58 protein-coding genes (2 of these 58 only partly in view) are annotated in these 55017 nt (G+C 61.2%); 34 read left to right on the top strand and 24 right to left on the bottom strand.

Features of this window, described 5'->3' with window-relative positions; genetic code table 11:
* Positions 1 to 87 carry the end of an L-threonylcarbamoyladenylate synthase gene (locus J3D60_RS21455; RefSeq protein WP_027608149.1) on the top strand. The gene continues 471 nt to the left of window position 1, outside the view, so the window shows 87 of its 558 coding nt (coding positions 472-558); its start codon lies beyond the left edge, outside the window; the stop codon is at positions 85 to 87.
* Between the two features lie 91 nt (positions 88 to 178).
* On the opposite strand, the gene J3D60_RS21460 is transcribed toward J3D60_RS21455, so the two are convergent.
* Complete coding sequence (locus tag J3D60_RS21460; protein WP_065937897.1) at positions 179 to 1156, bottom strand: quinone oxidoreductase; 978 nt, start codon at positions 1154 to 1156, stop codon at positions 179 to 181.
* A gap of 176 nt (positions 1157 to 1332) precedes the next feature.
* Here J3D60_RS21460 and hemF point away from each other — a divergent pair, with 176 nt between their 5' ends.
* Together hemF and aroE are read left to right on the top strand one after the other, a co-directional pair.
* A complete protein-coding gene (gene hemF, locus J3D60_RS21465; protein ID WP_065926822.1) occupies positions 1333 to 2265 on the top strand; it encodes an oxygen-dependent coproporphyrinogen oxidase in 933 nt (310 codons plus the stop codon).
* Complete coding sequence (gene aroE, locus J3D60_RS21470) at positions 2265 to 3086, top strand: shikimate dehydrogenase (RefSeq protein WP_253492701.1); 822 nt, start codon at positions 2265 to 2267, stop codon at positions 3084 to 3086. Before hemF ends, aroE begins: the two co-directional genes overlap by 1 nt.
* On the opposite strand, the gene J3D60_RS21475 is transcribed toward aroE, so the two are convergent.
* From J3D60_RS21475 to betC, 3 genes are all read right to left on the bottom strand, one after another.
* Positions 3087 to 4655 (bottom strand): SulP family inorganic anion transporter, encoded by a 1569-nt coding sequence (locus J3D60_RS21475; protein WP_253492702.1) that lies wholly within the window; start codon positions 4653 to 4655, stop codon positions 3087 to 3089.
* Positions 4656 to 4814: 159 nt separating this feature from the next.
* The gene (gene choX / locus J3D60_RS21480; protein ID WP_065937893.1) at positions 4815 to 5729 is read right to left on the bottom strand and encodes a choline ABC transporter substrate-binding protein; all 915 of its coding nucleotides are present in this window, start codon (positions 5727 to 5729) and stop codon (positions 4815 to 4817) included.
* A gap of 16 nt (positions 5730 to 5745) precedes the next feature.
* Positions 5746 to 7260 carry a choline-sulfatase gene (gene betC, locus J3D60_RS21485; protein WP_065937892.1) on the bottom strand — a complete coding sequence of 505 codons (1515 nt, stop codon included), beginning with the start codon at positions 7258 to 7260 and terminating at the stop codon, positions 5746 to 5748.
* Positions 7261 to 7363: 103 nt separating this feature from the next.
* On the opposite strand from betC, the gene J3D60_RS21490 reads away from it, so the two are divergent.
* The 6 genes from J3D60_RS21490 (at position 7364) to J3D60_RS21515 (ending at position 13059) form a co-directional block, all read left to right on the top strand.
* Positions 7364 to 8314, top strand: coding sequence for a LysR family transcriptional regulator (locus J3D60_RS21490; RefSeq protein WP_065937891.1), 951 nt, complete (start codon positions 7364 to 7366; stop codon positions 8312 to 8314).
* Positions 8315 to 8345: 31 nt separating this feature from the next.
* Positions 8346 to 8672, top strand: a complete 327-nt coding sequence (locus tag J3D60_RS21495) for a DOPA 4,5-dioxygenase family protein (RefSeq protein WP_027608141.1) — start codon at positions 8346 to 8348, stop codon at positions 8670 to 8672.
* Positions 8673 to 8849: 177 nt separating this feature from the next.
* A complete protein-coding gene (locus J3D60_RS21500) occupies positions 8850 to 9815 on the top strand; it encodes a 2-dehydro-3-deoxygalactonokinase (protein ID WP_065937890.1) in 966 nt (321 codons plus the stop codon).
* A 1-nt stretch (position 9816) separates the two neighbouring features.
* Positions 9817 to 10437, top strand: a complete 621-nt coding sequence (locus tag J3D60_RS21505) for a 2-dehydro-3-deoxy-6-phosphogalactonate aldolase (protein ID WP_253492703.1) — start codon at positions 9817 to 9819, stop codon at positions 10435 to 10437.
* A gap of 47 nt (positions 10438 to 10484) precedes the next feature.
* Entirely contained in the window at positions 10485 to 11633 is a 1149-nt protein-coding gene (gene dgoD / locus J3D60_RS21510; RefSeq protein ID WP_003170741.1) for a galactonate dehydratase, read from the top strand.
* Between the two features lie 115 nt (positions 11634 to 11748).
* On the top strand, positions 11749 to 13059 hold the full coding sequence (locus tag J3D60_RS21515; RefSeq protein ID WP_027608138.1) for an MFS transporter: 1311 nt from the start codon (positions 11749 to 11751) through the stop codon (positions 13057 to 13059).
* Between the two features lie 36 nt (positions 13060 to 13095).
* Here the strand turns inward: J3D60_RS21515 and J3D60_RS21520 are convergent, their stop codons facing one another.
* From J3D60_RS21520 to trpB, 4 genes are all read right to left on the bottom strand, one after another.
* On the bottom strand, positions 13096 to 14748 hold the full coding sequence (locus J3D60_RS21520; RefSeq protein WP_253492705.1) for a BBE domain-containing protein: 1653 nt from the start codon (positions 14746 to 14748) through the stop codon (positions 13096 to 13098).
* Positions 14749 to 14910: 162 nt separating this feature from the next.
* Positions 14911 to 15351 carry an anti-virulence regulator CigR family protein gene (locus J3D60_RS21525; RefSeq protein ID WP_027608136.1) on the bottom strand — a complete coding sequence of 147 codons (441 nt, stop codon included), beginning with the start codon at positions 15349 to 15351 and terminating at the stop codon, positions 14911 to 14913.
* Positions 15352 to 15486: 135 nt separating this feature from the next.
* On the bottom strand, positions 15487 to 16296 hold the full coding sequence (trpA, locus tag J3D60_RS21530) for a tryptophan synthase subunit alpha (RefSeq protein WP_065926830.1): 810 nt from the start codon (positions 16294 to 16296) through the stop codon (positions 15487 to 15489).
* A complete protein-coding gene (gene trpB / locus J3D60_RS21535) occupies positions 16297 to 17523 on the bottom strand; it encodes a tryptophan synthase subunit beta (protein WP_253492706.1) in 1227 nt (408 codons plus the stop codon).
* A gap of 111 nt (positions 17524 to 17634) precedes the next feature.
* Here trpB and J3D60_RS21540 point away from each other — a divergent pair, with 111 nt between their 5' ends.
* Positions 17635 to 18531: a LysR family transcriptional regulator gene (locus J3D60_RS21540; RefSeq protein ID WP_141156379.1), complete on the top strand. Its 897-nt coding sequence runs from the start codon at positions 17635 to 17637 to the stop codon at positions 18529 to 18531.
* Positions 18532 to 18539: 8 nt separating this feature from the next.
* Here the strand turns inward: J3D60_RS21540 and J3D60_RS21545 are convergent, their stop codons facing one another.
* Positions 18540 to 18866, bottom strand: coding sequence for a YqjD family protein (locus J3D60_RS21545; protein ID WP_003170746.1), 327 nt, complete (start codon positions 18864 to 18866; stop codon positions 18540 to 18542).
* 156 nt (positions 18867 to 19022) lie between these two features.
* On the opposite strand from J3D60_RS21545, the gene J3D60_RS21550 reads away from it, so the two are divergent.
* Together J3D60_RS21550 and J3D60_RS21555 are read left to right on the top strand one after the other, a co-directional pair.
* Entirely contained in the window at positions 19023 to 19238 is a 216-nt protein-coding gene (locus J3D60_RS21550) for a dodecin (RefSeq protein WP_027608132.1), read from the top strand.
* Between the two features lie 115 nt (positions 19239 to 19353).
* On the top strand, positions 19354 to 19578 hold the full coding sequence (locus J3D60_RS21555) for a DUF1161 domain-containing protein (protein WP_005783407.1): 225 nt from the start codon (positions 19354 to 19356) through the stop codon (positions 19576 to 19578).
* 90 nt (positions 19579 to 19668) lie between these two features.
* Here the strand turns inward: J3D60_RS21555 and J3D60_RS21560 are convergent, their stop codons facing one another.
* Complete coding sequence (locus J3D60_RS21560) at positions 19669 to 20670, bottom strand: LLM class flavin-dependent oxidoreductase (RefSeq protein ID WP_021491416.1); 1002 nt, start codon at positions 20668 to 20670, stop codon at positions 19669 to 19671.
* A 216-nt stretch (positions 20671 to 20886) separates the two neighbouring features.
* Between J3D60_RS21560 and J3D60_RS21565 the strand changes: the two genes are divergently transcribed.
* A complete protein-coding gene (locus J3D60_RS21565) occupies positions 20887 to 21318 on the top strand; it encodes an OsmC family protein (RefSeq protein WP_027608131.1) in 432 nt (143 codons plus the stop codon).
* A 146-nt stretch (positions 21319 to 21464) separates the two neighbouring features.
* Positions 21465 to 21704, top strand: a complete 240-nt coding sequence (locus J3D60_RS21570) for a DUF1161 domain-containing protein (RefSeq protein ID WP_017734725.1) — start codon at positions 21465 to 21467, stop codon at positions 21702 to 21704.
* Here J3D60_RS21570 and J3D60_RS21575 read toward each other — a convergent pair whose 3' ends face one another.
* On the bottom strand, positions 21705 to 22127 hold the full coding sequence (locus J3D60_RS21575) for a hypothetical protein (protein ID WP_141156382.1): 423 nt from the start codon (positions 22125 to 22127) through the stop codon (positions 21705 to 21707).
* A gap of 110 nt (positions 22128 to 22237) precedes the next feature.
* On the opposite strand from J3D60_RS21575, the gene J3D60_RS21580 reads away from it, so the two are divergent.
* Complete coding sequence (locus J3D60_RS21580) at positions 22238 to 23278, top strand: aminopeptidase (protein WP_253492707.1); 1041 nt, start codon at positions 22238 to 22240, stop codon at positions 23276 to 23278.
* Positions 23279 to 23337: 59 nt separating this feature from the next.
* On the opposite strand, the gene J3D60_RS21585 is transcribed toward J3D60_RS21580, so the two are convergent.
* Complete coding sequence (locus J3D60_RS21585; protein ID WP_253492708.1) at positions 23338 to 23997, bottom strand: HAD family hydrolase; 660 nt, start codon at positions 23995 to 23997, stop codon at positions 23338 to 23340.
* Positions 23994 to 24536 carry a gamma carbonic anhydrase family protein gene (locus J3D60_RS21590; protein ID WP_027608127.1) on the bottom strand — a complete coding sequence of 181 codons (543 nt, stop codon included), beginning with the start codon at positions 24534 to 24536 and terminating at the stop codon, positions 23994 to 23996. Before J3D60_RS21590 ends, J3D60_RS21585 begins: the two co-directional genes overlap by 4 nt.
* Positions 24537 to 24590: 54 nt before the next feature.
* Between J3D60_RS21590 and prlC the strand changes: the two genes are divergently transcribed.
* Both prlC and J3D60_RS21600 read left to right on the top strand, forming a co-directional pair.
* A complete protein-coding gene (gene prlC, locus J3D60_RS21595) occupies positions 24591 to 26690 on the top strand; it encodes an oligopeptidase A (protein ID WP_174556988.1) in 2100 nt (699 codons plus the stop codon).
* Positions 26687 to 26959, top strand: a complete 273-nt coding sequence (locus J3D60_RS21600) for a YheV family putative zinc ribbon protein (RefSeq protein ID WP_027608125.1) — start codon at positions 26687 to 26689, stop codon at positions 26957 to 26959. Before prlC ends, J3D60_RS21600 begins: the two co-directional genes overlap by 4 nt.
* A gap of 25 nt (positions 26960 to 26984) precedes the next feature.
* On the opposite strand, the gene J3D60_RS21605 is transcribed toward J3D60_RS21600, so the two are convergent.
* Entirely contained in the window at positions 26985 to 27671 is a 687-nt protein-coding gene (locus J3D60_RS21605) for a tyrosine-protein phosphatase (RefSeq protein WP_253492709.1), read from the bottom strand.
* Between the two features lie 273 nt (positions 27672 to 27944).
* On the opposite strand from J3D60_RS21605, the gene J3D60_RS21610 reads away from it, so the two are divergent.
* From J3D60_RS21610 to J3D60_RS21635, 6 genes are all read left to right on the top strand, one after another.
* Entirely contained in the window at positions 27945 to 28697 is a 753-nt protein-coding gene (locus J3D60_RS21610) for a gluconate 2-dehydrogenase subunit 3 family protein (RefSeq protein WP_253492710.1), read from the top strand.
* Positions 28698 to 28699: 2 nt separating this feature from the next.
* Positions 28700 to 30484 carry a GMC family oxidoreductase gene (locus J3D60_RS21615; protein ID WP_253492711.1) on the top strand — a complete coding sequence of 595 codons (1785 nt, stop codon included), beginning with the start codon at positions 28700 to 28702 and terminating at the stop codon, positions 30482 to 30484.
* Positions 30485 to 30496: 12 nt separating this feature from the next.
* Positions 30497 to 31795, top strand: coding sequence for a cytochrome c (locus J3D60_RS21620; RefSeq protein WP_253492712.1), 1299 nt, complete (start codon positions 30497 to 30499; stop codon positions 31793 to 31795).
* A 70-nt stretch (positions 31796 to 31865) separates the two neighbouring features.
* Complete coding sequence (locus tag J3D60_RS21625) at positions 31866 to 32924, top strand: PA0069 family radical SAM protein (RefSeq protein ID WP_253492714.1); 1059 nt, start codon at positions 31866 to 31868, stop codon at positions 32922 to 32924.
* 226 nt (positions 32925 to 33150) lie between these two features.
* Positions 33151 to 33882 (top strand): carbonic anhydrase, encoded by a 732-nt coding sequence (locus J3D60_RS21630; protein WP_027608119.1) that lies wholly within the window; start codon positions 33151 to 33153, stop codon positions 33880 to 33882.
* An 84-nt stretch (positions 33883 to 33966) separates the two neighbouring features.
* A complete protein-coding gene (locus J3D60_RS21635) occupies positions 33967 to 35514 on the top strand; it encodes a SulP family inorganic anion transporter (RefSeq protein ID WP_253492715.1) in 1548 nt (515 codons plus the stop codon).
* A 67-nt stretch (positions 35515 to 35581) separates the two neighbouring features.
* On the opposite strand, the gene J3D60_RS21640 is transcribed toward J3D60_RS21635, so the two are convergent.
* On the bottom strand, positions 35582 to 36229 hold the full coding sequence (locus J3D60_RS21640) for a hypothetical protein (RefSeq protein WP_253492716.1): 648 nt from the start codon (positions 36227 to 36229) through the stop codon (positions 35582 to 35584).
* A 367-nt stretch (positions 36230 to 36596) separates the two neighbouring features.
* Between J3D60_RS21640 and coxB the strand changes: the two genes are divergently transcribed.
* The 4 genes from coxB to J3D60_RS21660 are packed head-to-tail and all read left to right on the top strand — an operon-like array spanning position 36597 to position 40868.
* Positions 36597 to 37724: a cytochrome c oxidase subunit II gene (coxB, locus tag J3D60_RS21645; protein WP_253492717.1), complete on the top strand. Its 1128-nt coding sequence runs from the start codon at positions 36597 to 36599 to the stop codon at positions 37722 to 37724.
* A gap of 58 nt (positions 37725 to 37782) precedes the next feature.
* Complete coding sequence (gene ctaD, locus J3D60_RS21650) at positions 37783 to 39372, top strand: cytochrome c oxidase subunit I (protein WP_024072609.1); 1590 nt, start codon at positions 37783 to 37785, stop codon at positions 39370 to 39372.
* Between the two features lie 21 nt (positions 39373 to 39393).
* A complete protein-coding gene (locus tag J3D60_RS21655; protein ID WP_065937874.1) occupies positions 39394 to 39945 on the top strand; it encodes a cytochrome c oxidase assembly protein in 552 nt (183 codons plus the stop codon).
* 35 nt (positions 39946 to 39980) lie between these two features.
* Complete coding sequence (locus tag J3D60_RS21660) at positions 39981 to 40868, top strand: cytochrome c oxidase subunit 3 (protein ID WP_027608047.1); 888 nt, start codon at positions 39981 to 39983, stop codon at positions 40866 to 40868.
* Between the two features lie 6 nt (positions 40869 to 40874).
* Here J3D60_RS21660 and J3D60_RS21665 read toward each other — a convergent pair whose 3' ends face one another.
* A complete protein-coding gene (locus J3D60_RS21665) occupies positions 40875 to 41078 on the bottom strand; it encodes a twin transmembrane helix small protein (protein ID WP_016978774.1) in 204 nt (67 codons plus the stop codon).
* A gap of 45 nt (positions 41079 to 41123) precedes the next feature.
* On the opposite strand from J3D60_RS21665, the gene J3D60_RS21670 reads away from it, so the two are divergent.
* The 5 genes from J3D60_RS21670 to J3D60_RS21690 are packed head-to-tail and all read left to right on the top strand — an operon-like array spanning position 41124 to position 45047.
* Positions 41124 to 41888 carry an SURF1 family protein gene (locus tag J3D60_RS21670; protein WP_253492718.1) on the top strand — a complete coding sequence of 255 codons (765 nt, stop codon included), beginning with the start codon at positions 41124 to 41126 and terminating at the stop codon, positions 41886 to 41888.
* Positions 41854 to 42438 carry a hypothetical protein gene (locus tag J3D60_RS21675; RefSeq protein ID WP_065937872.1) on the top strand — a complete coding sequence of 195 codons (585 nt, stop codon included), beginning with the start codon at positions 41854 to 41856 and terminating at the stop codon, positions 42436 to 42438. Before J3D60_RS21670 ends, J3D60_RS21675 begins: the two co-directional genes overlap by 35 nt.
* A gap of 10 nt (positions 42439 to 42448) precedes the next feature.
* Positions 42449 to 43528: a heme A synthase gene (locus tag J3D60_RS21680; RefSeq protein ID WP_098480656.1), complete on the top strand. Its 1080-nt coding sequence runs from the start codon at positions 42449 to 42451 to the stop codon at positions 43526 to 43528.
* The gene (gene cyoE, locus J3D60_RS21685) at positions 43516 to 44415 is read left to right on the top strand and encodes a heme o synthase (RefSeq protein WP_027608043.1); all 900 of its coding nucleotides are present in this window, start codon (positions 43516 to 43518) and stop codon (positions 44413 to 44415) included. The genes J3D60_RS21680 and cyoE overlap by 13 nt, the downstream gene beginning before the upstream one ends.
* A complete protein-coding gene (locus J3D60_RS21690; protein WP_065937870.1) occupies positions 44412 to 45047 on the top strand; it encodes an SCO family protein in 636 nt (211 codons plus the stop codon). The genes cyoE and J3D60_RS21690 overlap by 4 nt, the downstream gene beginning before the upstream one ends.
* 143 nt (positions 45048 to 45190) lie before the next feature.
* Here J3D60_RS21690 and J3D60_RS21695 read toward each other — a convergent pair whose 3' ends face one another.
* Genes J3D60_RS21695 through J3D60_RS21705 form a run of 3 tightly spaced genes read right to left on the bottom strand, consistent with a single transcriptional unit; the run spans position 45191 to position 47697 of the window.
* A complete protein-coding gene (locus tag J3D60_RS21695) occupies positions 45191 to 45964 on the bottom strand; it encodes a MetQ/NlpA family ABC transporter substrate-binding protein (RefSeq protein WP_141156390.1) in 774 nt (257 codons plus the stop codon).
* A gap of 51 nt (positions 45965 to 46015) precedes the next feature.
* Positions 46016 to 46690 (bottom strand): methionine ABC transporter permease, encoded by a 675-nt coding sequence (locus J3D60_RS21700; protein ID WP_098480654.1) that lies wholly within the window; start codon positions 46688 to 46690, stop codon positions 46016 to 46018.
* Positions 46690 to 47697 carry a methionine ABC transporter ATP-binding protein gene (locus tag J3D60_RS21705; protein ID WP_027608039.1) on the bottom strand — a complete coding sequence of 336 codons (1008 nt, stop codon included), beginning with the start codon at positions 47695 to 47697 and terminating at the stop codon, positions 46690 to 46692. The genes J3D60_RS21700 and J3D60_RS21705 overlap by 1 nt, the downstream gene beginning before the upstream one ends.
* A gap of 265 nt (positions 47698 to 47962) precedes the next feature.
* On the opposite strand from J3D60_RS21705, the gene katE reads away from it, so the two are divergent.
* A complete protein-coding gene (gene katE, locus J3D60_RS21710) occupies positions 47963 to 50104 on the top strand; it encodes a catalase HPII (RefSeq protein ID WP_253492719.1) in 2142 nt (713 codons plus the stop codon).
* 97 nt (positions 50105 to 50201) lie between these two features.
* On the opposite strand, the gene J3D60_RS21715 is transcribed toward katE, so the two are convergent.
* From J3D60_RS21715 to J3D60_RS21730, 4 genes are read right to left on the bottom strand one after another with little or no spacing between them, the layout of a single operon-like run.
* Positions 50202 to 50921: a PA5502 family lipoprotein gene (locus tag J3D60_RS21715; protein ID WP_065937867.1), complete on the bottom strand. Its 720-nt coding sequence runs from the start codon at positions 50919 to 50921 to the stop codon at positions 50202 to 50204.
* A gap of 37 nt (positions 50922 to 50958) precedes the next feature.
* A complete protein-coding gene (gene znuB, locus J3D60_RS21720) occupies positions 50959 to 51747 on the bottom strand; it encodes a zinc ABC transporter permease subunit ZnuB (protein WP_253492720.1) in 789 nt (262 codons plus the stop codon).
* The gene (znuC, locus tag J3D60_RS21725) at positions 51740 to 52525 is read right to left on the bottom strand and encodes a zinc ABC transporter ATP-binding protein ZnuC (RefSeq protein ID WP_065926855.1); all 786 of its coding nucleotides are present in this window, start codon (positions 52523 to 52525) and stop codon (positions 51740 to 51742) included. Before znuC ends, znuB begins: the two co-directional genes overlap by 8 nt.
* Positions 52525 to 53019: a Fur family transcriptional regulator gene (locus tag J3D60_RS21730; protein WP_169898891.1), complete on the bottom strand. Its 495-nt coding sequence runs from the start codon at positions 53017 to 53019 to the stop codon at positions 52525 to 52527. The genes znuC and J3D60_RS21730 overlap by 1 nt, the downstream gene beginning before the upstream one ends.
* 46 nt (positions 53020 to 53065) lie before the next feature.
* On the opposite strand from J3D60_RS21730, the gene J3D60_RS21735 reads away from it, so the two are divergent.
* On the top strand, positions 53066 to 53995 hold the full coding sequence (locus J3D60_RS21735; protein ID WP_092356040.1) for a zinc ABC transporter substrate-binding protein: 930 nt from the start codon (positions 53066 to 53068) through the stop codon (positions 53993 to 53995).
* Positions 53996 to 54125: 130 nt separating this feature from the next.
* On the opposite strand, the gene J3D60_RS21740 is transcribed toward J3D60_RS21735, so the two are convergent.
* A protein-coding gene (locus J3D60_RS21740) for a homoserine kinase (protein ID WP_253492721.1) crosses the window boundary here: on the bottom strand, positions 54126 to 55017 show its 3' portion. 62 nt of this gene lie beyond the right edge of the window; only the last 892 of its 954 coding nucleotides appear in the window; its start codon lies beyond the right edge, outside the window — the gene reads right to left on this strand; it ends in the stop codon at positions 54126 to 54128.

Raw genomic sequence — 55017 nt, forward strand, 5'->3', positions numbered from 1 at the left:
CTGGTGCTGGGTGGTGCCCTGGGTGGGCGCAAGAACCCGAGCCTGATTCGCGATTTGGCAACGGGTGAGGTGGTGCGGCCTTCCTGAGACCGCGTCGCACCGCCCCTCCCACATTTGAACTGTGTCCGTCATGGCAACCCAGTCAAATGTGGGAGCAGCGGTTGCCCCTAAGAAACCCTCAAGGCAACAGAATGGTCGACCCAGTGGTACGTCGCCCCGACAACTCTGTCTGTGCCTTCGCCGCTTCCGCCAGCGAATACCGCTGGTTGATATCAATGCGCACCTTGCCGCTCTTGATCATCGAAAACAGATCATCCGCCATCACCTGCAGGTTCGCCGGATTGTTGGCGTAGGTCGCCAGGGTCGGCCGTGTCACGTACAGCGAGCCTTTGGCCGCGAGTATCCCCAGGTTCACCCCATCCACCGCGCCCGACGCATTGCCAAAGCTCACCACCAGGCCACGTGGCGCCACGCTGTCCAATGAGGTCAGCCAGGTGTCCTTGCCGACCCCGTCGTAGACCACGGGCACCTTTTTGCCGTCAGTCAACTCCAGCACGCGCTGTGCGACATTTTCCTTGCTGTAGTCGATGGTTTCCCATGCGCCGAGGGATTTGGCCAGGGCGGCTTTTTCTGGCGAGCTCACGGTACCGATCAGCTTCACGCCCAGTGCCTTGGCCCATTGGCAGGCCAGGGAGCCCACGCCACCGGCGGCGGCGTGGAACAGGATGGTCTCGCCACCTTTGAGCTCATAGGTCTGGCGCAGCAGGTATTGCACGGTCAGGCCCTTGAGCATGGCCCCGGCGGCTTGTTCGAAGCTGATGTCGTCCGGCAGGTGCACCAGGTTGGCGGCGGGCAGCACGTGCAACTCGCTGTAGGCCCCGAGTGGGCCGCTGCCGTAGGCCACGCGGTCACCGACTTTAAATTGCGTAACTTCGCTGCCCACCGCATCAACCACACCGGCGCCTTCTGCGCCCAGCCCCGATGGCAGGGCCGGCGGCGCGTAAAGGCCACTGCGGAAATAGGTATCGATGAAATTCAGGCCAATCGCCTCGTTACGCACTCGAACCTGCTGCGGGCCGGGCTCTGCCGGTGTGTAGTCCACATATTCAAGTACGTCGGGGCCGCCATGGGCGCTGAACTGGATACGTTTGGCCATCTGCACTTCTCCTGAGGTCGAATTCGCGTAGCCCCCTATCGGACTCCTAAGCTTGATCTTCGTCAACTGCGGCGCTCCTAAGTGCAGTGCTGTCCAAGTGCAGTGGTATCCTGTGCGCCCATTTGCCGCCGACGCCCCACGGCTTCGCGTAGCTTTGCCCGATTCAAGGTGATGTCATGACTACTCGCACCGAGGCTGTCAAAGCCTACCTGCTCGACCTGCAAGACCGCATTTGCAGCGCCCTGGAAACCTTCGAGACGGACACTCGCTTTATCGAAGATGCCTGGACCCGGCCTGCCGGCGGCGGCGGTCGCACCCGTGTGATCGAGAACGGCTCGGTCATCGAAAAGGGCGGCGTTAACTTTTCCCACGTGTTCGGCAGCGGCCTCCCACCGTCAGCCAGTGCGCATCGCCCCGAGCTGGCCGGTCGCGGCTTTGAAGCCCTGGGCGTGTCGCTGGTGATTCATCCGCACAACCCACACGTGCCGACATCCCACGCCAACGTGCGTTTTTTCATCGCTGAAAAAGAAGGCGAAGAGCCGGTGTGGTGGTTCGGTGGCGGCTTCGACCTCACGCCCTACTACGGCAACGAAGAAGACTGCATTCACTGGCACCGCGTGGCCGAGCAGGCCTGCGCGCCATTTGGCCCGGACGTTTACTCGCGCTACAAGGCCTGGTGCGATACCTACTTCCACATCAAGCACCGCAACGAGCCCCGTGGTATTGGCGGCCTGTTTTTCGATGACTTGAACGAGTGGGACTTCGACACCTGCTTCGCCTTCATTCGCGCCATCGGCGATGCCTACATCGACGCCTACCTGCCGATTGTGCAGCGCCGCAAAGCCAGCGCTTATACCGAACAGCAACGCCAGTTCCAGGAGTTCCGTCGCGGCCGCTACGTTGAGTTCAACCTGGTGTATGACCGTGGCACCCTCTTCGGCCTGCAGTCGGGCGGGCGTACCGAGTCGATCCTGATGTCGCTGCCGCCCCAAGTGCGCTGGAGCTACGACTGGAAAGCCGAGGCCGGCAGCGAAGAAGCACGCCTCACCGACTATTTCCTGCAAGACCGCGATTGGCTGGGCATCGCCGCGCCCAAGGCGGCTGTTTGATGGATCGTTATGTGGTGTTCGGCAACCCCATCGGCCACAGCAAGTCGCCGCTGATTCACCGTATGTTCGCCGAGCAGACCGGCGAGCAACTGGACTACAGCACCTTGCTCGCGCCCCTGGAGGATTTCACCGGCTGTGCCCGTGAGTTTTTCCAACAGGGCCGAGGTGCCAACGTCACCGTGCCGTTCAAGGAAGACGCCTACCGCCTGGCCAACAGCCTCACCGAACGGGCACAACGCGCCGGGGCGGTGAACACCTTGAGCAAACTGGCCGACGGTACGTTGCTCGGCGACAACACCGACGGCGCCGGCCTGGTGCGCGACCTGACGGTAAACGCCGGCTTGAATCTGCAAGGCAGACGCATCCTGTTGCTGGGCGCGGGTGGCGCGGTAAGGGGTGCGTTGGAGCCGTTGCTGGCTGAACGGCCCGCTTCGTTGATCATCGCCAACCGCACCGTGGAAAAAGCCGAATTGCTCGCCGAGCTGTTCGACGACCTGGGCCCGGTGTCCGCCAGTGGTTTCGACTGGCTGCGTGAGCCGGTGGACGTGATCATCAATGCCACGTCCGCCAGCCTGTCAGGCGATGTACCGCCGATTGCCGGCAGCCTGATCGAACCGGGCAAGACATTTTGCTACGACATGATGTACGCCAAGGAACCCACCGCGTTCTGCCGTTGGGCCAGTGAGCAAGGCGCAGCCGTGGCGATGGATGGCCTGGGCATGCTGGTGGAGCAGGCGGCCGAAGCGTTCTTCCTGTGGCGCGGTGTGCGCCCGGATTCGGCGCCGGTGTTGGCTGAACTGCGCCGACAGTTGGCGCAGTAATCAATCTTCAAACTGGATGGGGCATTTATCGGCCCCCTCCAGTTTTTTCAACTCTTCCACTACCTGCGGCCTGGCGCGGCGCAATGTCAGGCTACGGCCCAGCCCGCTTAAACGACGCGCCTCCTGGTGCAGCATCTCCACCCCGGAATAGTCGATAAAGTTGATCTGCTGCGCCTCGATCACCACCCGCTCACCCTGCAAGCTTTGCAGGCGCACTTGCAGGTAATGGCTGGCGCCAAAGAAGATCGACCCTCCGACGCGCAACACATCCTCTCCCCCATCACGCCATTGTTGAACCCGTGGCTGCGACGTGCGCTTAAGGTAGAAAAACAACGAGGCCAACACCCCCGCATAAATCGCCGTTTGCAACTCCAGCAACAAGGTGGCGACACAGGTCAGGCTCATCACTACGAACTCTGCGCGGCTCACGCGGAACAACGCACGAATACCCCGACGATCCACCAGGCCCCAGGAAATCAGCAAGATGCTGGCGGCCATGCTCGGGATCGGAATATGTGCGATCAATGCAGCGCCAAACAGCGCAAACAAGGCCACCCATACTGCGGAAAACACCCCGGCCAACGGCGAACAGGCACCCGCCTCATAGCTGAGGCCGGAGCGGGTGAACGACCCTGCCGACAGATACCCGGAGAAAAATCCGCCAACGATATTGGATAAACCCTGGGCGCGAACTTCCTGGTTGGCATCGAGCAATTGTTGCGAACGGGCCGACAGCGAACGGGCAATCGACAGGCTGGTCACCAGCCCCAGCATGCCCACCGCAACGGCGCTGGGCAGCAGGCGCAGGATCATGTCCGGATCCAGCGGCAACGGGCTGAACGGTGGCAGCTTGCCGATAAACGAACTGACCAGCGCCACATGTCCGAACATCGTCGGCCATAGCCACGTTGCCAGGCTACCCAGGGTCAGTGCGATCAGTAGCGTTGGCCAGCGAGGCACAAGGTATTTGAGCAACGCGCCCAACAGCAAAGTACCGAGCCCAAGGGCAAGGGAGGCGTGGTCCCACTCGCCAGCGTGGTCGATCAGCGCCAGCAGGCTATTTATCGCTGTGGCCTGGCTCGGTAAATCCAGGCCCAGCAGGTTGGGCAGCTGCCCAAGAGCAATCACCACGGCGGCACCGAGGGTAAAACCCAGCACCACCGAATGCGAGACGAAGTTCACCAGCGCGCCAAAGCGCAGCATGCCCAGCAGCCACTGGAATACCCCGGCGAGGAATGTCAGCAACAGGATCAGGGTGATGTAGTCCTGAGACCCCGGCACGGCCAGCGGACTGACGCTGGCGTACAGCACGATGGAAATCGCTGCCGTGGGGCCACAGATCAGGTGCCAGGATGAACCCCACAGGCAGGCGATCAGCACCGGGATGATGGCGGCATACAGACCGTACTCCGGTGGGAGACCGGCGATCAGCGCGTAGGCAATCGACTGGGGCAGCGCGAGCACGGCGCCGCTGAGGCCGACCAGCGCGTCACGGCTCACAGTGGCTCGGGTTTGACGCGGGAGCCAGCTGAGGAAGGGGAAGAGTGTATGGCGGTTGGGCCGGGGCATTTATAACTCGGCTGAAAAGGTTTGACTCAGGGTATCAGTACACACTGGTCCTTGTGGGAGGGGGCTTGCTCCCGATATAGGTGGACCCGTCTAAATCTCTCTGACTGGCACTCCGCTATCGGGAGCAAGCCCCCTCCCACATTGGAATAGCGCAAGGCCCTAGAGTTTGGCTTTTACTGCCGGCAACGCATCCTGGCCATCCACTGTTTTCACGCCGTCGAGCCATTTGTCCAATACAGCCGGGTTCGCCTTGATCCACGCCTTCGCCGCGTCGGCATTGCTGACCTTGTTGTTGGCCACCTCAGCCATGATGCTGTTCTCCATCTCCTGGGTGAAGCTCAGGTTGGTCAGCAGTTTGCCGACGTTAGGGCAGGCCTGCGCATACCCTTTGCGGGTCAAGGTATACACACTGCCGGTATCACCGAAGTATTTCTCGCCGCCTTTGAGATAGTGCATTTTCAGTTGCACGTTCATCGGGTGTGGCGTCCAGCCGAGGAAGGTGACGAAACGCTGTTTCTTCACCGCCCGTGAGACCTCGGCGAGCATCGCCTGTTCGCTGGACTCGATCAGCTTCCACTGGCCCAGGTCGAAGTCATTCTTCTTGATGATCTCCTGCAGCGAGATATTTGCCGGCGCGCCGGAACCGATGCCATAGATCTTCTTGTCGAACTTGTCGGCGAATTTGTTCAAGTCGGCAAAGTCATGCACCCCGGCATCCCACACATAATCCGGCACGGCGAGGGTGAACTCGGTGCCGTCGAGGTTCTTCGCCAACTGCACCACATCGCCGTTGGCCACGAATTTGTCGTAGAAGCCCTGCTGCGCCGGCATCCAGTTGCCCAGGAATACATCCACCTGGCCGTCCTTGAGCCCGCCGAAGGTGATCGGCACCGCCAGGGTGTCGACCTTGGCCTTGTAGCCCATGCCGTTCAGCAGGAAACCGGTAATGGCGTTGGTCGCGGCAATGTCGCTCCAGCCTGGATCGGCCATCTTCACGGTCTCACAGCGGGTGTCCGCATACGCATTGGCGCTACTTAGCACCAACATGCCCACTACTGCAGTTAACTTTTGCATGGCCTTCCCTCTGTACTTATTGGTTTTGGCAGGGTTGTGGATAACGTGCCTTGCGCTCCAGGTCGTCGAGGTCGATATGGTTGCGCATGTATTGCTGACTGGCGTCCACCAGTGGCTGGTGATCCCAGCTCTTCAGCTTGCCCTGGGTCAGCGCCTCGAACACCAGGCGACGACGGCGTTGGCTGGCGAGTACCTGCTGGTGGATCGCCGGGATGTCCCATTTGGCCCGCGCCTCATTCAAAAACGCCTCGAACAGTGGCCGGTGTTCCGGTGACTGGCTGAGGTCTTCCCGCTCGTGCGGGTCGTTGTGCACATCGAACAGTAGACAAGGGTCGTCTTCGCTGTAGATGAATTTGCAGGCACCACGGCGAATCATCATCAATGGGCTGATGGTGCCTTCGGCCATGTATTCGCCAAAGACTTCGTCATGCCCGCCCTGCCCCTGCAAGTGCGGGACCAGCGAGCGACCGTCCAGTGGCAGGCGCGGGTCCAGCTCGCCGCCGGCCAGCTCCACCAGGGTGGGCAGCAGGTCGGCGGTGGACACGGCCTGGGTCACCCGGCCCGGCGCAAATTGCCCCGGCGCACTGACCAGCAGCGGCACGCGGGCGGCCATTTCAAACCAGTGCATTTTGTACCAGAGGCCGCGCTCACCGAGCATGTCGCCGTGGTCGCCGGAGAAAACGATGATCGTGTCGTCGGCCAGGCCGGTGTCTTCCAGGGTCTGCAGCAGCTTGCCGACATTGCTGTCGATGTAGCTGCATGCGCCGAAGTAGGCGCGGCGGGCGTCGCGAATTTTATCCACAGGCAGCGGCTTGTCCCATAGGTCATAGACCTTGAGCAGACGCTGGGAATGCGGGTCGAGATCTTCCTGGTTCGGCGTTGCGGGCAAGGGGATGTCGTTGTCGTCGTACAGGTCCCAGAATGGCTTGGGAATGGTGTACGGGTCGTGGGGATGGGTCATCGACACGGTCAGGCAGAACGGCTGGTTACCGTCTTCGCGGATGTGGTCGAACAGGTACTGCTGGGCCTTGAACACCACCTCTTCGTCGAAGTCCAGTTGGTTGGTGCGCACGCACGGGCCGGCTTGCAGCACCGAGGACATGTTGTGGTACCAGGTGGGGCGTACGTCCGGCTCATCCCAGTTCACCGCCCAGCCATAGTCGGCGGGGTAGATGTCGCTGGTCAGGCGTTCTTCATAGCCGTGCAATTGGTCGGGGCCGCAGAAGTGCATCTTGCCCGACAGCGCGGTTCGATAACCCAGGCGCCGCAGGTAGTGGGCATAGGTCGGCACATCGGCGGGAAAATCCGCCGCGTTGTCGTAGGCGCCGATCTTGCTCGGCAATTGGCCGCTGACCAGGGTGAAGCGTGAGGGCGCGCACAGCGGGCTGTTGCAATAGGCCGCGTCGAACACCACGCCCTGTGCGGCGAGGCGGCTCAAATTCGGCAACTTGATCGGAGAAGGTCCGTAGAACGGAAGCAGCGGCGCGGCCATTTGATCGGCCATGATGAAAAGAATGTTCTTGCGCTTCATGGGTCTTCGGCATTCCATAGGCGGTGTTTATGCGAATGAGCATGCAGTCCATGAAAAATGGGGTAAAGCCCATGACGAGCAATGTCTAGGATAAGCACAGCTTATGTATGAAGCCCTTGGAGACCTGTCCCTCGACCTGCTACGCGCATTCGAGGCGGCCGCGCGCCATCGCAGCTTTACCGCCGCTGCGATGGAGCTGGGCACCACTCAGCCGGCGATCAGCCAGCAGATCAAGCGCCTTGAAGAACAACTGACGATCCGCCTGTTTGACCGCATCTATCGGGGCATCGAACTGACCGACGCCGGCGCCCTGCTGTTCGAGCATGTGCAAGGCGGTTTGCAGAGCATCAACCAGGGCCTCAGTGTGATCACCCAGCAGGACCAGCACGAAGTGCTGCAAGTGGCCACAGACTTCGCGTTCGCCGCCTACTGGCTGATGCCGCGCCTGCATCGCTTCCACGCCGCCAACCCCCAGGTGGACGTGAGCCTGGTAACCAGCGAGCGCAACCACGCGACACTGCGCAGCGACATCGACGTGGCGGTGCTGTTTGGCGATGGCCGTTTCAAGCAGGGCGACAGCCTGTGGTTGTTCAACGAGGAGGTATTCCCGGTGTGCAGCCCGCAATGGCTCAAGGAGCAGGCCAGGCCTTTGACTGTGCACACCTTGCCCGACTACCCGTTGCTGCACCTGCGCCAGGAAAACAACAGCCAGTGGTTCGACTGGAGTGGCGTATTCCGCGAGCTGGGCATCACCGCTACGCCCACGCCCGGCCAGCTGCGATTCGACAACTACACCTTATTGATCCAGGCAGCGATTGCCGGCCAAGGGGTGGCGATCGGCTGGCGCCATTTGGTGGATAACCTGCTGGAACAGAACTGGTTGTGCCGACCGATCAGCGACACGGTGATTTCGCGCTTTGGCTATTACGTGGTGCAGCCCCAGCGCAAGCGACGTGGACAGTTGGTCGAACGTTTCGTCGACTGGTTGCAGGCAGAACAGGCCAGCAGCGCGCAGTCCCTGACCGGACTGGCCCTGCCGTCGATTGCGGTCTAGGATTTGCCGCACATTGGATCCGGAGTCCGTCATGCAACGTATCAAGGGTTACCACGCCCATATCTACTTTGACGCCAGCACCATCGACCAGGCGCGCACCCTATGTGAAGACGGCGCGAAATTGTTCCCGCTGCGCATGGGCCGTGTGCATGAACGGCCCGTAGGCCCGCACCCGGACTGGAGCTGCCAGCTGGCGTTCGATGCCGAATACATTGGCGTGGTGCTGCCGTGGCTGGCGCTGCATCGCAATGGGCTGGTGGTGTTCCTGCACCCTGAAACCGGCGATGAGCTGAAGGATCACACCGATCACGCGATCTGGATGGGTGCGATGCGCGAGCTGGATCTATCGGTTTTTTAACCTCTCTTTATCAGATAAAACCTGCTTCTTCCCGCAGTAAAAGGCGAGGAAGTTGTAGGATTTATCTTGTTTCGTCTCACTATATGGGACTGTTATTTATATATTGAGATATTGCAGGCCATAGGTTTATATTCGCCCATCTGCTTTTTTCAGCACCCACTCATTTCAGGTGAAGCGATGCAGGCGCAATTGATCGCGCTCGATTGGGGGACCAGCTCCCTTCGTGCTTATAAACTCGGGCCCGCAGGCGTCGTGCTGGAACAGCGCTCGCTGGCGTCGGGCATCATGCATTTGCCCAGTGAGCCCCGGGACATCGGCGGTGTGCACTGCAGCGATGGCTTCGAGTTGGCGTTCGATGCGGCATGCGGCGACTGGCTCGACGCCCAACCCCATCTTCCGGTGATCGCCTGCGGCATGGTCGGCAGCGCCCAGGGCTGGAGCGAGGCGGCATATCGCAATACGCCGGTCGACGTCGCCAGCCTGGGCCAGGCGTTGCACACGGTGCGCAGCCTGCGCGGCGTCGATGTGCATATCGTGCCCGGCGTGATCGAGCAGGTCGGTTTGCCCAATGTGATGCGCGGTGAAGAAACCCAGGTGCTGGGTGTGCTGCAAAGCCTGTCGGCCAACGGTGAAATGTTGATCGGCCTACCCGGCAGCCATTCCAAATGGGTCGAGGTGGTGGAAGGTTGCATCACCCACTTCGACACTTTCATGACCGGTGAACTGTTCGCGGTGCTGAGCAAGCACAGCCTGCTGGGGCGTACGCAAAAGGTATCCGCGCAGTTCCAGGCCGAGGCTTTTGATCGCGGCGTTCAAGTGGCGCTGTCGAACGATGGCCAGCGCGGCGTGCTGTCGACCTTGTTCAGTGCGCGCACCCTTGGGCTGACTGCCGAACTTACCCCTGAGCAGCAGCCCGATTACCTGTCCGGCCTGCTGATCGGCCATGAACTGGCCGGTTTGCCAGCCAGTGCACGGCTCGTCCCCATCATCCTGGTGGGCGCTGGCCCGCTTTGCGTGCGCTACCAACGCGCCCTCGCCCTCTGCGGTTTCGCCCACGTCAGCCTGGCGCAGGAAGCGACCGAGCGCGGCCTGTGGCAACTGGCAGTGGCCGCCGGGCTCACTCAACCTGCAACGGAGGCCTGACATGCTCAAGCAAGCACTGGCACAAAACGGTTTGATCGCGATCCTGCGCGGTGTGCGCCCGGACGAAGCCCTGGCGGTCGGCCAGGTGCTGTACGACGCCGGTTTTCGCGTGATCGAAGTCCCGCTCAACTCGCCCGATCCTTACACCAGCATCCGCACCCTGCGCGACAGCCTGCCCGCCGATTGCCTGATCGGCGCCGGTACGGTGTTGACGCCTGCGCAGGTCGAGCAGGTGAAAGCTGCCGGTGGTCAAGTGATCGTCATGCCCCACAGCGATGCCAAGGTCCTGCGCGCCGCTAAAGCCGCTGGCCTGTACCTGTCGCCGGGGGTGGCCACGCCCACCGAAGCGTTCGCCGCGCTGGACGAAGGCGCCGACGTGTTGAAGCTGTTCCCGGCCGAGCAAATGGGCCCTTCTGTGATCAAGGCGTGGCTGGCGGTATTGCCGGCAGGCACGTTGCTGCTGCCGGTGGGCGGCATTACCCCGGACAACATGCAGGTGTTTATCGACGCCGGCGCCAAGGGGTTCGGGCTGGGTTCCGGGTTGTTCAAACCGGGTATGACAGTGGGTCAGGTAGCGAGCCGCGCCCAGGCTTATGTCGCCGCCTGGAAAGCCCTGAGCTGAGATCAAGTTCCGCGCCCCTGGCGCTGCATCTATAAGAGAGATAACAGATGAAAATCACCAAACTGACGACCTTTATCGTCCCGCCGCGCTGGTGCTTCCTCAAGGTCGAGACCGACCAGGGCGTGACCGGCTGGGGTGAGCCTGTAGTCGAAGGCCGCGCTCACACCGTGGCTGCGGCGGTCGAGGAACTGTCCGACTACCTGATCGGCAAGGACCCACGCAATATCGAAGATATCTGGACCGTGCTCTACCGCGGCGGCTTCTACCGTGGCGGCGCCGTGCACATGAGCGCCCTCGCCGGTATCGACCAGGCGCTGTGGGACATCAAGGGCAAGGCCCTGGGCGTATCGGTCAGCGACCTGTTGGGTGGCCAGGTACGCGACAAGATTCGCGTGTACTCGTGGATCGGTGGCGACCGCCCGGCCGACACTGCCCGCGCCGCCAAAGAGGCTGTAGCCCGTGGCTTTACCGCGGTGAAAATGAACGGCACCGAAGAGTTGCAGTTCGTCGACAGCTTCGAAAAAGTCGACCTGGCCCTGGCCAACGTCGCGGCCGTGCGCGATGCGGTCGGCCCTAACGTCGGCATCGGCGTCGACTTCCATGGCCGTGTGCACAAGCCCATGGCCAAGGTGCTGATGAAAGAACTCGACCCGTACAAACTGATGTTTATCGAAGAGCCGGTGCTCAGCGAAAACTACGAAGCCCTCAAGGAACTGGCGCCCCTGACCAGCACCCCGATTGCCCTGGGCGAGCGCCTGTTCTCGCGCTGGGACTTCAAGCGCGTGCTCAGCGAAGGCTACGTCGACATCATCCAGCCGGACGCTTCCCACGCGGGCGGTATCACCGAAACCCGCAAGATCGCCAACATGGCCGAAGCCTACGACGTGGCCCTGGCCCTGCACTGCCCGCTGGGCCCGATTGCCTTGGCGGCGTGCCTGCAACTGGATGCGGTTTGCTACAACGCGTTTATCCAGGAGCAAAGCCTGGGCATTCACTACAACGAGAGCAACGACCTGCTCGACTACGTGCGCGACCCGGGCGTGTTCGACTATGACCAGGGCTTTGTGAAGATCCCCAACGGGCCGGGCCTGGGGATCGAGATCAACGAGGAATACGTGATCGAACGCGCAGCCATCGGCCACCGCTGGCGCAACCCGATCTGGCGCCACGCCGACGGCAGCTTTGCCGAGTGGTGATGTCTGCCTGAAAGAACACGGTCAAACATGTGGGAGGGGGCTTGCCTCCTCCCACATGTTGATCCGGTTTCTGCAGAAGTCCCATCCTCAACAAACATAAGAATAGGCACCTACCATGCAACCTGAATCCTTGAGCGGGCAGGCTTCTTTAGTCACGCCTACCCGAAAGCGCTACTTCATCATGGTGCTGCTGTTTATCACCGTGGTGATCAACTACCTCGACCGCAGCAACCTGTCGATTGCCGCTCCAGCGCTGACCAGTGAGCTGGGCATCGACCCGGTACATGTCGGGCTGATTTTCTCCGCGTTCGGCTGGACGTACGCCGCCATGCAGATCCCCGGCGGCTGGCTGGTGGACCGGGTGCCGCCGCGTATCCTCTACACCGCCGCCCTGTTGCTGTGGTCCATCGCCACCGTGATGCTCGGTTTTGCCGCCAGCTTCATCGCGCTGTTTGTGCTGCGCATGGCGGTGGGTGCCCTGGAAGCACCGGCTTACCCCATCAACAGTCGCGTGGTCACCAGCTGGTTCCCCGAGCGTGAGCGCGCCACGGCCATTGGCTTCTACACCTCCGGGCAGTTTGTCGGGCTGGCGTTCCTGACGCCGGTCCTGGCCTGGTTGCAGCACCATTACGGCTGGCACATGGTATTTGTCGTGACCGGTGGCGTGGGCATTCTGTGGGCGGCGATCTGGTATGCCCTGTATCGCGAGCCTCGGGACTTCAAAGGCGTCAACGCCGCTGAAATCGAGTTGATCCGCGAAGGCGGCGGGCTGGTGGACTTGAGCGCCCAAGCGAGCAAGAGCAAGGCGCCCTTCAGTTGGGTCGACCTGGGCATTGTCCTGAGCAAGCGCAAGTTGTGGGGTATCTACCTGGGGCAGTTCTGCCTGAACTCCACGTTGTGGTTCTTCCTGACCTGGTTCCCGACCTACCTGGTGAAATACCGCGGCATGGACTTCATCAAGTCCGGCATGCTCGCGTCACTGCCCTTCCTCGCGGCTTTCGTCGGCGTGTTGTGTTCGGGGTTGTTTTCCGACTGGCTGATCCGCCGTGGCGCTTCGGTGGGGTTTGCCCGCAAGTTGCCGATCATCAGCGGCCTGTTGATCTCGACGGCGATCATCGGCGCCAACTTCGTCGAATCGACACCGTTGGTCATCGCTTTCCTGGCCTTGGCGTTCTTCGGTAATGGCCTGGCCTCGATCACCTGGTCGCTGGTCTCGACCCTTGCCCCGGCACGTCTGCTGGGACTGACCGGCGGGGTGTTCAACTTCATCGGCAACCTGGCGGCGATTGCCACGCCGATCGTCATCGGTTTCCTGGCCAGCGGCGATTCGTTTGCCCCGGCGATCACTTACATCGCCGTGCTGGCGCTGTTGGGCGCACTCTCCTATGTGCTGCTGGTGGGCAAGGTCGAGCGGATCGAGCTGTAAACAGTGGGCGGCCTGCGGGCCGCCCGTTGGCCGGGCTCAGGGCACCGACATTTCGTTACGGAACACATTCAACGGATCCCAGCGTTGCTTGGTTCGGCGCAGGCGGTTCTCGATGATCGTGTTGGGGAAGAAAATTCCATACCACAGAGGGTTCCTGGGGTTCGCGGGATTGCCACCGAGGTGGGTCATGTCCAGGTCGGGGTAGTTGATGTAGCAGCCCTCGAACTCCGGGTCATTGGGAACGCCGTTGGTGAATGCAGCGTAATAGAGGCCGCGGATCCAGTCGGCATGGGCGCGGTCGATGGCGTCATCGTCGGCGTGCCAGTAACACTGCGGTTGCCATTTGAGGTACGAGGAGCGTTGCGCGGCTGACGTCTGGGCCAGGATCGGGCCGTCCATCTGGTTGATGCGCCCGCCAAATGACTGGATCTGGATCAGGCTTTGGGTCAGGTATTGCTGATCGTCCGGCAAGTTCAGCGTCGTCCAGATCGCATCCAGCACGCGCTGTGTAAATCCGCCTTTCTGATACGCCGATTTATACCGGCCGCGCTGATTGTCGCCGGAGCCGTTGAGTGATTGGGTGGCGTACAACCAGTCCAGGCGCCTGGCGCTTTTGTGGGCGCTCCGCAGTGAATCGATCCGGCGACCCTTTTGCCGACCACGTGGCTGATGCACGACGTGGAACGGCAGGAGCGACTCTGTCGCACTGACGCCCACCGCGGCCTGCATGCTGCTGACAAAGTCGTTGAAAGGCGCCAGGTCATCGAGCTTCCCGTCCTTGTCGACGTAGTGGATGCCCAGGGTCACGTTGCCAGTGTTCAGATGACGCATTTCCAGTTTGGTGGCCAGGCCCCAGGTTGCCGGGTCGGCCTGATGGTCCACGAACCAGTTTTGATAGGCGTGCAGCAAACGTTCGAGGGCGGTGCGTGTGAGGTCTGACCAGTCCCATTCCAATGGCAGCCAGAGCACTTCCTCCGGGGCTGGCGGCAGCGTCTTGAAATAGTAACTGGTGATGATGCCGAACTGCCCGCCACCGGCGCCGCAACAGGCGGCGAACAGGTCCAGCTCATCGGTGTCGAGGCTGTTACGGGACACATGGACAGGTTCAAGACCTGAGCCGGAAGCATTGGCGACCAGCAGGTCGACGCCGTCCAGCCAGTCGCAGACCAGCCCGTATTTACGCGACAGCAGCCCATAGCCACCACCGCAGATATGCCCGCCCAGTCCCACCGAATAGCAGGATCCACTGGGCAGCGCCTTACCTGCCAATTTGTACAGCGCGACGCTGGTATCCCAGTTCTGGCAGCCGGGCTCCAGCCGGAATGCATAGCGATGGGGCGACGCGGGTACCAGCACGGAGCCGATTTGCCCGTTGGGGTCGTAGGCCAATTGGTTCATCTGGCCGATGTCCAGGATCGACAACACCTCGCCTGGCGCATCCGGCATCTTGTTAGAGACGAATCCTTCATAGCAATGCCCGCCGCTGCGCACCGTGATGCGGCCGTTGGGCATAGCCAGGGCCTGGGCGGCTGCGTCGAGGATGTCTTGTGGGTTGCGGCAGAGGTAGATGAGGTTGGCGCCGTTGGGTGAAGACTCGCCCTGGACGTTACCCAATGGCCAGCGCAGGTTGAAACCCTTTTGCAACGTGGAATGACGACGGTCCGAGGGGGTGATGAGATCAAATGCCATGATGGACTCCTGGGAGACGATAATGACTTCTGATGCAGCTAACTTAACGACCGGCAACGCAAGAAGGCGTGACTTGCAGAGGTGGTTAGACGGCAATAGGCACGAAGTGTGTTGAGGGAGTGTGTTCCCCCTCAAGCCTAGCCTATATGGAAAAAGCCCGGATCAGTTCAGCACGCCGTCCAGAATTTCATAGACGATACCGGTACCCACCGCGATCAACACCACATCCGGCCCCGAACGGCGCCACTCATAACCCGGGTAAACCGGCAGGCGCGCCAGCGCACGGTTGTCCAGGCGCTCGCCGTAGTAGCCGCGCGGCAGGGGTTGGCCGCGCACCAGGCGCACATTCGGCGGCGGCGGTGCGCCACGGGAGAACTGGCCGTGGTTGTCGTGAATGATCTGGCGTACCGGGCCGAAGTCCTGGGGCGGGCCTCCGCGACGGTTGTCCTGCGGGCCGCGATGGTCGTCGCCACGTTGCTCGTGCTGACCTTGCGGGCCGCCACGGTCGTCACCCCGCTGGTCAGGCGGCGCGGCTTGCACCAGGGCGCTGGCGCCAAGCACCAGCACACCAAGACCTGCAATCACGGATTTAGGCATTTTCATCGGGTATTCCTCAGGGCACGCATACAAAAAAGGGATCTCGAACGCGGTTCGAAATCCCTTGGTCTTGCTGTTTAGGCCGTGATTGCGCGCGTTGATTCCTCTGTATCAGGAACTTTACCTCTCGCTACATGGCGCTTACTTACGGGCGTTGCGCACACCTTCCGACAGCGCCGCGCACAGGCTCAATACGCCATCGATTGCTTGTTGATCGTTACTGGCATTGGCGATGTGATCGATCAGGGCCGAGCCCACCACCACACCATCGGCCAGGCGCGCGATGGCGGCCGCCTGTTCCGGTGTGCGGATACCAAAACCGATGCTGATCGGCAGGTCGGTATGCCGACGCAGGCGGGTCACGGCTTCCTCGACGTGTTCCAGGGTCGCAGCGCCAGCACCGGTCACACCGGCCACGGATACGTAGTACACGAACCCGGAACTGCCGTTGAGCACGGTCGGCAGGCGCACGTCATCGGTGGTCGGCGTGGTCAGGCGGATAAAGTCGATACCTGCGGCCTGGGCCGGGTCGCACAGCTCGCCGTTATGTTCTGGCGGCATGTCGACCACGATCAGGCCGTCGACGCCGGCCTCTTTGGCGTCAGCGATGAACTTAGGCACACCGTATTTGTGGATCGGGTTGAAGTAGCCCATCAACACCAGCGGGGTGTCGTTGTTGTCCTTGCGGAACTCACGCACCATCTGCAGGGTTTTCAGCAGGTTCTGTTTGGCTTCCAGCGCGCGGATGTTGGCCAGTTGGATGGCCGGGCCGTCGGCCATCGGGTCGGTGAAGGGCATGCCCAACTCGATCACATCGGCGCCCGCAGCGGGCAAGCCCTTGAGGATCGCGAGCGAGGTGTCATAACCCGGGTCGCCGGCCGTGACGAAGGTCACCAGGGCGGCGCGGTTTTGTTCCTTGAGTTGCGCAAAGCGGGTTTGCAGGCGGCTCATTTAGTGTTTCTCCTGCTGAGACTGTTCCATGTGGTGCATCACGGTCTGCATGTCTTTATCGCCACGGCCGGACAGGTTGACCACCATCAGGTGATCCTTCGGCAGGGTCGGTGCGCGCTTGAACACTTCGGCCAGGGCGTGGGCGCTTTCCAGGGCAGGAATGATCCCTTCCAGGCGGCAGCATTTGTGGAACGCGTCCAAGGCTTCATCGTCAGTCACCGAGGTGTACTGGACACGGCCGATATCGTGCAACCAGGCGTGTTCCGGGCCGATGCCTGGGTAGTCGAGGCCGGCGGAAATCGAGTGGGCGTCGATGATCTGGCCGTCTTCATCCTGAAGCAGGAAGGTACGGTTGCCGTGCAGCACGCCCGGTACGCCGCCGTTGAGGCTGGCGGCGTGCTTGCCGGTCTCGATGCCGTGGCCGGCCGCTTCAACGCCGATGATCTCGACGCTGGTGTCGTCCAGGAACGGGTGGAACAGGCCCATGGCGTTGGAGCCACCGCCGATGCATGCCACCAGGCTGTCCGGCAGGCGGCCTTCCTGGGCTTGCAGCTGGGTGCGGGTTTCCTTGCCGATCACGGCCTGGAAGTCGCGCACCATCGCCGGGTACGGGTGCGGGCCGGCCACGGTGCCGATCAGGTAGAAGGTGTCGTCGACGTTAGTCACCCAGTCGCGCAGGGCTTCGTTCATGGCGTCCTTGAGGGTGCCGGTGCCGGCGACCACCGGGATCACTTCAGCGCCCAAAAGCTTCATGCGGAACACGTTGGCCTGTTGGCGCTCGATGTCGGTGGTGCCCATGTAGATCACGCACTGCAGGCCGAAACGCGCGGCCACGGTGGCCGTGGCTACGCCGTGCATACCGGCGCCGGTCTCGGCGATGATGCGTTTCTTGCCCATGCGCCGCGCCAGCAGGATCTGGCCGATGCAGTTGTTGATCTTGTGCGCGCCGGTGTGGTTCAGCTCTTCGCGCTTGAGGTAGATCTTGGCGCCGCCGCAGAACTCGGTCAGGCGCTCGGCGAAATACAGCGGGCTGGGGCGGCCGACGTAGTCGCGCTGGAAGTAGGCCAATTCTTCGTTGAACGCCGGATCGATCTTGGCCGCTTCGTATTCGCGGGCCAGGTCGAGGATCAACGGCATCAGGGTTTCGGCGACGTAGCGGCCGCCAAACGCGCCAAACAGGCCGTTGGCGTCAGGGCCGTTGCGCAGATCGGTCTGGGACTGAGTCATGGGACGCTCCAGGTAGGAATTCTGTATGGGAAGCAATGACGGCCACTCTACCCCTCACATCCGGCGCTGAAAACCGATAAGATCGCTGCAACCTGTCAGGAAAACTCACAGATGAGCCGCGACCTCCCGCCCCTCAATGCCCTGCGCGCATTTGAAGCCACTGCCCGCCTCAACAGCGTCAGCCAGGCTGCCGAGCAATTGCACGTGACACACGGTGCGGTCAGCCGCCAGTTGAAAGTGCTGGAGGAGCATTTGGGTGTCAGCCTGTTCATCAAGGACGGGCGCGGCCTTAAACTCACAGATGCAGGTGTGCGGTTGCGAGATGCCAGCGCCGAGGCGTTCGAGCGCTTGCGGGACGTGTGCGCCGAACTCACCCAGGCCAGCGCCGACGCACCTTTCGTGCTCGGCTGCTCAGGCAGTCTTCTGGCGCGTTGGTTGATCCCGCGCCTGGGGCGCTTGAATGCCGACCTGCCGGACCTGCGCCTGCACCTGTCGGCGGGCGACGGCGACCTCGACCCTCGACGCCCCGGTCTCGATGCCCTGCTGGTCTTCGCCGAACCGCCGTGGCCGGCGGATATGCAGGTATATGAACTGGCGAGCGAGCGTATCGGCCCGGTGATGAGCCCGCGTTTTGCTGGCTACGAGCGCCTGCGCCAGGCGCCGCCGCACGCCTTGTGTGGCGAAGCTTTATTGCACACCACGTCCCGTCCGCAAGCCTGGCCCAGTTGGGCGCAACAGCACGGCATAGAGCCCGGCGCGCTGAAACACGGCCAGGGTTTTGAGCATTTGTATTATTTGCTGGAAGCGGCGGTTGCGGGGTTGGGCGTGGCGATTGCGCCAGAACCGCTGGTAGCAGAGGACCTGCGCGCGGGTCGCCTGGTGGCGCCGTGGGGTTTCAGTGAAACCCCGGCGCACCTGGCGTTGTGGCTACCCAAGCGTGCCGCAGACGGGCGTGCGGGTCAGTTGGCGCACTGGCTCAAGGCTGAGCTGGCGCGCCAGCCGGTGTAGCCGGTCAATCAGTCACCGCGTTTGCACAGCAGGTAAGCTGCCAGCAGGCCCAGTGCGCCAACGGCGACGCCGGCGGTGGTCCATGGGTGCTCTTGTGCGTAGTCTCGGGTAGCAACACCGGTTTCGCGGATTTTGACTTTGCTTTCTTCGTAGGCATCGCTGATCAGGTGACGGGAGTGCTTGAGGGCATTCTCGGCATTGCTTTTCAGGGCCTTCAGGGTTTTGCGCGACTCATCCGACGCATCGTCCTTGAGGCTCTCAAGGGACTTGAGCAGGCTCGAAATCTCGGCTTCCATGCTTTCCAGCGACGCTTTGCGTAAAGAAGTGTTGGCCATGTGAATTCTCCTGAAGTGATTGAGTGGCGTGTGTAGATACCGACTCCAGCGTTTTCAGAAAGTGCAGTAAATCTGAACTTTCGGGTAGGAACGGTCGCCAGAAGCAGTATGAACAATGACTGCTAGGCTTTATTGACGACCCTCAGGAGAAACACCATGTCTGATCATCACACCTACAAGAAAGTCGAATTGGTAGGTTCTTCCACCACCAGCATCGAAGACGCAATCAACAATGCCCTGGCCGAAGCCAACAAGAGCATCAAGCACTTGGAGTGGTTTGAGGTGACGGAGACCCGTGGTCATATCAAGGACGGCAAGGTCGCCCACTACCAGGTCACGCTCAAGGTGGGGTTTCGAATTGCCAGTAGTTGATCGCACTGGTTGAACTTGCCGGCTGGCCGATTGCCATAACCTGCGCTACAAACAATGGGTGCCGATGCCTGCAGCGTCGGCACGCTCGTTTCAATCAGCGCAAGGAAAGTGACGGATGAAGAAGTTCCTGTTAGCGGTAGGTTTGTTGAGCATTGCGGGCACGGCCCTGGCGGCGGGCAAGCCTTGTGAAGAGCTGAAAAGTGAAATTGCAGCGAAAATCGACGCCAAGGGCGCTTCGGGTTATTCGCTGGAAGTCGTGGATAAAGGCGCCTCGACTGACGCTAAAGTGGTTGGCACCTGTGAGGGTGGTACCAAGGAAATCGTCTACAAGCGCGGTTAATCCCGTGTGGCAGGCTTGAAGCCGACGCACCTGTGGTGAGGGAGCAAGCTCCCTCACCACAGGTGCGTCGGTTTTTTTTCGCCTGGGGGTTTAGCCCTTCATCAGCTGTGCCAGCAGCTCGTAGGAATGAATCCGATCGGCGTGCTCGTACAGGTCGCAGGTGAAGATCAATTCGTCGGCGCCGGTCTGTTCGATCAGCACTTCCAGCTTGGCGCGGATCTTAGCCGGGCTGCCCACCATTGCCAGTCCGAGGAAACTGCCGACTGCATCTTTTTCATGGGGCAGCCACAGGCCGTCCATGGTTTTCACCGGTGGGCGCTGCACCAGGCTTTGCCCACGCATCAAGGCAAGGATGCGCTGGTACACCGAGGTGGCCAGGTAGTCGGCCTGTTCATCGGTGTCGGCGGCAACCAAGGGAATGCCGAGCATCACGTAAGGCTTGTCCAGCACGGCCGAGGGCTTGAAGTGGTTGCGGTACACGCGAATCGCCTCGTGCATCAAACGCGGTGCGAAATGGGAGGCGAAGGCGTAGGGCAAACCGCGTTCGCCCGCCAGTTGCGCGCTGAACAGGCTGGAACCCAGCAACCATACCGGTACGTTGGTGCCGGTGCCGGGCACCGCAATCACCCGTTGGTCCGGTGTGCGTGGGCCGAGGTAGGCCATCAGCTCGGCCACGTCTTCCGGGAAGTCATCCGCGCTGCCGGAGCGTTCACGGCGCAGGGCGCGAGCGGTCATCTGGTCGGAGCCGGGTGCGCGGCCCAGGCCCAGGTCGATACGGCCGGGGTAGAGACTTTCCAGGGTGCCGAACTGCTCGGCGATCACCAGCGGTGCATGGTTGGGCAGCATCACGCCGCCGGAGCCGACACGAATCGTCGAGGTACCGCCGGCCAGGTAACCCAGCAATACCGAGGTGGCCGAGCTGGCGATGCCATCCATATTGTGGTGTTCCGCCACCCAGAAACGGTTGTAGCCGAACTTTTCCACATGCTGGGCCAAATCCAGGGAATTGCGCAGCGACTGCGCCGGGCTGCCGTTGGCGCGCACCGGCACCAGGTCGAGGGTCGAGAACTTTACGTCGGACAGCGATTTCATAAGCCTGCTTCTCCAATGGGGGCGCAGGCTTCTTAGACGAACCAGAACCTGCCGCTTCAATGTGCATATCCTATGCAATGAGGGCATATACCCGAGATTCAATAGGGAAGGTTAAATTTCCTACTTAATCGCTAGGTTTCTCTTACAAGTGAACTTTGCCGGCGCGTCTATCCTCAGAACCTTACCGACGCAAAACCACCGTTCGAGGAGAAAGCTATGAGTATCGTTAAAAAGGCATCCGCGCATTGGGAAGGTGATCTGAAGACTGGCCTGGGCTCCATTTCCACCGAAACCGGCGTGCTGCGCGAAGCGCCCTACGGCTTCAAGGCCCGTTTCGAAGGCGGCAAGGGTACCAATCCTGAAGAACTGATTGGCGCGGCCCACGCCGGCTGTTTCTCCATGGCCTTTTCCATGATTCTTGGCGACGCCGGGCTCAAGGCTGACAGCATCGACACCCAGGCCGAAGTGACCCTGGACCAGGTCGATGGCGGCTTCGCGATCACCGCCGTGCACTTGGTGCTCAAGGCCAAGATTCCAGGTGCCAGCCAGGCGCAGTTCGATGAATTGAGCAAGAAAGCCAAGGAAGGGTGCCCGGTGTCCAAGGTACTGAATGCGAAGATCAGCCTGGATGCCACGCTGGTCAGCTGATATTGCAGGCCCACTGTGGGAGGGGGCCAGCCTCCTCCCACATTTTGTTCTGCGTTAAATCAGAACTCGTGTTTCCCGAATGTGGTCCTATAGCCTATGCAGCCTTAGGCGCACACCCGTGCGCATGCATTCAGGGAGCTTCACACATGAAACGTTTTGCTTTGGCGATCATTTGCGGTGTGTTGGCCACATCGGCTGTGGCCGCACCAAAAGACTGCGAAGAGCTCAGGAAAGAGATTGAGGTCAAGATCCAGGCGAACGCGGTTCCGTCCTACACCTTGGAAATTGTCAGCAAGGAAGAGGCTGACAAGCACGACGTCGCCATGGTTGTCGGCAGCTGTGAGAACGGTACCAAAGCCATCATCTATCAGAAGAACAACGATTGATCAGAGACAGTTGACGCTGCGCTCTTCCGCCAGCAATTGGCGAGCGGCGTTATACAGCCGGATATTCGGCGTGAAGGCCAATGAGCGCCCTTCCAGGCGATAGCGTTGGCCAGCCTCGAAATGGTCGTACTGCAGCGTGATGAAACAGGTGCGGTCGGCCGTTTGCCCAAAGCCATTGAGGCTGCCGCCGGTCGGCACCTCGAAATCGAAGCGCACCATCAACTCGTGACTGCCCGGGGGCACCTGGAAGTAGCGTCCGTCCGGCAGGTTCTTACCATCCAGGCGTTGCGCCATCACCAGCTTGGCACCCGGCGTTGGCGTAGCGAAATCGACCCAGGCCTGATGCGGGTCGACCGGCGGCAGGGGGGTCGAAGCGCAGGCGCTGAGCAACAGGGCGACGATGGGAAGCAGGAGCTGGCGCATGGCAGGTACTCAACGCAAGGAGAGGTTTGAGTATAAACACGCCACGCCATGGAAAAATCCCCTTCAGGCGCGATAGTCTGGCGAACACATCACCCAGGAGCGGTCGGGGCATGGTCAGGCGTTTTCTTCCAGGGTTGATAGTCGTGCTGCTCAGTGGCTGTTCCAGCGTCAGTTACTACAGCCAATTGGCGGGCGGCCAGTGGCAGCTGTTGCGAGCCCGTGAACCGGTTGCCGAGGTCATCGCTGATCCGTCGCGGCCGCAGGGGCTGCGTGATCATCTGGCTCAAGCACAGAAAGCCCGAACCTTCGCCAGCGAACACCTGCATTTGCCGGACAACCAAAGTTACCGGTTGTATGCGGATATTGGTCGACCCTATGTGGTCTGGAATGTCTTCGCCACGCAGGAGTTTTCCTTGGCTCCTCAAACCCATTGCTTCCCCATTGCCGGTTGCGTGGCCTATCGCGGCTATTACCGCCAGGGCGCGGCGCGAGGTGAGGCGGCGTTGTTGCGCCAGCAAGGCATGGACGTATCGATGGGTGGCGTCGAAGCCTATTCCACCCTGGGTTGGTTCAACGACCCGATCATGAATTCGATGATGAACTGGGGCGACGAACGCTTGGCCACACTGATCTTCCATGAGCTGGCGCACCAGCGGTTCTACGTGAAGGATGACACCGAATTCAACGAGTCGTTTGCCAGCTTCGTCGAGCAGGAAGGTACCCGCCAGTGGCGCGCGGCCCAGGGCCTGGCGCCGCTTGGCAATTCGACGCAGCAGCGGGACCAATTTACCCAACTGATCCTCGATACCCGTAAGCGCCTGGAAAAACTCTACGTGCAACCGCTGTCCGTCGAGGCGATGCGCCAGGCCAAGGCGGCCGAATTCGAGGCGTTGCGCCGTGAGTACCGGCAGATGCGCGATAGCCAATGGGGCGGGGACAAGCGTTATGACGCCTGGATGAACCTGCCGATGAACAATGCGCGGTTGTTGCCGTTCGGGCTGTATGACCGGTGGGTGCCGGCGTTTGCGGCGTTGTTCAGGCAGGAAGGCGGGGATTGGCGCAAGTTTTACGCCGCAGTGGAGAAGATGGGCGAGTTGCCGGTGGCGCAGCGCAAGGCTGCGTTGAGGCGGTTGGAAGGTCCTGATCTGTAGAGCCTCATCGGGGGCAAGCCGCTCCCAATGTGGGAGGAGGCTTGCTCCCGATGGCGGCCTCAGGGCCGTTGCAAAAACGCCTGATGCATCTGCGCCAACGTCTCGAAATGCCAGGTCGGCGCCTCGGCGTTCAACTCTTCGAAACTGCCAAACCCATAACCGACGGCCGCCGAATCCACACCATTGCTGCGCGCCCCGATCAGGTCGTGCTTACGATCACCGATCATCAAGGTAGTGGCCGGATCCAGGCCTTCTTCGCGGAGCACATGCGCAATCAACTCGACCTTGTTGGTGCGTGTCCCGTCCAGTTCGCTGCCGTAGATCACCTTGAAGTGCCTGGCAAAATCGAAATGCCGCGCGATCTCGCGGGCAAACACCCAGGGCTTGGACGTGGCGACGTACAACTGGCGGCCCTGCTTGCCCAGGTCTTCGAGCAGCGGCATCACGCCGTCGAATACGCGGTTTTCATACAGCCCGGTGACCTTGAAGCGCTCGCGGTAGAAATTCACCGCCTCCCAGGCCTTGGCCTCATCGAAGTCGTAGAACTGCATGAAGGCTTGCAGCAACGGCGGGCCGATGAAGTGTTCGAGCTGGGTCAGGTCGGGTTCGTCGATGCCCAGTTTGCCAAGGGCGTACTGGATCGAGCGGGTGATGCCCTCCCGTGGGTCGGTGAGGGTGCCATCCAGGTCGAACAGGACGGTTTGGTAAGGGAGGGTCATTGGTCGAATCCTTCAGCCAGGTGCAGGTCTTTGAGCTTCACGTAGTTGGCGGCGCTGTAGGTGAAAAAGGCGCGTTCCTTGTCAGTCAGCGGGCGGATTTGTTTAACCGGGCTGCCCACATACAAAAAACCACTGTCGAGTTTCTTGCCCGGTGGCACCAGGCTGCCGGCGCCGATGATGACGTCGTCTTCCACCACGGCGCCGTCCATCACGATGCTGCCCATGCCGATCAAAATCCGGTTGCCCACCGTGCAGCCATGCAGCATGACCTTGTGGGCGATGGTCACGTCATCGCCGATCAGCAGCGGGAAACCGTCAGGATTGAACGGTCCGGCATGGGTAATGTGCAGCACGCAGCCGTCCTGCACGCTGGTGCGCGCGCCGATACGGATGCGGTGCATGTCGCCGCGAATCACGGTCAGCGGCCAGACCGAGCTGTCGGTGCCGATTTCGACATCGCCGATCACCACCGCCGAAATATCGACAAAAGCCCCGGCGCCCAGGGTTGGCGTGTGATTCTGATAGGTGCGAAGGGTCACGATAGCCTCTCTCTTATGTGCTGATAGCTGCGGTGGGCGTTGATTGTAATTAAGATGGCCCCATCTTTGTTCTTACATGTTTCTTCAGCCAAGGTGCCAACCGTGAGCGCGAACAACCCTCTTCTGCAGTCCTACGACCTGCCGCCGTTCTCGGCGATCCGTGCCGAGCACGTGCAACCGGCCATCGAACAGATCCTCGCCGATAACCGTGTTGCCATCGAAGGCATCCTGCAAAGCCAGGGTAAAAATCCGACATGGGCCGGCCTGGTGCTGGCCATGGACGAATTGAATGATCGCCTGGGCGCCGCCTGGAGCCCGGTCAGCCACCTCAACGCCGTGTGCAACAGCGCCGAGCTGCGCGAAGCCTACGAGGCGTGCCTGCCGGCATTGAGCGCCTACTCCACCGAGATGGGCCAGAACCGCGCGCTGTTCCAGGCCTTCGAAGCCCTGGCCAACAGCCCGGAAGCCGCCGGTTTCGATGTGGCGCAAAAAACCATCCTCGAACATTCCTTGCGCGACTTCCGCCTCTCGGGTATCGATTTGCCGCCTGAGCAGCAAAAACGTTATGCCGAGGTGCAGAGCAAGCTTTCCGAGCTGGGCAGCAAATTCTCCAACCAACTGCTGGACGCCACCCAGGCGTGGACCAAGCACGTCACCGAGGAAGCCACCCTTGCCGGCCTGACCGATTCGGCCAAGGCGCAGATGGCTGCTGCCGCGCAGGCCAAAGGCCTCGACGGTTGGCTGATCACTCTGGAGTTTCCAAGCTACTACGCGGTCATGACCTACGCCCAGGACCGCGCCCTGCGCGAAGAAATCTACGCGGCCTACTGCACCCGTGCGTCAGACCAAGGCCCGAATGCCGGTCAGAACGATAACGGCCCGGTGATGGAACAGATCCTCGACCTGCGTCAGGAACTGGCCAAGCTTTTGGGTTACGCCTCGTTCTCCGAGCTGAGCCTGGCTACCAAGATGGCCGAGTCCAGCGACCAGGTGCTGAGCTTTCTGCGGGACCTGGCCAAGCGCAGCAAGCCGTTCGCTGCCCAGGACCTGCAACAGCTCAAGGCCTACGCCGCCGAACAAGGCTGCGCCGACCTGCAAAGCTGGGACAGCGGTTTCTACGGCGAAAAGCTGCGTGAGCAGCGCTATAGCGTGTCCCAGGAAGCCCTGCGCGCCTACTTCCCGATCGACAAGGTGCTGGGCGGCCTGTTCGCCATTGTGCAGCGTTTGTACGGCATCGAGATTGCCGAGCAAAAAGGCTTCGACACCTGGCACCCGGATGTTCGCCTGTTTGAAATCAAGGAAAACGGCCAGCACGTCGGGCGCTTCTTCTTCGACCTCTACGCCCGCGCCAACAAGCGTGGCGGTGCCTGGATGGACGGCGCGCGCGACCGTCGTCGCACCATCGACGGTGTGCTGCAAAGCCCGGTGGCGAATCTGGTGTGCAACTTCACCCCGGCCGACAGCGGCAAACCTGCCCTGCTGACCCACGATGAAGTGACCACCCTGTTCCACGAATTCGGCCATGGCCTGCATCACCTGCTGACCCGCGTAGAGCATGCCGGCGTGTCCGGTATCAATGGCGTGGCGTGGGATGCGGTGGAGTTGCCGAGCCAGTTCATGGAGAACTGGTGCTGGGAGCCGGAAGGCCTGGCGCTGATCTCCGGCCACTATGAAAGCGGCGAGCCACTGCCCCAGGACCTGCTGGAAAAAATGCTCGCGGCGAAGAACTTCCAGTCCGGCCTGATGATGGTGCGCCAGTTGGAGTTCTCGCTGTTCGACTTCGAGTTGCATGCCACCCATGGCGATGGCCGCAGCGTGGCGCAGGTGCTCGAAGGCGTGCGCGATGAGGTGTCGGTGATGCGTCCTCCGGCCTACAACCGCTTCCCCAACAGCTTTGCGCACATCTTCGCCGGCGGTTATGCCGCGGGCTACTACAGCTACAAATGGGCCGAAGTGCTGTCGGCGGATGCCTTCTCCAAATTCGAAGAAGACGGTGTGCTCAATGCCGAGACCGGCCGTGCCTTCCGCGAGGCGATCCTGGCGCGCGGCGGTTCCCAGGCACCGATGGTGCTGTTCGTCGACTTCCGCGGACGTGCCCCGTCGATTGACGCACTCTTGCGCCACAGCGGCCTGAGTGAGGACGCAGCAGCATGAGTGAAGGGCCTGTGATTACCAAAAAGCAATTTATCGCCGGGGCGGTCTGCCCGGCGTGCAGCGAGCCGGACAAGTTGAAGATGTGGACCGAGGACAGCGTGCCGCATCGTGAGTGCGTGGCCTGCGGGTATACCGATACGCTGAATGATCAAGGCCTGTCGGTGCCCAAGGAATTGGGCACGCGGGTCAATACATCGGCGTTGAAAGCGCCGGATCCGAAGGTGCAGGCGGTGCAGTTTTTCCCTAACCCGAAGCTGAAGAAAGACTGACTCGTCTACCCCCTGGGAGTGCGTCTCAGGGGGTAACCAGCAGTGCGGTTTTTTCCTCGGCGGGGTCGTGATCCTTGCTCGCCGGGTTCAGCCAGCTGTTCATTGAGCACAAGGCAAACGCGCTGGTGCTGCAATCGCCATTCGCCAAGGCTGTGCGCAACTTGTCGATATCGGCCCTCATCATGTAGCGAACGCCGTCCTTGAAGCCGTTACTGGTGCCGAAACCGCCCAGGGTCATCTCGTTCAGCGCATCCTCCTTGCTCCATCCCTGGATCACCACGCGATACATCGCCGCCATCAGGCCGGTGCGGTCAGAGCCGTGCTTGCAGTGCATCAGCACCGGGCCGTCAGCTTCCGCTTCCTTGATCGCCCTGAGTGCTGCCAGCACGTCAGAGTCATCCACATGGTTGGTGCGATAACTCAACTGAACCTGACGGATGCCTGGCGCCTTCAGCCAGTTGCTATCGGGCTCGGGCAGGAAGTTGATCACGGTGCCGATCTTGAGCTGTTCCAGCAACGGTGCTGCCTTGCTATCCGGCAATGCGCTGCGATAGAGCGTGGGCGTCATTTGATGCAGGTTGTAGCGGTCGCCCACTGGCTGGGCCCATTCTGGAGAACGCAGGGACGTAGTGTCATCGGCCCGCGCAAAAGCTGTGGTGAACAGTGCCATGAACGCCAGGCCCAGGGCCGGCAACCAATGATGCTTGTACATGGGCGACGTCACCCTATAGGGAGTGGTTAATAGCGCCCAGAGTCGGTCACGGCGGGTCAAGGAGGTGTGAGGTGTGCGTCAAAGAATCGTGAATCCTCAATCTTTAGTCGCTGAAGCGATTCTCTCGATGCTTAGGCTGCTATCATTTGTAACTATTGTTTGCGCGCTGCGCTCTATCTCCCTGGATCGCCTGGATCCAGTTCGCCGCCCGACAACGCCAAGCCACTCCCTAGAAGCGGCTGATAACCCGTGACCACATGATGAGGTGCCACCATGTCTGATCAAGATCGAGACAACCCCCGGCGTGACTTTCTACGCAAATCCTTGACCTTGATCCCGGTGGTCACGGTTGCCAGCACCGGCCTTGGCGGTTCGATGCTGATGGCGACGCCTGCGCCGGTCGAGGCTGCGCCAGCCAAGCCTGCGGCCAGCGAAAAAGCCTACGAGCCAAGCTATTTCACTGCCGAGGAATGGGCGTTTATCAACGCTGCCGTCGAGCGTCTGATCCCGGCCGATGCCCAAGGCCCCGGCGCCCTGGAAGCTGGCGCGCCGGAGTACATCGACCGGCAGATGAACACGCCTTACGCCAGCGGTGCTCTGTGGTTCATGCAAGGCCCGTTTAATGCCGATGCGCCGCCGGAGATGGGCTGGCAGAGCAAATTGGTGCCCAAGGATATCTATCGCCTGGGTATTGCCGCGACGGATGCCTGGTCGAAGGCGTTCAACGGCAAAGTTTTTGCTGCGCAAGACAGCGCTACCCGAGACGATATGTTGCGGCGCCTGGAGGCGGGCGGCAGTGAGGTCACGGCACATTTTGACGCGGTGCCGCCGAAGATGTTCTTCAACCTGCTGCTGCAAAACACCAAGGAAGGCTTCTTCTGCGACCCGATCCATGGTGGCAACAAAGGCATGGTCGGCTGGACCATGATCGGCTTCCCCGGCGCCCGCGCCGATTTCATGGACTGGGTGGAACGCAACGAGCAGTACCCCTTCCCGGCAGTATCCATCCGCGGCGAGAGGGCATAAACGTGGCGACCATCATGAAGAAAGTGGATGCGGTGATTGTCGGCTTCGGCTGGACCGGCGCGATCATGGCCAAGGAGCTGACGGAAGCCGGACTGAACGTGCTGGCGCTGGAGCGCGGCCCGATGCAGGACACTTACCCGGACGGCAACTATCCCCAGGTCATCGACGAACTGACCTACAGCGTGCGTAAAAAACTCTTCCAGGACATCTCCAAGGAGACGGTGACGATTCGCCATAGTGTGAATGACGTTGCCTTGCCTAACCGTCAGCTCGGCGCGTTTTTGCCGGGTAACGGCGTGGGCGGTGCGGGCTTGCACTGGTCGGGCGTGCATTTCCGTGTCGATCCGATTGAACTGCGCATGCGCAGCCATTACGAAGAGCGCTACGGCAAGCATTTCATTCCCAAGGACATGACCATCCAGGACTTCGGCGTGAGCTACGAAGAGCTGGAGCCGTTTTTCGACTATGCGGAAAAAGTCTTCGGCACCTCAGGCCAGGCCTGGACCGTGAAAGGCCAGGTGGTGGGCGAAGGGCGTGGCGGCAACCCCTATGCGCCGGACCGTTCCAACCCGTTTCCGTTGGAGGCGCAAAAGAACACAGTCTCCGCACAGCTGTTTCAGAAAGCCGCCGCCAGCGTCGGGTACAAGCCCTACAGCCTGCCCTCAGCCAATACCTCGGGGCCTTACACCAACCCCTACGGCGCGCAGATGGGCCCGTGCAACTTCTGCGGTTTTTGCAGCGGCTACGTGTGCTACATGTACTCCAAGGCCTCGCCGAACGTGAACATCCTGCCGGCGCTGCGCCAGGTGCCGAATTTCGAGCTGCGGCCCAACTCCCACGTGCTCAAGGTCAATCTGGACAGCACCAAGAGCAAGGCCACCGGCGTGACCTACATCGACGCCCAGGGCCGAGAGTGCGAACAACCGGCAGACCTGGTGATCCTCGGCGCGTTCCAGTTCCACAACGTGCGGCTGATGCTGCTGTCGGGCATCGGCAAGCCTTACGACCCGATAACCAATGAGGGTGTGGTGGGCAGGAACTTTGCCTACCAGAACATGGCCACCATCAAGGCGTTCTTCGACAAGGACACCCATACCAACAACTTTATCGGTGCCGGCGGCAATGGCGTGGCCATCGATGACTTCAACGCCGACAACTTCGATCACGGGCCCCATGGCTTTGTGGGCGGTTCGCCGATGTGGGTCAACCAGGCCGGCAGCCGGCCGATTGCCGGTACGTCCAACCCGCCCGGCACGCCGGCCTGGGGCAGTGCCTGGAAGCGCGCCACCGCCGATTACTACACCCACCAGGTGTCGATGGATGCACACGGTGCCCATCAATCCTACCGGGGTAACTACCTGGATCTGGACCCGGTCTACCGCGATGCCTATGGCCTGCCGTTGCTGCGCATGACGTTCGACTGGCAGGAAAACGACATCAAGATGAACCGCTTCATGGTCGAGAAAATGGGCAAGGTCGCCGAAGCGATGAACCCCAAGGCGATAGCCGTGCTGGGCAAAAAAGTCGGTGAGCACTTCAACACCGCGTCCTACCAGACCACCCACCTCAACGGTGGCGCGATCATGGGGACCGACCCGAAGACCAGTGCGCTGAACCGCTACTTGCAGTGCTGGGATGTGCACAACGTGTTTGTCCCCGGCGCATCCGCTTTCCCACAGGGCTTGGGCTACAACCCTACCGGCCTGGTGGCGGCATTGACCTACTGGTCGGCCCGGGCGATCCGCGAGCAGTACCTGAAAAACCCCGGCCCGCTGGTTCAGGCATAAGGAGCGATGACCATGAAAGCATTTGTTATCGCGACGTTTGTCCTGCTCAGCAGCTGCTCGATCAGTGCCGCCGAAACCGACCTGATCAAGCAGGGCGAATACCTGGCCCGTGCCGGCGACTGCGTGGCCTGCCACACCGCCAAGGGCGGCAAACCGTTCGCCGGTGGCCTGCCGATGGAAACCCCCATCGGTGTGATCTATTCCACCAACATCACCCCGGACAAGTCCGGCCTGGGCGACTACAGCTTCGAGGACTTCGACAAGGCCGTGCGTCACGGTGTCGCCAAGAGTGGTAGTACGCTTTACCCGGCGATGCCCTACCCGTCCTATGCGCGCGTCAGCGAAAGCGACATGCAGGCGTTGTATGCGTACTTCATGAAGGGTGTGGAACCGGTCGCCCAGGCGAACAAGGACAGCGACATTCCGTGGCCGTTGAGCATGCGTTGGCCGTTGGCGGCGTGGCGCTGGATGTTTGCCCCTGAGGTGGTGGATAAGCCTGCCGTGGCTGACGCCGACCCGGTGATCAGCCGGGGCGCCTACCTGGTGGAAGGCCTTGGCCACTGTGGCGCGTGCCATACACCACGCGCCCTGACCATGCAGGAAAAAGCCCTGAGCGCGACTGACGGCAAGGCCTTCCTGTCCGGCAGCGCGCCACTGGAAGGCTGGATCGCCAAGAGCCTGCGCGGTGACCATAAGGACGGCCTCGGCAGTTGGAGCGAGGCGCAGCTGGTGCAATTCCTCAAGACCGGTCGCAGTGATCGCAGTGCGGTGTTTGGCGGTATGAGCGACGTGGTCGTGCATAGCATGCAGTACATGTCCCAGGACGACCTGACCGCTATCGCCCGTTACCTCAAGAGCCTGCCGGCGGTGGACCCGAAAGACCAGCCGCACCAGTATGACAAGCAGGTGGCCGAGGCGCTGTGGAAGGGCGATGACAGCAAGCCCGGCGCCTCGGTGTATATCGACAACTGCGCGGCCTGCCATCGTACCGATGGCCATGGTTACACGCGGGTGTTCCCGGCGTTGGCGGGCAACCCGGTGGTGCAGACGACGGACGCCACGTCGTTGATCAACATCGTGTTGAACGGCGGCACGTTGCCGGCCACTCACACGGCGCCGTCGACCTTTACCATGCCGGCGTTCGCCTGGCGCCTGTCGGACCAGGAAGTGGCGGATGTGGTCAGTTTCATCCGTGGCAGTTGGGGTAACCAGGGTGCCGTGGTGAAAGCCAGTGACGTGGCCGACCTGCGCAAGAGCGACATGCGCACCACCTCGGGCGATGACCTGGGGCAGGTCACCCAAAAGCACTGACCGCCAGACGGCACTGGTCAGGAACCTCGCGCCTCGATACTGTATATAAAAACAGTATCGAGGCGCTTTCATGTCTACTCCGCTGCCGCCCCGTGGACGGGGCACGGCCACCAACCTGCACAACCGCTTTGCGCCCACCGTCAGCGTGGCCGAGGACGACGGCTGGTACCAGGAAGTGCCGCCGACCGAGGGCACCGAAGTGCGCATCGAAACGGCCAAGACCATTATCACCCGCAACAACTCGCCTGACCTGCCGTTCGACCGCTCCATCAATCCCTATCGTGGCTGCGAACATGGCTGCATTTACTGTTATGCACGGCCCAGTCATGCCTATTGGGACATGTCACCGGGGCTGGATTTCGAAACCAAGCTGATCGCCAAGAGCAATGCGGCCGACGTGCTGGAACAGCAGTTGTCGAAGCCGGGCTATGTGTGCGCGCCGATCAACCTGGGCTCCAACACCGACCCGTACCAGCCTATCGAGCGTGAGTACAGGATCACCCGGCAAACCCTCGAGGTGCTGCTGCGTTATCGGCACCCGGTCACCATCATTACCAAGGGCTCGTTGATCCTGCGCGATCTGGACCTGCTGGCGGAGCTGGCCAGGCAACGCCTTGTGGCGGTGATGATCAGCCTCACCAGCCTGGATGATGAGCTCAAGCGCATCCTGGAGCCGCGCACCGCCGCGCCCAAGGCACGGTTGCGGGCCATACGGGTGATGCGCGAGGCGGGCATCCCGGTGGGCGTGCTGTGCTCGCCGATGATCCCGATGATCAACGACAGCGAGCTGGAAAGCCTGCTCACCGAAGCCCATGCCGCCGGTGCGCAGAGTGCGGCGTACATGATGTTGCGCCTGCCGCTGGAGGTGGCGCCGCTGTTCGAGGAGTGGCTGGCGGCGCATTACCCGCAGCGTGCGGCCCATGTCATGAGCCTGGTACGCCAGGTGCGCGGTGGTGAGGTCTACGACAGCCGGTTCGGCGTCCGCATGCGGGGCGAGGGGCCGTTTGCCGACCTGCTGGCCCAGCGCTTCAGCAAGGCGATCAAACGCCTGGGGCTCGATCGCAGAGAAGGCTTCAATCTGGATTGCACAGCGTTCTGTCCACCGGGCAGACAGATGGCATTGTTGTAGACTGAAAAGGCAGAATGCACCGTTCCTGTAGGAATAGTCGCGTTTTGACATCACTGAAACCCGCGATCTAGAGCGGTTCATTCAGTTTGAGTTAAGTTTCGGTGGTTACCTTGTTCAGCGAGTGACTGATGAGTCGGCAGCCTGGTTTGTGGCTTTTACAACTATTTCACTGGCCTGGCGTCGAACTGACCTGAAAACTCCCCTGCATTAATCAAGAGGATGAATCATGAGTGACAAGGATAAACAGCCGTTGGCTGCGTCGGCTTCAGCCCCTCAGGTGGCAGAGTCTGCCGATGCAGCGCTAAAACATATCGTTGACGGCTTTTTGCATTTCCATCACGACGTCTTCCCCCAGCAGGAAGAACTCTTCAAGAAACTCGCCACGGCCCAGAGCCCACGGGCGATGTTCATTACCTGCGCCGACTCGCGTATCGTGCCTGAGCTGATTACCCAAAGCTCTCCCGGCGACCTGTTCGTGACCCGCAACGTCGGTAACGTCGTGCCGCCTTATGGGCAGATGAACGGCGGTGTTTCCACTGCCATCGAGTACGCGGTACTGGCCCTGGGCGTGCAGCACATCATCGTGTGCGGGCACTCCGATTGTGGCGCCATGCGGGCGGTCCTCAACCCCGCCAGCCTGGAGAAGATGCCAACGGTAAGGGCTTGGCTGCGGCATGCCGAAGTCGCCAAATCCATGGTCGAGGACAACTGCGACTGTGCCAACGAAGGCGAGAGCATGAAAGTGCTCACCGAAGAAAACGTCATCGCCCAACTGCAGCATTTGCGCACCCATCCTTCGGTGGCGTCGCGCATGGCCAATGGTCAGCTGTTTATTCACGGCTGGATCTACAACATCGAGACCAGTGAAATTCGAGCCTACGATGCTGATCAGTCGGCATTCCGACCGTTAAGCGGCGAAGGGCCGATTCCTTCCGCGACGCCTAAAGCGCGCTTCTAAACACTTCCCTGCCGGGTAAAGCGGTGGCTGCCATGGATGCAGCCAGGCTTTGCCGCGCCCGGCGAATACCTCGGGAGAGCCATCATGCGTGCTGCTCAATTGAAAACTGTATTGCCACGGGAGCTGCTCGCCTCCGTGGTTGTGTTTCTGGTCGCCCTGCCCCTGTGCATGGGGATCGCCATCGCGTCCGGCATGCCGCCGGCGAAGGGCCTGATCACCGGGATTATCGGTGGCCTGGTGGTGGGCTGGTTGGCGGGTTCGCCGCTGCAGGTCAGCGGCCCGGCAGCGGGTCTGGCGGTCTTGGTGTTCGAGCTGGTGCGCCAGCACGGGATGATGATGCTCGGGCCGATCCTGCTGCTGGCCGGTTTCCTGCAGTTGGTGGCCGGGCGTCTGCGCCTGGGTTGCTGGTTCCGCGTCACGGCGCCAGCAGTGGTGTACGGGATGCTGGCGGGGATCGGCGTATTGATTGTGCTATCGCAGATCCATGTGATGCTCGACGGTGCGCCCAAGCCCTCAGGGCTGGATAACCTGGCGGGCTTCCCCGCCGCGCTGGTGCAGGCGATTCCTACCTTGGGCGGCGGCCTGGGGTGGCAGGCCGGATTGCTCGGTTTGTCGACGATGCTGGTGATGTACCTGTGGGATAAATTCCGTCCGCAAACCCTGCGTTTCGTGCCCGGAGCCCTGTTGGGCGTGGGTCTGGCAACGGTGGCCAGCCTGGTGCTGGCGTTGCAGGTCAAGCGTGTGGAAGTCCCGGAGAACCTCGCCGACGCCATCGATTGGCTGCGTCCCAGCGACCTGTTGAACCTGGCTGACCCTCAGTTGTTGATCGCTGCGTTTGCGGTGGCGTTTATCGCCAGTGCCGAAACCCTGCTGTCGGCGGCGGCGGTCGACCGCATGCACAGCGGCCAGCGTTCCGATTTCGATAAGGAATTGTCCGCCCAAGGTGTGGGCAACATGCTGTGCGGCCTGGTCGGTGCCCTGCCGATGACCGGTGTGATCGTGCGCAGCTCGGCCAACGTGCAGGCCGGTGCCACCACGCGGTTGTCAGCGATGTTCCATGGTGTATGGCTGTTGGGGTTCGTACTGTTGCTGTCGAGCGTGCTGCAAAGCATTCCTGTGGCAAGCCTGGCGGGTGTGTTGGTGTACACCGGGATCAAGCTGGTGGACATCAAGGCCTTCAAGGCCCTCGGTCGTTATGGGCGTATGCCGATGTTTACCTACGCGGCCACGGCGTTGGCGATCATTTTCACCGACCTGCTGACCGGTGTGCTGGTGGGCTTCGGGCTCACACTGGTCAAGCTGGCGCTCAAGGCCTCACGCCTGAAAGTCAGTCTGATCGACCTGCCCCCGGAGGGGGAAATGGAGCTGCGTTTGACCGGTGCGGCGACTTTCCTGAAAGTGCCGGCGTTGACCCAGGTGCTGGCGACGGTGCCTCCGGGCACGACTGTGCACGTACCGCTGAGTAACCTGAGTTATATCGACCATTCCTGCCTGGAGTTGCTGGAGGAATGGGGGCGGGCGAATGCGGCCAAGGGCTCGAAGCTGGTGATCGAGGCGCGTGGGTTGAAGCGCAGGCTCGAAGGCCGGGTCAGGACGACGACAGGGATCGGCTCGGCGCCCTCAATCGGCTGACGGAACCGGATCAAAATGTGGGAGGGGCAAGCCCCCTCCCACATTCGTTCTGTGTCGAATTCAGAATTTAAGCCGGCTGGTCCAACGCCAACTCAACCCCCAGCTGGCGGGACAGGCACGGCCAGCGCTTCCACGCGGCTTCCGTTGCCGGGCTTTTCAGCTGTTCGCGATATGCTTCGACAGACTCCAGTGCAAAGCTGTCTTCGTTGAGCATTTCATCCACCGCATGATGAACGGCTTCATCCAGCTGGTTGGCGAATGCTTCGCCGATCAACTGATGGGCAATCACGTTGGCCACGGTGGTATCTGCCGGGATCAGTGGCTGGCCAAAGTGTTTGATATACAAATCGTTGACCTCTTCCACCAGGCGATGGGCCAGGTAAGCCTCGTCCAGCAGGCCGTCGAGCCCTTCATGGCCGGCCAGGATGGCGGGGGGCTGCAGGAAGAAATGCTCGGCGATTTTCAGCACTGGCTTGATCTGGCTTTCGATACCGGCCTCGCGGGCCACGTCGTTGGCGGCGTCCAGCAGGTCCGGTACTAGATCGATGTAGGCCGTGACGAAACGGGCCATGACAATGTTGCGATCACCATCAGCCAGGGAAATGGCCGAATGCAGGTGCGGCAATTGCTCTTCCAGCTGCTTGGCCAACTGGCCAGTGCTGGATTCGTGTTGATGGGCACGGGAAATCTGCTCGCGCAATGCGGCGGTGTTCATGAAGGCTCCAGTGAAGCAGGTGTAGGAATAGGGACAGCATAAGGTAGCTCGTTTATACGAGCGCCTAAGACGCATTTGTCATAATTATTTCATGGTTATGCAAAGGCGTTATATCGAATTGCCATCGTTGGTCGGATAAACGATTCCGCACCCGGTTTTATTGGGCCTGGCCACTCATTTTTGCTCATTTGCCCCTACACATTGCGGGGTTGCAGAGCGTGTCTATACTCGGGTTTGTACGCGATTAGCTGATGACGCCAGACTGCATAAGCAGGTAAGGCTAAGCGGTTGTAAGCAGTATGGAAGCCGCTCCCTTCGACGCAGGTGCAAACCGGCGGGATAACAAGAACGATAAGGGGAACCCGCAATGACGCGACATCCACATGTTTGGATGGGCCTCCTGTTGTGGTCGGTATTCGGCCAGGCGCATGCCGCCTGGACAACGAATATGGCGCCAGGGGCAACTGAAGTCAGTCACGCTGTGTTCGACCTGCACATGACCATTTTCTGGATCTGTGTAGTGATCGGCATTGTCGTTTTTGGCGCGATGTTCTGGTCGATGATCCTTCATCGCCGCTCTACGGGCCAGGTCGCGGCCAAATTCCACGAAAGCACCACCGTGGAAATCCTCTGGACCGTGGTGCCCTTGCTGATCCTGGTCGCGATGGCCATTCCGGCGACCAAGACCTTGATCAATATCTACGACAGTACCGAGTCGGATATCGATATCCAGGTCACCGGCTATCAGTGGAAGTGGCACTACAAATACCTGGGCCAGGACGTGGAGTTCTTCAGCAACCTGGCCACGCCCGCCGAGCAGATCCATAACCAGGCCACCAAGGGCGAACATTACCTGCTGGAAGTCGACCAGCCGCTGGTGCTGCCGGTGGGCGCCAAGGTGCGCTTCCTGGTGACCGCCGCCGACGTGATCCACTCCTGGTGGGTGCCGGCCTTTGCGGTCAAGCGTGACGCCATCCCGGGGTTCGTCAACGAGGCCTGGACCCGCGTCGAGAAGCCCGGCATCTACCGTGGCCAGTGCGCCGAACTGTGCGGCAAGGACCACGGTTTCATGCCCATCGTGGTCGAGGTCAAGTCCAAGGCCGACTACGACACCTGGCTCGGCGAGCGCAAGGCAGAGGCCGCCAAGCTCAAGGAACTGACCTCCAAGGAATGGACGCTGGAAGAGCTGGTGGCCCGCGGCGACAAGGTCTACCACACCACCTGCGTGGCCTGTCACCAGGCCGAAGGCCAGGGCCTGCCGCCGATGTTCCCGGCGCTCAAGGGTTCGAAGATTGCCACCGGGCCTAAGGAAGTCCACCTGAATCTTGTCTATCACGGCAAGGCCGGTACGGCGATGGCGGCTTTCGGCAAGCAGCTCTCGGAAGTGGATATCGCCGCCGTGGTGACCTACGAGCGCAACGCCTGGGGTAACAACAAAGGCGACATGGTCACGCCTAAAGACGTGCTGGCCATCAAGCAGGCGGAAAGCAAATGACTTCATTCATTGCGTATGCCCCGAACCGCCCCGCCCACTCGCTTGCAGGAGAACGGCCATGAGCGCTGTGATCGATGACCATGGCCACGCCGGTGACCATGCCCACGGCCCCGCCAAGGGTTTGATGCGCTGGGTGCTGACCACCAACCATAAGGACATCGGCACGATGTACCTGTGGTTCGCGTTCACCATGTTCCTGCTCGGCGGCTCGTTCGCCATGGTGATCCGTGCCGAGCTGTTCCAGCCTGGCCTGCAGATCGTCGAGCCGGCTTTTTTCAACCAGATGACCACCATGCACGGCCTGATCATGGTGTTTGGTGCGGTAATGCCGGCGTTTGTCGGCCTGGCCAACTGGATGATTCCGCTGATGATCGGCGCGCCGGACATGGCCTTGCCGCGCATGAACAACTTCAGCTTCTGGCTGCTGCCGGCGGCGTTCCTGCTGCTGGTTTCGACCCTGTTCACGCCCGGTGGCGGGCCGAATTTCGGCTGGACGTTCTACGCCCCGCTCTCCACCACCTACGCGCCGGAAAGCGTGACGTTCTTCATCTTCGCCATCCACTTGATGGGCATCAGCTCGATCATGGGTGCGATCAACGTGGTTGCCACCATCCTCAACCTGCGTGCGCCCGGCATGACCTTGATGAAAATGCCGCTGTTCGTCTGGACCTGGCTGATCACCGCCTTCCTGCTGATCGCGGTGATGCCGGTGCTGGCCGGCTGCGTGACCATGATGCTGATGGACATCCACTTCGGCACCAGCTTCTTCAGTGCGGCCGGTGGCGGTGATCCGGTGCTGTTCCAGCATGTGTTCTGGTTCTTCGGCCACCCCGAGGTGTACATCATGATCCTGCCGGCGTTTGGCGCCGTCAGTTCGATTATCCCGACCTTCTCGCGCAAGCCATTGTTCGGCTACACGTCGATGGTCTACGCCACGGCGAGCATCGCGTTCCTCTCGTTTATCGTGTGGGCGCACCATATGTTCGTGGTGGGCATTCCATTGGTCGGCGAGTTGTTCTTCATGTACGCCACGTTGCTGATTGCGGTGCCCACCGGTGTGAAGGTGTTCAACTGGGTCAGCACCATGTGGCAAGGCTCGCTGACCTTCGAGACGCCGATGCTGTTTGCCGTGGCGTTCGTGATCCTGTTCACCATCGGCGGCTTCTCCGGATTGATGCTGGCGATTGCCCCGGCGGACTTCCAGTACCACGACACCTATTTTGTGGTGGCGCACTTCCATTACGTACTGGTGCCTGGTGCGATCTTCGGCATCTTCGCCTCGGCCTACTACTGGCTGCCGAAATGGACCGGCCACATGTACGACGAAACCCTGGGCAAGCTGCATTTCTGGCTGTCTTTCGTGGGCATGAACATGGCGTTCTTCCCGATGCACTTCGTGGGACTGGCCGGCATGCCGCGTCGCGTGCCGGACTACAACCTGCAGTTCGCCGACTTCAATATGGTCTCGTCGATTGGCGCGTTCATGTTTGGCGCCACGCAGATCTTCTTCCTGTTTATCGTGATCAAGTGCATCCGTGGCGGCCCGCCCGCGCCGGCCAAGCCGTGGGATGGTGCCGAAGGCCTGGAGTGGAGCGTGCCCTCGCCCGCGCCGTACCACACCTTCACCACACCACCGGAGGTCAAATGAACAGGGTGAGCGGAGGTGGCCATGGCTGACTCCGTGCCCCTCAAGCGCCTGGTTACCCGTCTGCTGATCCTGGTGCTAGCGATGTTCGCCTTCGGCTTTGCCCTGGTGCCGATCTACGACGTGATGTGCAAGGCATTCGGCATCAACGGCAAGACGGCCGGGCAGTACGAAGGCGAACAGGTCGTCGACCTCACGCGCCAGGTACGGGTGCAGTTCCTGTCCACCAATGCCATCGACATGGTCTGGGAGTTTCATTCCAAGGCTGATGAGGTGGTGGTCAACCCCGGCGCAGTCACCGAGATGCTGTTCGTGGCCTACAACCCCACTGACAAGCCGATGACCGCCCAGGCGGTGCCGAGCATTTCCCCCGCCGAAGCGGCGATGTATTTCCACAAGACCGAATGCTTTTGCTTCACCCAGCAAGTGCTGCAGCCGGGCCAGCGCATCGAGATGCCGGTGCGTTTTATTGTCGACCGTGACATGCCCAAGGATGTGAAGCATTTGACCCTGGCGTACACGCTGTTTGATATCACTGCGCGCCAACCGCCCGTGGCTGTCCGTACCGGCGGCTAGCTACTGTTTGCCCGCTCAATCAGGAGAGCGAATACATGTCGACTCATGATACGTACTACGTACCAGCGCAAAGCAAATGGCCGATAATTGCCACGATTGGCATGCTGGTCACCGTGTATGGCCTGGCCGTGTGGTTCAACGACCTGAAGGCGGCACGCCCGGAATCCCACGGGCCGTGGATCTTTTTCGTCGGAGGGCTGTTGCTTGCCTACATGCTGTTTGGCTGGTTCGGTGCAGTGATCAAGGAAAGCCGCGCCGGTTTGTACAGCGCCCAGATGGACCGCTCGTTTCGCTGGGGCATGACCTGGTTCATTTTTTCCGAGGTGATGTTCTTTATCGCGTTCTTCGGTGCGCTGTTCTACGTGCGCCATTTGTCCGGTCCCGCGTTGGCCGGCGAAGGCCCCAAAGGTATTGCGCACATGCTGTGGCCGAACTTCGAGTTTGCCTGGCCGTTGCTCAACAACCCGGACCCGAAGCTCTATCCCGCGCCGGAGGGCACCATCAGCCCGTGGGGCTTGCCGTTGGTGAACACCATCCTGCTGGTGAGTTCCAGCGTGACCATCACCATTGCCCACCACGCCTTGCGCAAGGGACATCGCGGCGCGCTGAAGATCTGGCTGGCGATCACCGTCTTGCTGGGCCTGGCATTCCTCGGGTTCCAGGCCGAGGAATACATCCACGCCTATAAAGAGCTGGGCCTGACCTTGGGTTCGGGGGTGTACGGCGCGACGTTCTTTATGCTCACGGGCTTCCACGGTGCTCACGTGACCATCGGCACGATCATTTTGTTTGTGATGCTGATGCGCATCCTGCGCGGGCATTTCAATGCCGAGCATCAGTTCGGTTTCGAGGCGGCCAGTTGGTATTGGCATTTCGTGGATGTGGTGTGGATCGGGCTGTTTTTCTTCGTCTATGTGCTGTGAGGCGACTTACCAGGGCGCATGAGATACCAGCTGGCCGCTGAAAAATCCCCAGGCGATCAATGCCACGGTGATCACGGCCAGTACCACACGCACGGTCAAGGCCGTGACGAGGCGGTTGGAGTTGCCCTCGTCCTTGACCAGGAAGAACAGGCCACTGAACAGGCTCACGACGGTCGCGATCAGCATCAGGGCAATGGCTGCTTTGAGCATGGTCTGGTTCCTGGCGTTGATGGGCATCAAGGGGATGGGCGGGCAATGAAAACAAGTATAGCCAGCGCCATGAAACGCTTTCGTCCAGGTATCGCACCAACCGTGGTGGTGATGATTCTGCTGCCTTTGATGGTGGGCTTGGGCGTCTGGCAGCTGTCGCGCGGCCATGAGAAGCAGTTGCTGGTGGACAGCTATGCCGAACGCCGCGCCGCTGAGCCGATCAACAGTGTGCAACTCGAGGATATGGCGGACCCGGCCTTTCGCCGCGTGCATCTGCGCGGCCAGTTCGATGCCGAGCACAGCGTATTGCTGGATAACCGCATGCGCGACGGCAAGGCGGGTGTCGAGCTGCTGCAACCCTTTCATGACCAGGCCAGCGGCCTGTGGTTATTGCTCAATCGGGGCTGGTTGCCGTGGCCGGATCGGCGCACCCCGCCCGTCTTCACTACTCCGGCTCAGCCCTTGAATCTCGACGCCTGGGTGTATGTCGCGCCCGGCGAAACCTTCCAGCTGCATGCGGACCCCACGACCGTGCAATGGCCGCGCCTGTTGACCGCGCTGCACCCCGCCGCGTTGTGGGCTGAGCTGGGCCGCAACGGTTTTGCCTATGAGCTGCGCGCCGAAGCCGGCCCCGGCACGTACGAAACCACCTGGCCCATCGTTGCGATGGGTCCGGAAAAACACTTGGCCTACGCGGTGCAGTGGTTCGCCATGTCCCTGGCACTACTGGCTCTTTACCTCTACCTCGGATGGCACACCACAAAGGAGAAGCCCCATGGGAACGGCCACGAATCCACTCAACATGTCTGAGGTACCTGATCGGCGCAAAGGCCGCTGGCAGTTGATGCTGATCCTGCTGATGGTGATCGGTCCGATGGTGCTGGCCACCTTCATGTACAAACTGCAGTTCTGGGTGCCGGACAGTCGCAGCTACCACGGAGAAATGATCGGTAACGGTCAGACCCGCGCCGATATTGGCGTGCAGGCCGATGAACAGCGCTGGCAGTTGCTGGTCACCGCGCCTGCCGCCTGCGCCGCCGATTGCCGGCAACTGGTGTACCTCGCGCGCCAGTTGCAGATCGGCCTGGGGCGCGACGCTTCACGCGCTAGCCATGCCTTGGCCAGTGCACAACCGGTCGCTGCCGACTATGACGCCAAGCTCAAGGCCGAATACCCGCAATTGCAGCGCTACTCGCTGGACCTCTCGACCTTCACCAAAAACGCTGCCGCGCCGGGCGCTGCGCAACTGTGGATCGTCGACCCCCACGGCAACCTGGTGCTGCGCTACGACGCCAAGGTCAAGGGCAAGGACTTGCTCAATGACCTGCGCCACCTGTTGAAACTGTCGAACATCGGATAAGGGCATCGTCATGGCCAAACCTGGATTTCGCCTCGCGTTGTTTGCCACTCTGCTGGCGTTGATCGTCGTGCTGCTTGGCGCCTACACCCGCCTGACCCACGCCGGCCTCGGTTGCCCGGACTGGCCGGGCTGCTACGGCTTTATCAGCGTGCCGCAAAGCGAGGCCCAGCTGGCCCATGCCGAATTGCATTTTCCCGATACGCCCGTGGAGGCTGACAAGGGCTGGGCCGAGATGACCCATCGCTACTTCGCCGGCACCCTGGGCCTGTTGATTGTGCTGTTGGCGGCGCGTTCGTGGAGCCATCGGCGTGATCCGGGCCAGCCAGTGAAACTGCCGTTGTTTCTGTTGATGGTGGTGTTTGCCCAGGCGGCGTTTGGCATGTGGACGGTGACCTTGAAGCTGTGGCCCCAGGTGGTGACGGGGCATTTGTTGGGCGGCTTTGCGACCTTGAGCCTGCTGTTTCTGCTGACCCTGCGCTTGTCTGGGGTGTTGCCCGCCTTGATCGTGCCCAGGCGCCTGCAATATTGGGCCACGGCGGGTCTGGTGCTGGTGATCGGCCAGATCGCCTTGGGCGGCTGGGTCAGTTCCAACTACGCAGCGGTGGCCTGTATCGATTTGCCCACCTGCCATGGTCAGTGGTGGCCTGCGGCGGACTTCGCCAACGGCTTTCACCTGACCCAGCACATCGGGCCCAATTACCTTGGCGGCCAGCTCGACAGCGACGCGCGCACCGCCATCCACCTGACCCACCGCATCGGTGCGGTGCTGGTCACCCTGGTGCTTGCGGGGCTGGCCTGGCAGCTGCGTGCGGTGGGTATGACGCGGCTCGCGGGCCTGCTGTTGATTGCCCTGGCGGCACAAATCAGCCTGGGCCTGAGCAACGTGTATTTCCACCTGCCGCTGCCGGTTGCGGTCGGCCATAACGCCGGCGGTGCGGCGCTGTTATTGACCCTGGTGCTGGTCAATTACCACGCCCGCACCAGTCTGGTCCGGGTGCGTCACCAGTTGCCTTTCGGCTGGCGCTTCAGCCCGCGCAAACACGTATCGGGCCTCATCACCCTTAAAGGAGAGATGCCATGGCGACCTTGATCGGCGCGCGCCACAGCCAGGCGATCTGGCGCGATTACCTGGAGCTGACCAAGCCGAAAGTGGTGGTGCTGATGCTCATCACCTCCCTGGTCGGCATGTTCCTCGCGACCCGCGCCGGCGTGCCGTGGGCGGTGCTGATTTTCGGCAACCTGGGGATAGCCCTGTGTGCCGGTGGCGCGGCGGCGGTGAACCATGTGGTGGACCGGCGGATTGATGCAGTGATGGCTCGCACCCATAAGCGGCCGTTGGCGGAGGGGCGTGTGTCGCCGGTGGCGGCGCTGGCCTTTGCTTTGTTTCTAGCCGTTGCAGGATTGGCCTTGTTGCTGGCGTTTACCAACCCCCTGGCGGCATGGCTGACGCTGGCTTCGCTGCTCGGTTATGCGGTGGTCTACACCGGTTTTCTCAAACGTGCGACGCCACAAAATATTGTCATCGGAGGCCTGGCCGGTGCCGCGCCACCGCTGTTGGGCTGGGTCGCCGTTACCGGCCATGTCAGCGCCGAGCCCTTGTTGCTGGTGCTGATCATCTTCGCCTGGACGCCGCCGCACTTCTGGGCCCTGGCCATTCACCGCAAGGAGGAATACGCCAAGGCCGATATCCCGATGCTGCCTGTCACCCACGGCGAGCACTACACCAAGGTGCATATCCTGCTCTATACCTTCGCCCTGTTGGCGGTGAGCCTGATGCCCTATGTGATCCACATGAGCGGCCCGCTCTACCTGGCCTGTGCGCTGGTTTTGGGCGGACGCTTTCTGCAATGGGCCTGGGTGCTGTACCGTGGCGCTCAGCCGCACGCGGCGATCAACACCTTCAAGTACTCTATCTGGTACCTGTTCCTGCTGTTTATCGCCCTGCTCGTAGACCACTACTTACTGTTGAACCTATGACTCGAACTCAAAAAACCGTCTTTATCCTGGTGGCCATCGTCGCGTTGATCATGGGCCTGACCGTTAACAAAGTGCTCTCGGGCAAGGGCCAGGGCGACCCTACGGCATTGATTGATGCCGGTATCATCCTGCTGCCGCAAAGCCGCCAGCTGCCGCCGGTGAGCATGACCAACCAGGAAGGCCAGCCGGTGCTGGTCAACGAGTTGAAAGGCAAGTGGAGCCTGCTGTTCTTCGGCTACACCTTCTGCCCCGACATCTGCCCGACCACCCTCGCCCAACTGCGCCAGATCAAGAGCGAGTTGCCTAAGGAGGCTGTGGATAAGTTGCAGGTAATCCTGGTCAGCGTCGACCCGAACCGCGACACCCCGACCCAGCTCAAGCAGTACCTGGGCTACTTCGACCCACAATTTCAAGGCCTCACCGGCGCGAACGTGGAGGATGTGCAGAAGGTCTCGAATGCCGTGAGCATCCCGTTCATCCCGGCAGACACCAGCAAGCCCAACTACACCGTCGACCACAGCGGCAACCTCGCGCTGATCGGTCCGGATGGTACCCAGCGCGGCTTTATCCGTGCGCCGTTGAACAACCAGAAGCTGGTGGCGCAACTGCCGGGGCTGTTGCAGCGCAAGTAACAGGCAATGCACAACACATGTGGGAGGGGGCTTGCCCCGATGGCGGCAGATCAGTCAGCTCATGCAGCGACTGATACTCCGCAATCGGGGGCAAGCCCCCTCCCACATTTTTTGATCTCCAGCGTGTTGGAGACCGAGTCTGATCAGAACGCCGGCAGGATCGCGCCTTTGTACTTCTCTTGGATGAATTGCTTCACCTCAGGGGTGTGCAGGGCTGCAATCAGCTTCTTCATCGCGTCCGAATCCTGGTTGTCTTCGCGGCTCACGAGGATGTTCACGTAAGGCGAGTCATTGCCTTCGATCACCAGGGCGTCCTTGGACGGGTCCAGCTTGGCTTCCAGCGCATAGTTGGTGTTGATCAGCGCCAGGTCGACCTGGGTCAGCACGCGCGGCAGGGTGGCGGCTTCCAGTTCGCGGAATTTCAGGTTTTTCGGGTTTTCGGTGATGTCCTTGATGGTCGACAGGATGTTGGTCGAGTCCTTCAATTTGATCAAACCGGCTTTAGCCAGCAGCAACAGCGCACGGCCACCGTTGGTGGCGTCGTTCGGGATCACCACGTTGGCGCCGTCAGGCAGGTCTTCCAGTTTTTTGTACTTGCTGGAGTAAGCGCCCAGAGGCTCCAGGTGCACAGCGCCGACGCTCACCAGGTGAGTGCCTTTGGCTTTGTTGAATTCATCCAGGTACGGCTGGTGCTGGAAGAAGTTCGCGTCCAGGCGCTTTTCCGCTACCTGGACGTTGGGCTGTACGTAATCGGTGAAGACTTTGACTTGCAGGTCCACGCCTTCTTTGGCGAGGGCAGGCTTCACGAATTCCAGGATTTCCGCGTGGGGCACCGGCGAGGCAGCGACTTTCAGGGTCTCGGCGGCATGGGCGGAAAACGCGGCAACGGCGGCGAAAGCAACCAGTAGTTTTTTCATCCAACAAGCTCCTTGTTCGGGCATGTGCCGGCTTTTGACCGGCAATGGCCGTTATTTTCGAGAAAAGTGCACCACCAGCTTGTCGCCGACGGTTTGCAGAATTTGCACCAGGATCAACAGCATTACCACGGTGACCACCATCACATCGGTCTGGAAGCGCTGGTAACCGAAACGGATCGCCAGGTCACCCAGGCCGCCGGCGCCGACGACACCGGCCATGGCCGTGTAGGACACCAGGGTAATCGCCGTCACCGTTATCGCCGCGAAGATGCCGGGGCGTGCCTCAGGCAGCAGCGCGTTGATGATGATCTGGCGGGTGCTGGCGCCCATGGACTGGGTGGCCTCGATGATGCCGCGGTCCACTTCACGCAAGGCGGTTTCCACCAGGCGGGCGAAGAATGGCGTGGCCCCTACGACCAGCGGCGGGATCGCCCCCGCTACGCCCAGGGAAGTACCGGTGATCAGTACGGTGAACGGGATCATCACGATCAGCAGGATGATGAACGGCAGCGAGCGCAGGATGTTCACGATCAGCGACAGCAGTGCGTACAGGCCTTTTTGCTCGAACAGCTGGCGTGGGCTGGTCAGGAACAACAGCACGCCCAAAGGCAGGCCCAATACCACGGTGAAGAACAGCGAACCGAACAGCATGATCATGGTGTCGCCGGTGGCGAGCCAGATTTCGGACCAGTCGATATTGGCGAAGAAACTCAAGAAAACGTCCATCAGCGCAGCACCTCCATGTGGACGTCTGCGGCGGTAAAGCGGGCAAAGGCCGCTTCCATGTCACCGCCGGTGACTGCAAGGGTCAGTTGCCCGTAGGGGATGTCTTTGATGCGGTCGATGCGGCCGGCGAGGATGCTGTAGTCCACCCCCGTTTCCCGGGCGACGGTGCCCAGCAATGGCGCGTAGGTCGCTTCACCCTGGAATGTCAGCCGTACGATGCGACCCGGTACATGGGCGAAGTCATCGCGCTGCTCACCTTCATCGACCTGCTCGGCTTCCTGCACGAAGCGCTTGGTGGTCGGGTGCTTGGGGTGCAGGAACACGTCGGCCACCGAGCCTTGCTCGACGATCACGCCGGCGTCCATCACGGCTACCTGGTCACACACGCGGCGGATCACATCCATTTCATGGGTGATCAGCACGATGGTCAGTTTCAACTCGCGATTGATCTCGGCCAGCAGTTGCAGGACCGAGGCGGTGGTTTGCGGGTCGAGGGCACTGGTGGCCTCGTCGCACAGCAGGATTTTCGGCTTGGTCGCCAGGGCGCGGGCAATGCCGACGCGCTGCTTCTGGCCACCGGACAACTGCGCCGGGTACTTCCTGGCGTGGTCCGACAGGCCGACGCGGGCGAGTAGCTCGGCGACGCGTTGGTCGATGTCCTTGCGCGACAATTCGCCGGCCAGGGTCAGTGGCAGGGCCACGTTGTCGGCAACGGTCTTGGACGCCAGCAGGTTGAAGTGCTGGAAGATCATCCCGACCTGCTGGCGGAAACGGCGCAGGCCGTTGGCGTCCAGGGCGGTGACTTCTTCGCCGTCCACCGTGATCTGGCCGCCGCTGGGCTCTTCCAGGCGGTTGATCAGGCGCAGCAGCGTGCTTTTACCTGCACCCGAGTGGCCGATAAGGCCAAACACCTGGCCGTTTTCGACGCGCAGGCTGGTGGGGTACAGCGCGGGAATATCCTTACCGGCGACGCGGTAGGTTTTATGGACGTTTTGAAACTCGATCACGTAGCGAACCTTGTGGGGCGCATTGAAAAGGGATCAGCGGTTAGCCGGGCGCGCATTTTAGCCTGTCCGTATAGCGTTTCTTAGCATTTATTTCGCATTCAACCAGTGATTTGGCAATAACGCGATCAAAGGTCATAAAAAAGGAACGGCAGAAAACCGTGTCAGTCACTACTTAAGCAACTCGATTTCCCAGGTGCCGTGCCTGGGGTTTTGCTCAAACGAGCCGGGGACCGCTCTGGCCACTTTGAATAAGGAGTTTTGACTGATGAGTACCAAGAAGCCAGCCACCCCGTCGAAGAGTGAGCTCGCGGGCACCAATACCCTGGACCGTGGCAACACCAACGCCAAGCTGCAAGCCCTGGAGGAATTCCGTTCCGATGCGACCGGCCAGGCCCTGCGTACCAACCAAGGCGTGAAGATTTCCGACAACCAGAACACCTTGAAAGTCGGCGCCCGCGGCCCCTCGCTGCTGGAAGACTTCATCATGCGTGAAAAAATCACGCACTTTGACCATGAGCGTATCCCCGAGCGCATCGTGCATGCCCGGGGCACCGGCGCCCATGGCTATTTCCAGACCTATGAAAACCATTCCGCGCTGAGCAAGGCGGGTTTCCTGCGTAACCCCGAGCATAAAACCCCGGTGTTCGTGCGTTTCTCCACCGTGCAGGGCCCGCGTGGCTCGGGCGATACGGTGCGTGACGTGCGCGGTTTCGCGGTGAAGTTCTTCACCGACGAGGGCAACTTCGACCTGGTCGGCAACAACATGCCGGTGTTTTTCATTCAGGATGCGATCAAGTTTCCCGACTTCGTGCATGCGGTAAAACCTGAGCCGCACAACGAAATTCCTACCGGCGGCTCGGCTCACGATACGTTCTGGGATTTTGTTTCGTTGCAGCCGGAATCGGCGCACATGGTGATCTGGGCGATGTCTGACCGCGCCATTCCAAAAAGCCTGCGTGCCATGCAGGGGTTTGGCATTCACACCTTCCGCTTGATCAATACCGAAGGTAAGTCGAGCTTTGTGAAGTTCCACTGGCACCCGAAGGTCGGCACCTGCTCCCTGGTGTGGGACGAAGCGCAAAAGCTTGCCGGTAAAGATACCGATTACCACCGTCGTGACCTGTGGGAGGCGATTGAAAGCGGCGACTACCCTGAGTGGGAGTTGGGTGTGCAGATCGTTGCGGAAGAAGACGAGCATAAGTTCGACTTTGACCTGCTCGATCCGACCAAGATCATCCCCGAGGAACTGGTGCCGATCACGCCGCTGGGCAAGATGGTGCTGAACCGTAACCCGGATAACTTCTTTGCCGAAGTCGAGCAGGTCGCGTTTTGCCCAGGCCACATCGTGCCGGGTATCGACTTCACCAACGACCCGTTGTTGCAAGGTCGTCTGTTTTCCTACACGGATACGCAGATCAGCCGTCTCGGTGGGCCGAACTTCCATGAGCTGCCGATCAACCGGCCGGTAGTACCTTTCCACAATGGCCAGCGCGACGCCCAGCATCGGACCGTGATCGACAAGGGCCGTGCTGCTTACGAGCCGAACTCGATCGATGGCGGCTGGCCGAAAGAAACGCCGCCGGCTGCCCAGGATGGTGGTTTCGAAACTTATTACGAGCGTGTAGACGCCAATAAGGTGCGTGAGCGCAGTGAGTCGTTTGGCGACCACTTCTCCCAGGCTGCGCTGTTTTTCCACAGCATGAGCCACCACGAGAAAGAGCACATCATCGCGGCCTACAGCTTCGAGTTGGGCAAGGTGGAGCGCGAGTTTATCCGCGCGCGTCAGGTCAACGAGATTCTGGCCAATATCGATCTGGAACTGGCCAAGCGCGTGGCGCAGAACCTTGGTCTGCCGGCGCCGACCAAAGGCACGGTAGCGCCGCGTGAGTCTTCGCTGAAAGAGTCGCCGGCATTGAGCCAGGTGAACCTGCTGTCCGGCGATATCAAGACGCGCAAAGTCGCGATTCTTGCGGCTGACGGTGTGGATGGCGCGGCAATCGATGCGCTTAAAAAAGCACTGGCGGCAGAAGGTGCCCATGCCAAGTTGCTGGGGCCGACCTCGGCGCCGGTGAAGACGGCCGATGGCAAGAGCCTGCCGGTGGATGCGTCGATGGAAGGCATGCCGTCGATTGCGTTTGACGCCGTGTTTATCCCGGGCGGAAAAGAGTCGGTGAAAGCACTGAGCGGTGATGGTGTGGCATTGCATTACGTTCTGGAAGCCTACAAACACCTGAAGGCGATTGCGGTTGCCAGTGACGTGAAGCCACTGCTGGATCTGCTGAAGCTGGAGACGGATGCGGGGTTGATCGTGGGTTCGGATGCTAAGGCGTTCAAGGCGTTTTTTGCCGCGATTGCACAGCATCGGGTTTGGGATCGTGAGCCGAAGGCTAAGGCGATTCCGGCTTAAGTTATTGGTTGCTTGTTAGATCGCTATCGGGGGCAAGCCCCTCTCACAATTGAATGTATTCACAATTCAAACGTGAGAGGGGCTTGCCCCCGATGCGTTATTCCGCCTTGCGCGGAGTCAGCACAACCTGCGCCGGAATATGCTTAAGAATCTGCCGGTGAATCTTCAGGTCATACCCTGAATCAATGCGCTTCACCCGTTTGGCCAGCAACGTGGCCAGCCACGGGTAGTCCTGGGTGCGCGGCGCCTGGATCGTCACATCGCACTGGTAATTCACCACGTCGGTGGCAATCGCATCCAGTTGATGGCGCAGCGCTTCAATATCAGTAAGGTTCAGCGCCACGGTGGTGCTTGGCGCGGCCGGGTCGATGACCTTGGCCGCGGGCTTGGCTTCGGCGGCCTTGAGGGCCTCTTCGGCTTTATCCAGCTCGACTTTACGGGCGTGGGTGATCGCGCTGTTGACGCCACCGGTCAGCGCCGGCGCCTTGGGCATCAGCGCGCGGGCACGGCTCAGGGCGGTGGCGGCGGCGTTTACGTCGCCTTTTTGCAGCACGATCTGGCTGCGCTGCAGGTAAGCCTCGGCCAATTGACGTTGGTAGGGTTCCAGCGCCGGGTCATTGGGCGACTGGGCCTGCAGTGCGGCCAGTTGGTCTTCGGCGGTGGCCAGCTCACTGCTGGCCAGGTTTTGCTCCAGCTGCGCGATGGCCGCAGCACGCGGATCCGGGGCCTCTGGGGCGGCGGGCGGTGTGCTTTGACAGGCGCCCAGCAGCAGGGAAAACGCGGCAAGGAGCAGATAACGGGAGGTGAACAGCTTCATTCCTGCGACTCTCTATTTGCGCAAAAAGCGAGCAAGTCTACACCCCTCGACGGGGCAGGACAAAACTCAGCAGAAACAGGGCGGCCGCCGTGACTACGATCGACGGTCCGGCCGGCGTGTCCTTGAACCATGACAACGCCAGGCCCCCGCACACTGCCAGCATCCCCAACAGGCTGGCACCGATCGCCATCTGCTCCGGCGAGCGGGCGTGGCGCTGGGCGGCGGCGGCCGGAATGATCAACAGCGATGTGATCAACAATACGCCGACAATCTTCATCGCGACAGCGATCACCACGGCAATCAGCAGCATCAGGGCCATGCGCAACGCGGATACGGGCAAGCCTTCGACCCTGGCCAGTTCTTCATGCACCGTGATGGCCAGCAGTGGGCGCCACAGAGTGACCAACAGCACCAATACTGCGGCGCTGCCGCCGAGAATCCAGGCAAGATCGGTGGGGCTGATCGCCAGCAGGTCGCCGAACAGATAGGCCATCAGGTCGATGCGCACTTCATGCATAAAGCTCAGCACCACCAGGCCCAGGGACAGCGTGCTCGGCGCCAGGATGCCCAGCAGGGTGTCCGAGGCCAGGGGCTGGCGCTGTTGCAGGGTCACCAGCAGCACCGCCAGCAGCAGGCAGCCCACGGTCACGGCGATGGTCGGGCTCACATCCAGCAGGAAGCCCATGGCCACGCCCAGCAGCGCGGCGTGGGACAAGGTGTCGCCAAAGTACGCCATGCGCCGCCAGACCACGAACGAGCCCAGCGGGCCCGCCACCAGCGCCAGAGCCAAGCCTGCCAGCAGGGCGTAAAGCAGAAAATCAGCCATGCTTGCAGCTATCTCCATGAACGTGGGTGTGGGGCGTCGCGGGATCGTCAACGACAGCGCCATGCAGGTCATGGGCGTGATCGTGATGGTGGTGATAGATCGCCAGGCTCTGGGCGTTTTTGCCGAACAGTTCGACGAACGCCGGGTCGCTGCTGACTTGTTCCGGATGGCCGGAGCAGCACACGTGGCGATTGAGGCATACCACCTGGTCGGTGGTGCTCATCACCAGATGCAAGTCATGGGAGACCATCAGCACGCCGCAGCCATGACGGTCGCGCAGGCGGGTAATCAGGCTGTACAGCTCGGCCTGGCCGGCGACGTCGACGCCCTGCACGGGTTCATCCAGCACCAGCAACTCGGGCTCGCGCAACAGGGCGCGGGCCAGCAGCACACGCTGCATTTCGCCGCCGGAGATGCTTTGCACCGGGCTGTCGATGACCTGCTCGGCGCCGACTTCCTTCAGGGCCGCCTGCGCGCGGGCGCGGTCCACACCGGGCACCAGGCGCAAAAACCGCAGTACGGACAAGGGCAAGGTTGGATCAACGTGCAGCTTTTGCGGCATGTAGCCCACGCGCAGCCTGGGCTTGCGCCACACGCTGCCGGTGTCGGGCTTGAGCAAGCCGAGTACGGCGCGCACCAGGGTGGTCTTGCCGGCGCCATTGGGGCCGATCAGGGTGACGATCTGCCCCGGTTCGACGCTCAACGCGATGTTATCCAGCACGTTTTGCCCGGCAAACGTGACGCCGACCTGCTCCAGGCGAATTAACGCATTGCTCATCAAGCCCCCTGGCAGCCCGAGCACAGGCCGACCACTTCGACCGTCTGCCCTTCGACCCGGAAACCTACGTCGGCGGAGCTCTTGATGATGGCGTCGCTGATGCTCTTTTGTTCAAGCTCGATGGCGGCGTGGCACTCGCGGCAGATCAGGAACTGGCCCTGATGCGCGTGTTCCGGGTGGTTGCAGCCGACAAAGGCGTTGAGCGAGGCAATGCGGTGCACCAGGCCGTTTTCCAGCAGGAAATCCAGCGCGCGGTACACGGTCGGTGGAGCGGCGCGGCGGCCGTCCTGCTCGCTGAGCACGCCCAGGATGTCGTAGGCACCCAGGGGCTTGTGGCTCTGCCAGACGAGTTCCAGCACCCGGCGACGCAGGGCGGTCAGGCGCAAGCCTTTCTGTGCGCACAGGGTGTCGGCCTCCGACAGCGCGGTATGCACGCAGTGAGAGTGGTCGTGTGGACGGCTGGCAAGCGGTGTTTTAGGCATGAGCGGCGACAGATATTTGATAGAGACGTTATTATGTTACCCGTTCCTACGTCATTGAGTGGTCATCGTGTCCCGACTTTTTCCCGTTTTTGTCGTATTTGTCACCAGTTTGTTCCTCGCTGGCGCCGCTCAGGCCGAGGTCAAGGTGCTCACGAGCATCAAGCCATTGCAGTTGATTGCCGCTGCCGTGCAGGACGGTGTGGCGGTTCCGGAGGTATTGCTGCCGCCGGGTGCATCGCCCCATAACTTTGCCTTGCGCCCATCCGACGTACGGCGTGTGCAGTCGGTCGATCTGCTGTATTGGATCGGGCCGGACATGGAGGGCTTCCTGCCTCGCGTGCTCAAGGGGCGTACCGCGCCGACCGTAGCGGTTCAAGACCTGCCGGGGATGAAATTGCGTAGGTTCGCCGAAGATAGCCATTCCCACGCCGACGATGCCGACGAACATGACCATGATCACCGCCCGGGGAGCCTGGATGCGCACCTGTGGCTGTCCACGGTGAACGCTCGGGTGATCGCAGCGCGTATGGCCGCTGACCTCAGTGCAGCCGACCCCGTGAACGCCGCGCGTTATCAGAGCAATGCCAAGGCTTTCGACGAGCGCCTTGATGCACTGGATGCGCGCCTGAAAAAACGCCTGGCGAGCATCGGTGACAAACCTTACTTCGTGTTCCACGAAGCCTTTGATTACTTCGAAGACGCCTACGGGCTCAAGCACACTGGCGTGTTCAGCGTTGCTGCCGAAGTGCAGCCTGGCGCCCAGCATGTGGCGGCGATGCGTACGCGTTTGCAGGAAGTGGGCAAGACCTGTGTGTTCAGTGAGCCGCCGTTGCGTCCACGTTTGGCCGAAACTTTGGTGGCAGGTTTGCCGGTGAAGTTGGCGGAATTGGATGCGCTGGGCGGCTACACCCCCGCCACGGCCCAGGGTTATGAGCAGGTGCTGGAAAAGTTGGGGAACGACTTGGCAGGGTGCCTGGAGTCGTTATAAGCCGCAGCGCAGATCAAATGTGGGAGGGGGCTTGCTCCCGATAGCAGAGTGTCAGTCAGTGCATAAGTTGACTGATCTACCGCTATCGGGAGCAAGCCCCCTCCCACATTTTTTTTGCCCGCCTGAACCGTTAAAGGGCGAACGGCAGGTGGACAGTGACGTCTTGGCGTTGCGCCAGCCGATGCTCGAACTCGGCGGGATCGTGGATCAACACATCCTGCCCGGCAAAGGACTCAGCGGCGATCAGGCGCGACAGCCAGAACCGCACGCACGCCACCCGCAGCATGGTCGGCCATAGCTCGGCCTCCTTGGCCGTGAACGGCCGCAGGCCGGCGTAGGCACCCAGCAGCGCTCGGGCGCGCGGGCCATCAATCACGCCATCGGCGTGTGAACACCAGTCATTCAGGGCGATCGCCACGTCGTACAGCATCGGCCCGGAGCAAGCGTTGTAGAAGTCGATCAAGCCCGTCAGGTGCGTGCCTTCGAACATTGCGTTGTCACGGAACAGATCGGCGTGCACATTGGCCCGCGGCAGGGCGAGGATCTCGGCCTTATGGGCTTCAATTTCAGTCAATGCTGCTTGCAGCAGGCTTTGCTGCGCATCGTCCAGGTGCGAAATCAGCTGCGCACCTTCGCTGAGCATCCAGTCCAGACCGCGATCGGTCTTGCGCTCCAGTACCTTCTCGCCTTGTGTCGCCAAGTGCAGATGGCCGAGCAGGTCGCCGACCTGGGCGCAATGCTGTGGGTTGGCGTCCTTGATGTGTTTGCCGGCCAGGCGTGGTTGCAGCAGGGCTGGTTTGCCGGCCAATTCGCGCAGGGCCACGCCATCGGTGGTGCGCAGGGCGTAGGGCACCGGCAGGTCGGCGTCGTGGAGTACGTCGAGCAGTTCGATGAAGAACGGCATTTCCTGCACGGGGCCGCGCTCAACCAGGGTCAGGACGTACTCGCCCTGTTCCAGGCTGATAAAGAAATTGGTGTTTTCGCTACCAGCGGCAATCCCCTGGAAGTCAAGCAGGCGGCCG

The sequence above is a fragment of the Pseudomonas sp. S3E17 genome (assembly GCF_024168685.1).
Classification (GTDB): Bacteria; Pseudomonadota; Gammaproteobacteria; order Pseudomonadales; family Pseudomonadaceae; genus Aquipseudomonas; species Aquipseudomonas marginalis.

What these genes read in the sequence shown, in the direction of transcription:
- znuC (WP_065926855.1), bottom strand. Translation starts at nt 52,525, where the DNA reads ATGAGCAATGCGTTAATTCGCCTGGAGCAGGTCGGCGTCACGTTTGCC.
- betC (WP_065937892.1), bottom strand. Translation starts at nt 7,260, where the DNA reads ATGAAGCGCAAGAACATTCTTTTCATCATGGCCGATCAAATGGCCGCG.
- J3D60_RS21540 (WP_141156379.1), top strand. Translation starts at nt 17,635, where the DNA reads ATGAGCCGCGACCTCCCGCCCCTCAATGCCCTGCGCGCATTTGAAGCC.
- katE (WP_253492719.1), top strand. Translation starts at nt 47,963, where the DNA reads ATGAGTACCAAGAAGCCAGCCACCCCGTCGAAGAGTGAGCTCGCGGGC.
- prlC (WP_174556988.1), top strand. Translation starts at nt 24,591, where the DNA reads ATGGCCCCATCTTTGTTCTTACATGTTTCTTCAGCCAAGGTGCCAACC.
- J3D60_RS21520 (WP_253492705.1), bottom strand. Translation starts at nt 14,748, where the DNA reads ATGGCATTTGATCTCATCACCCCCTCGGACCGTCGTCATTCCACGTTG.
- J3D60_RS21575 (WP_141156382.1), bottom strand. Translation starts at nt 22,127, where the DNA reads ATGCGCCAGCTCCTGCTTCCCATCGTCGCCCTGTTGCTCAGCGCCTGC.
- J3D60_RS21605 (WP_253492709.1), bottom strand. Translation starts at nt 27,671, where the DNA reads ATGTACAAGCATCATTGGTTGCCGGCCCTGGGCCTGGCGTTCATGGCA.
- J3D60_RS21515 (WP_027608138.1), top strand. Translation starts at nt 11,749, where the DNA reads ATGCAACCTGAATCCTTGAGCGGGCAGGCTTCTTTAGTCACGCCTACC.
- J3D60_RS21625 (WP_253492714.1), top strand. Translation starts at nt 31,866, where the DNA reads ATGTCTACTCCGCTGCCGCCCCGTGGACGGGGCACGGCCACCAACCTG.
- J3D60_RS21525 (WP_027608136.1), bottom strand. Translation starts at nt 15,351, where the DNA reads ATGAAAATGCCTAAATCCGTGATTGCAGGTCTTGGTGTGCTGGTGCTT.
- J3D60_RS21610 (WP_253492710.1), top strand. Translation starts at nt 27,945, where the DNA reads ATGTCTGATCAAGATCGAGACAACCCCCGGCGTGACTTTCTACGCAAA.
- choX (WP_065937893.1), bottom strand. Translation starts at nt 5,729, where the DNA reads ATGCAAAAGTTAACTGCAGTAGTGGGCATGTTGGTGCTAAGTAGCGCC.
- J3D60_RS21495 (WP_027608141.1), top strand. Translation starts at nt 8,346, where the DNA reads ATGCAACGTATCAAGGGTTACCACGCCCATATCTACTTTGACGCCAGC.
- J3D60_RS21490 (WP_065937891.1), top strand. Translation starts at nt 7,364, where the DNA reads ATGTATGAAGCCCTTGGAGACCTGTCCCTCGACCTGCTACGCGCATTC.
- cyoE (WP_027608043.1), top strand. Translation starts at nt 43,516, where the DNA reads ATGGCGACCTTGATCGGCGCGCGCCACAGCCAGGCGATCTGGCGCGAT.
- J3D60_RS21600 (WP_027608125.1), top strand. Translation starts at nt 26,687, where the DNA reads ATGAGTGAAGGGCCTGTGATTACCAAAAAGCAATTTATCGCCGGGGCG.
- J3D60_RS21505 (WP_253492703.1), top strand. Translation starts at nt 9,817, where the DNA reads ATGCTCAAGCAAGCACTGGCACAAAACGGTTTGATCGCGATCCTGCGC.
- J3D60_RS21695 (WP_141156390.1), bottom strand. Translation starts at nt 45,964, where the DNA reads ATGAAAAAACTACTGGTTGCTTTCGCCGCCGTTGCCGCGTTTTCCGCC.
- J3D60_RS21715 (WP_065937867.1), bottom strand. Translation starts at nt 50,921, where the DNA reads ATGAAGCTGTTCACCTCCCGTTATCTGCTCCTTGCCGCGTTTTCCCTG.
- znuB (WP_253492720.1), bottom strand. Translation starts at nt 51,747, where the DNA reads ATGGCTGATTTTCTGCTTTACGCCCTGCTGGCAGGCTTGGCTCTGGCG.
- J3D60_RS21570 (WP_017734725.1), top strand. Translation starts at nt 21,465, where the DNA reads ATGAAACGTTTTGCTTTGGCGATCATTTGCGGTGTGTTGGCCACATCG.
- J3D60_RS21500 (WP_065937890.1), top strand. Translation starts at nt 8,850, where the DNA reads ATGCAGGCGCAATTGATCGCGCTCGATTGGGGGACCAGCTCCCTTCGT.
- J3D60_RS21620 (WP_253492712.1), top strand. Translation starts at nt 30,497, where the DNA reads ATGAAAGCATTTGTTATCGCGACGTTTGTCCTGCTCAGCAGCTGCTCG.
- J3D60_RS21700 (WP_098480654.1), bottom strand. Translation starts at nt 46,690, where the DNA reads ATGGACGTTTTCTTGAGTTTCTTCGCCAATATCGACTGGTCCGAAATC.
- J3D60_RS21550 (WP_027608132.1), top strand. Translation starts at nt 19,023, where the DNA reads ATGTCTGATCATCACACCTACAAGAAAGTCGAATTGGTAGGTTCTTCC.
- J3D60_RS21460 (WP_065937897.1), bottom strand. Translation starts at nt 1,156, where the DNA reads ATGGCCAAACGTATCCAGTTCAGCGCCCATGGCGGCCCCGACGTACTT.
- hemF (WP_065926822.1), top strand. Translation starts at nt 1,333, where the DNA reads ATGACTACTCGCACCGAGGCTGTCAAAGCCTACCTGCTCGACCTGCAA.
- trpA (WP_065926830.1), bottom strand. Translation starts at nt 16,296, where the DNA reads ATGAGCCGCCTGCAAACCCGCTTTGCGCAACTCAAGGAACAAAACCGC.
- trpB (WP_253492706.1), bottom strand. Translation starts at nt 17,523, where the DNA reads ATGACTCAGTCCCAGACCGATCTGCGCAACGGCCCTGACGCCAACGGC.
- J3D60_RS21665 (WP_016978774.1), bottom strand. Translation starts at nt 41,078, where the DNA reads ATGCTCAAAGCAGCCATTGCCCTGATGCTGATCGCGACCGTCGTGAGC.
- J3D60_RS21565 (WP_027608131.1), top strand. Translation starts at nt 20,887, where the DNA reads ATGAGTATCGTTAAAAAGGCATCCGCGCATTGGGAAGGTGATCTGAAG.
- J3D60_RS21660 (WP_027608047.1), top strand. Translation starts at nt 39,981, where the DNA reads ATGTCGACTCATGATACGTACTACGTACCAGCGCAAAGCAAATGGCCG.
- J3D60_RS21585 (WP_253492708.1), bottom strand. Translation starts at nt 23,997, where the DNA reads ATGACCCTCCCTTACCAAACCGTCCTGTTCGACCTGGATGGCACCCTC.
- J3D60_RS21560 (WP_021491416.1), bottom strand. Translation starts at nt 20,670, where the DNA reads ATGAAATCGCTGTCCGACGTAAAGTTCTCGACCCTCGACCTGGTGCCG.
- J3D60_RS21640 (WP_253492716.1), bottom strand. Translation starts at nt 36,229, where the DNA reads ATGAACACCGCCGCATTGCGCGAGCAGATTTCCCGTGCCCATCAACAC.
- J3D60_RS21675 (WP_065937872.1), top strand. Translation starts at nt 41,854, where the DNA reads ATGGGAACGGCCACGAATCCACTCAACATGTCTGAGGTACCTGATCGG.
- J3D60_RS21655 (WP_065937874.1), top strand. Translation starts at nt 39,394, where the DNA reads ATGGCTGACTCCGTGCCCCTCAAGCGCCTGGTTACCCGTCTGCTGATC.
- J3D60_RS21475 (WP_253492702.1), bottom strand. Translation starts at nt 4,655, where the DNA reads ATGCCCCGGCCCAACCGCCATACACTCTTCCCCTTCCTCAGCTGGCTC.
- J3D60_RS21690 (WP_065937870.1), top strand. Translation starts at nt 44,412, where the DNA reads ATGACTCGAACTCAAAAAACCGTCTTTATCCTGGTGGCCATCGTCGCG.
- dgoD (WP_003170741.1), top strand. Translation starts at nt 10,485, where the DNA reads ATGAAAATCACCAAACTGACGACCTTTATCGTCCCGCCGCGCTGGTGC.
- J3D60_RS21680 (WP_098480656.1), top strand. Translation starts at nt 42,449, where the DNA reads ATGGCCAAACCTGGATTTCGCCTCGCGTTGTTTGCCACTCTGCTGGCG.
- J3D60_RS21580 (WP_253492707.1), top strand. Translation starts at nt 22,238, where the DNA reads ATGGTCAGGCGTTTTCTTCCAGGGTTGATAGTCGTGCTGCTCAGTGGC.
- J3D60_RS21635 (WP_253492715.1), top strand. Translation starts at nt 33,967, where the DNA reads ATGCGTGCTGCTCAATTGAAAACTGTATTGCCACGGGAGCTGCTCGCC.
- J3D60_RS21630 (WP_027608119.1), top strand. Translation starts at nt 33,151, where the DNA reads ATGAGTGACAAGGATAAACAGCCGTTGGCTGCGTCGGCTTCAGCCCCT.
- J3D60_RS21670 (WP_253492718.1), top strand. Translation starts at nt 41,124, where the DNA reads ATGAAAACAAGTATAGCCAGCGCCATGAAACGCTTTCGTCCAGGTATC.
- J3D60_RS21555 (WP_005783407.1), top strand. Translation starts at nt 19,354, where the DNA reads ATGAAGAAGTTCCTGTTAGCGGTAGGTTTGTTGAGCATTGCGGGCACG.
- coxB (WP_253492717.1), top strand. Translation starts at nt 36,597, where the DNA reads ATGACGCGACATCCACATGTTTGGATGGGCCTCCTGTTGTGGTCGGTA.
- J3D60_RS21545 (WP_003170746.1), bottom strand. Translation starts at nt 18,866, where the DNA reads ATGGCCAACACTTCTTTACGCAAAGCGTCGCTGGAAAGCATGGAAGCC.
- aroE (WP_253492701.1), top strand. Translation starts at nt 2,265, where the DNA reads ATGGATCGTTATGTGGTGTTCGGCAACCCCATCGGCCACAGCAAGTCG.
- ctaD (WP_024072609.1), top strand. Translation starts at nt 37,783, where the DNA reads ATGAGCGCTGTGATCGATGACCATGGCCACGCCGGTGACCATGCCCAC.